44 protein-coding genes, 1 tRNA gene and 1 pseudogene (1 of these 46 running past the window's edge) are annotated in these 48754 nt (G+C 67.0%); 25 read left to right on the top strand and 21 right to left on the bottom strand.

The features are described 5' to 3' along the window. The 3 genes and pseudogenes from FPV16_RS04615 to galE form a co-directional block, all read right to left on the bottom strand. Positions 1–342, bottom strand: a pseudogene (locus FPV16_RS04615) (hypothetical protein); the annotation flags it as partial. Between the two features lie 332 nt (positions 343–674). After that, the gene (locus FPV16_RS04610) at positions 675–1901 is read right to left on the bottom strand and encodes a lytic murein transglycosylase (protein ID WP_413629178.1); all 1227 of its coding nucleotides are present in this window, start codon (positions 1899–1901) and stop codon (positions 675–677) included. Next, positions 1898–2890: a UDP-glucose 4-epimerase GalE gene (gene galE, locus FPV16_RS04605; protein ID WP_227436456.1), complete on the bottom strand. Its 993-nt coding sequence runs from the start codon at positions 2888–2890 to the stop codon at positions 1898–1900. Before galE ends, FPV16_RS04610 begins: the two co-directional genes overlap by 4 nt. A 188-nt stretch (positions 2891–3078) precedes the next feature. On the opposite strand from galE, the gene galU reads away from it, so the two are divergent. Beyond that, entirely contained in the window at positions 3079–3945 is an 867-nt protein-coding gene (gene galU, locus FPV16_RS04600; RefSeq protein WP_227436454.1) for a UTP--glucose-1-phosphate uridylyltransferase GalU, read from the top strand. A 305-nt stretch (positions 3946–4250) separates the two neighbouring features. On the opposite strand, the gene FPV16_RS04595 is transcribed toward galU, so the two are convergent. After that, entirely contained in the window at positions 4251–5159 is a 909-nt protein-coding gene (locus FPV16_RS04595) for an N-formylglutamate amidohydrolase (RefSeq protein ID WP_227436453.1), read from the bottom strand. A 208-nt stretch (positions 5160–5367) separates the two neighbouring features. On the opposite strand from FPV16_RS04595, the gene cpdR reads away from it, so the two are divergent. From cpdR to FPV16_RS04575, 4 genes are all read left to right on the top strand, one after another. Continuing rightward, complete coding sequence (gene cpdR / locus FPV16_RS04590) at positions 5368–5724, top strand: cell cycle two-component system response regulator CpdR (RefSeq protein WP_003603128.1); 357 nt, start codon at positions 5368–5370, stop codon at positions 5722–5724. Between the two features lie 118 nt (positions 5725–5842). Beyond that, a complete protein-coding gene (gene grxC, locus FPV16_RS04585) occupies positions 5843–6115 on the top strand; it encodes a glutaredoxin 3 (protein ID WP_227436451.1) in 273 nt (90 codons plus the stop codon). Next, the gene (locus FPV16_RS04580; protein WP_319802218.1) at positions 6112–6987 is read left to right on the top strand and encodes a carbon-nitrogen hydrolase family protein; all 876 of its coding nucleotides are present in this window, start codon (positions 6112–6114) and stop codon (positions 6985–6987) included. The genes grxC and FPV16_RS04580 overlap by 4 nt, the downstream gene beginning before the upstream one ends. Positions 6988–7012: 25 nt before the next feature. Continuing rightward, on the top strand, positions 7013–7498 hold the full coding sequence (locus tag FPV16_RS04575) for a DUF1178 family protein (protein ID WP_227436448.1): 486 nt from the start codon (positions 7013–7015) through the stop codon (positions 7496–7498). Between the two features lie 18 nt (positions 7499–7516). Here FPV16_RS04575 and FPV16_RS04570 read toward each other — a convergent pair whose 3' ends face one another. Continuing rightward, positions 7517–8008, bottom strand: coding sequence for a disulfide bond formation protein B (locus FPV16_RS04570; RefSeq protein ID WP_018044976.1), 492 nt, complete (start codon positions 8006–8008; stop codon positions 7517–7519). Beyond that, positions 8005–8586 carry a YqaA family protein gene (locus tag FPV16_RS04565; protein WP_227436446.1) on the bottom strand — a complete coding sequence of 194 codons (582 nt, stop codon included), beginning with the start codon at positions 8584–8586 and terminating at the stop codon, positions 8005–8007. Before FPV16_RS04565 ends, FPV16_RS04570 begins: the two co-directional genes overlap by 4 nt. Positions 8587–8742: 156 nt before the next feature. On the opposite strand from FPV16_RS04565, the gene FPV16_RS04560 reads away from it, so the two are divergent. Then, a tRNA-Leu gene (locus FPV16_RS04560) sits at positions 8743–8829 on the top strand. A 43-nt stretch (positions 8830–8872) separates the two neighbouring features. On the opposite strand, the gene FPV16_RS04555 is transcribed toward FPV16_RS04560, so the two are convergent. The 3 genes from FPV16_RS04555 to FPV16_RS04545 form a co-directional block, all read right to left on the bottom strand. After that, positions 8873–9571, bottom strand: coding sequence for a glutamine amidotransferase-related protein (locus FPV16_RS04555; RefSeq protein ID WP_227436444.1), 699 nt, complete (start codon positions 9569–9571; stop codon positions 8873–8875). Positions 9572–9617: 46 nt separating this feature from the next. Next, positions 9618–10994, bottom strand: a complete 1377-nt coding sequence (eat, locus tag FPV16_RS04550) for an ethanolamine permease (protein ID WP_227436442.1) — start codon at positions 10992–10994, stop codon at positions 9618–9620. Positions 10995–11091: 97 nt separating this feature from the next. Continuing rightward, complete coding sequence (locus tag FPV16_RS04545; RefSeq protein WP_227436440.1) at positions 11092–12252, bottom strand: ceramide glucosyltransferase; 1161 nt, start codon at positions 12250–12252, stop codon at positions 11092–11094. A 196-nt stretch (positions 12253–12448) separates the two neighbouring features. On the opposite strand from FPV16_RS04545, the gene FPV16_RS04540 reads away from it, so the two are divergent. Further along, complete coding sequence (locus tag FPV16_RS04540; RefSeq protein ID WP_227436437.1) at positions 12449–13348, top strand: histone deacetylase; 900 nt, start codon at positions 12449–12451, stop codon at positions 13346–13348. A gap of 6 nt (positions 13349–13354) precedes the next feature. Here the strand turns inward: FPV16_RS04540 and FPV16_RS04535 are convergent, their stop codons facing one another. Next, positions 13355–13948, bottom strand: a complete 594-nt coding sequence (locus tag FPV16_RS04535) for a TetR/AcrR family transcriptional regulator (RefSeq protein ID WP_227436435.1) — start codon at positions 13946–13948, stop codon at positions 13355–13357. A gap of 102 nt (positions 13949–14050) precedes the next feature. Between FPV16_RS04535 and FPV16_RS04530 the strand changes: the two genes are divergently transcribed. From FPV16_RS04530 to FPV16_RS04520, 3 genes are read left to right on the top strand one after another with little or no spacing between them, the layout of a single operon-like run. Beyond that, positions 14051–15169 carry an efflux RND transporter periplasmic adaptor subunit gene (locus tag FPV16_RS04530; protein ID WP_227436433.1) on the top strand — a complete coding sequence of 373 codons (1119 nt, stop codon included), beginning with the start codon at positions 14051–14053 and terminating at the stop codon, positions 15167–15169. After that, the gene (locus FPV16_RS04525; protein WP_227436431.1) at positions 15166–16251 is read left to right on the top strand and encodes an efflux RND transporter periplasmic adaptor subunit; all 1086 of its coding nucleotides are present in this window, start codon (positions 15166–15168) and stop codon (positions 16249–16251) included. Before FPV16_RS04530 ends, FPV16_RS04525 begins: the two co-directional genes overlap by 4 nt. 37 nt (positions 16252–16288) lie before the next feature. Beyond that, the gene (locus FPV16_RS04520) at positions 16289–19387 is read left to right on the top strand and encodes an efflux RND transporter permease subunit (RefSeq protein ID WP_227436428.1); all 3099 of its coding nucleotides are present in this window, start codon (positions 16289–16291) and stop codon (positions 19385–19387) included. On the opposite strand, the gene FPV16_RS04515 is transcribed toward FPV16_RS04520, so the two are convergent. Both FPV16_RS04515 and tsaA read right to left on the bottom strand, forming a co-directional pair. Continuing rightward, entirely contained in the window at positions 19388–20083 is a 696-nt protein-coding gene (locus FPV16_RS04515) for an SGNH/GDSL hydrolase family protein (RefSeq protein WP_227436425.1), read from the bottom strand. Beyond that, a complete protein-coding gene (gene tsaA, locus FPV16_RS04510) occupies positions 20080–20601 on the bottom strand; it encodes a tRNA (N6-threonylcarbamoyladenosine(37)-N6)-methyltransferase TrmO (protein WP_227436422.1) in 522 nt (173 codons plus the stop codon). The genes FPV16_RS04515 and tsaA overlap by 4 nt, the downstream gene beginning before the upstream one ends. 267 nt (positions 20602–20868) lie before the next feature. On the opposite strand from tsaA, the gene FPV16_RS04505 reads away from it, so the two are divergent. Beyond that, entirely contained in the window at positions 20869–22338 is a 1470-nt protein-coding gene (locus FPV16_RS04505) for an AMP nucleosidase (protein ID WP_227436479.1), read from the top strand. A 68-nt stretch (positions 22339–22406) separates the two neighbouring features. Here the strand turns inward: FPV16_RS04505 and FPV16_RS04500 are convergent, their stop codons facing one another. The 3 genes from FPV16_RS04500 to FPV16_RS04490 form a co-directional block, all read right to left on the bottom strand. After that, the gene (locus tag FPV16_RS04500) at positions 22407–23111 is read right to left on the bottom strand and encodes a peptidoglycan-binding protein (protein WP_227436420.1); all 705 of its coding nucleotides are present in this window, start codon (positions 23109–23111) and stop codon (positions 22407–22409) included. A gap of 271 nt (positions 23112–23382) precedes the next feature. Then, positions 23383–25857: a PBP1A family penicillin-binding protein gene (locus tag FPV16_RS04495; RefSeq protein WP_227436418.1), complete on the bottom strand. Its 2475-nt coding sequence runs from the start codon at positions 25855–25857 to the stop codon at positions 23383–23385. Positions 25858–26026: 169 nt separating this feature from the next. Next, the gene (locus FPV16_RS04490) at positions 26027–27214 is read right to left on the bottom strand and encodes a transglycosylase SLT domain-containing protein (protein WP_227436416.1); all 1188 of its coding nucleotides are present in this window, start codon (positions 27212–27214) and stop codon (positions 26027–26029) included. A gap of 319 nt (positions 27215–27533) precedes the next feature. Here FPV16_RS04490 and FPV16_RS04485 point away from each other — a divergent pair, with 319 nt between their 5' ends. From FPV16_RS04485 to FPV16_RS04435, 11 genes are all read left to right on the top strand, one after another. Beyond that, positions 27534–28727 carry an inositol-3-phosphate synthase gene (locus FPV16_RS04485; RefSeq protein ID WP_227436414.1) on the top strand — a complete coding sequence of 398 codons (1194 nt, stop codon included), beginning with the start codon at positions 27534–27536 and terminating at the stop codon, positions 28725–28727. 23 nt (positions 28728–28750) lie between these two features. Continuing rightward, positions 28751–29647, top strand: a complete 897-nt coding sequence (locus FPV16_RS04480) for an HD domain-containing protein (RefSeq protein WP_227436412.1) — start codon at positions 28751–28753, stop codon at positions 29645–29647. Positions 29648–29678: 31 nt separating this feature from the next. Beyond that, positions 29679–30863, top strand: coding sequence for a class I SAM-dependent methyltransferase (locus FPV16_RS04475; RefSeq protein WP_227436410.1), 1185 nt, complete (start codon positions 29679–29681; stop codon positions 30861–30863). Then, positions 30863–31942 carry a Gfo/Idh/MocA family protein gene (locus tag FPV16_RS04470; protein WP_227436408.1) on the top strand — a complete coding sequence of 360 codons (1080 nt, stop codon included), beginning with the start codon at positions 30863–30865 and terminating at the stop codon, positions 31940–31942. The genes FPV16_RS04475 and FPV16_RS04470 overlap by 1 nt, the downstream gene beginning before the upstream one ends. Positions 31943–32074: 132 nt before the next feature. Beyond that, positions 32075–33661, top strand: coding sequence for a YcaO-like family protein (locus FPV16_RS04465; protein ID WP_227436406.1), 1587 nt, complete (start codon positions 32075–32077; stop codon positions 33659–33661). Beyond that, on the top strand, positions 33658–34503 hold the full coding sequence (locus tag FPV16_RS04460) for a sugar phosphate isomerase/epimerase family protein (protein WP_227436404.1): 846 nt from the start codon (positions 33658–33660) through the stop codon (positions 34501–34503). The genes FPV16_RS04465 and FPV16_RS04460 overlap by 4 nt, the downstream gene beginning before the upstream one ends. Then, positions 34500–35723: a glycosyltransferase family 4 protein gene (locus FPV16_RS04455; RefSeq protein WP_319802217.1), complete on the top strand. Its 1224-nt coding sequence runs from the start codon at positions 34500–34502 to the stop codon at positions 35721–35723. Before FPV16_RS04460 ends, FPV16_RS04455 begins: the two co-directional genes overlap by 4 nt. A 2-nt stretch (positions 35724–35725) precedes the next feature. Then, the gene (locus FPV16_RS04450) at positions 35726–36502 is read left to right on the top strand and encodes a PIG-L deacetylase family protein (protein ID WP_227436400.1); all 777 of its coding nucleotides are present in this window, start codon (positions 35726–35728) and stop codon (positions 36500–36502) included. Next, the gene (locus FPV16_RS04445; protein WP_227436398.1) at positions 36486–37142 is read left to right on the top strand and encodes a uracil-DNA glycosylase; all 657 of its coding nucleotides are present in this window, start codon (positions 36486–36488) and stop codon (positions 37140–37142) included. Before FPV16_RS04450 ends, FPV16_RS04445 begins: the two co-directional genes overlap by 17 nt. Positions 37143–37267: 125 nt before the next feature. Then, positions 37268–38326, top strand: coding sequence for a lysylphosphatidylglycerol synthase domain-containing protein (locus tag FPV16_RS04440; RefSeq protein WP_227436397.1), 1059 nt, complete (start codon positions 37268–37270; stop codon positions 38324–38326). 30 nt (positions 38327–38356) lie between these two features. After that, on the top strand, positions 38357–39622 hold the full coding sequence (locus FPV16_RS04435; protein WP_227436396.1) for an ATP-binding protein: 1266 nt from the start codon (positions 38357–38359) through the stop codon (positions 39620–39622). A gap of 10 nt (positions 39623–39632) precedes the next feature. Here FPV16_RS04435 and FPV16_RS04430 read toward each other — a convergent pair whose 3' ends face one another. Beyond that, the gene (locus tag FPV16_RS04430) at positions 39633–39887 is read right to left on the bottom strand and encodes a hypothetical protein (protein ID WP_227436394.1); all 255 of its coding nucleotides are present in this window, start codon (positions 39885–39887) and stop codon (positions 39633–39635) included. A 108-nt stretch (positions 39888–39995) separates the two neighbouring features. Between FPV16_RS04430 and FPV16_RS04425 the strand changes: the two genes are divergently transcribed. The 3 genes from FPV16_RS04425 (at position 39996) to FPV16_RS04415 (ending at position 44238) form a co-directional block, all read left to right on the top strand. Next, a complete protein-coding gene (locus tag FPV16_RS04425; RefSeq protein ID WP_227436478.1) occupies positions 39996–42485 on the top strand; it encodes a heavy metal translocating P-type ATPase in 2490 nt (829 codons plus the stop codon). Beyond that, the gene (gene cueR / locus FPV16_RS04420) at positions 42482–42931 is read left to right on the top strand and encodes a Cu(I)-responsive transcriptional regulator (protein ID WP_227436392.1); all 450 of its coding nucleotides are present in this window, start codon (positions 42482–42484) and stop codon (positions 42929–42931) included. Before FPV16_RS04425 ends, cueR begins: the two co-directional genes overlap by 4 nt. Before the next feature lie 137 nt (positions 42932–43068). Beyond that, entirely contained in the window at positions 43069–44238 is a 1170-nt protein-coding gene (locus FPV16_RS04415; RefSeq protein ID WP_227436390.1) for a M20 aminoacylase family protein, read from the top strand. 45 nt (positions 44239–44283) lie between these two features. On the opposite strand, the gene FPV16_RS04410 is transcribed toward FPV16_RS04415, so the two are convergent. From FPV16_RS04410 to rbfA, 5 genes are all read right to left on the bottom strand, one after another. Beyond that, positions 44284–44862 carry a TadE/TadG family type IV pilus assembly protein gene (locus tag FPV16_RS04410; protein ID WP_227436389.1) on the bottom strand — a complete coding sequence of 193 codons (579 nt, stop codon included), beginning with the start codon at positions 44860–44862 and terminating at the stop codon, positions 44284–44286. Then, positions 44862–45446 carry a TadE/TadG family type IV pilus assembly protein gene (locus FPV16_RS04405; RefSeq protein WP_227436387.1) on the bottom strand — a complete coding sequence of 195 codons (585 nt, stop codon included), beginning with the start codon at positions 45444–45446 and terminating at the stop codon, positions 44862–44864. Before FPV16_RS04405 ends, FPV16_RS04410 begins: the two co-directional genes overlap by 1 nt. After that, positions 45443–46984, bottom strand: a complete 1542-nt coding sequence (locus FPV16_RS04400) for a TadE/TadG family type IV pilus assembly protein (protein ID WP_227436385.1) — start codon at positions 46982–46984, stop codon at positions 45443–45445. The genes FPV16_RS04405 and FPV16_RS04400 overlap by 4 nt, the downstream gene beginning before the upstream one ends. A gap of 178 nt (positions 46985–47162) precedes the next feature. Continuing rightward, a complete protein-coding gene (gene truB, locus FPV16_RS04395; protein ID WP_227436383.1) occupies positions 47163–48188 on the bottom strand; it encodes a tRNA pseudouridine(55) synthase TruB in 1026 nt (341 codons plus the stop codon). Positions 48189–48323: 135 nt separating this feature from the next. Further along, positions 48324–48754 carry the 3' portion of a 30S ribosome-binding factor RbfA gene (gene rbfA / locus FPV16_RS04390; RefSeq protein WP_227436382.1) on the bottom strand. Its footprint extends 1 nt past the window's final position, so the window shows 431 of its 432 coding nt (coding positions 2–432); only part of the start codon is in view: it crosses the right edge, with 2 bases visible at positions 48753–48754; it ends in the stop codon at positions 48324–48326.

Here is a 48754-nt window from a genome sequence, read left to right as displayed (position 1 = left end):
GGCCGACGGGACGGGGGGCGGGGTCGGCTGGACCTGTTGCGGGCGATCCTCCCAGGGCCAGTAGAACTGGCGCGGCGCTTCCTGGGGGGGAGGGGCGTAGCGGCGGTTCGCCTGCCTGCCGCCGTAATCCCCCTCTTCGCGAGGCCGGCGACGCGGCGCGTAATAAGAATCGCCGCGAGAGGTATCGTAGGAATCCCCCCACTGCGCCACGGCGGACGGGCCTGATGTGAAGAGCAGAGGTGTCGCGAACAGAGCGAGGAGACAGGCGCGGAGAAGAGCGTCCCTCACCCGTCCCGCGATGCTCACCCCGTTCGGTGCCTTCTTTACGGTGCTGGATGCCACGCTGCGACCTGCCTGCTGATCGTCTGACGACGAGACGCCGCCATCCTAGCCGACGATCCGCCCCGCGTCTAAGAGGTCGCTTGATCGAACCGGTCAGCGGATGATCGGGCTGGATCGGGTCTCCCCGTCCAATCACCTCATCCTGAAGGGCTCTTCGCCTCGATAAAGGGCCCCGAAGGAGGCTTCCGGCGGCCAATGCGATCCCTGGAGGGCTCCTTCGAGGCCGCTGCGCGGCGCATCAGGATGATGTAAAGTGTTGGATTGTCGAAGCAAAGTCGACGCTCGCGTCCTTCCCAGGGTGACAAGCTTCGGATTGCTCCGCCTGGGCGTCTTCAGTGACGCGCCGTGATGTGCTCCAGAAGGGCAGGCGTGGCGTAGCCGTCGGCCACGAGACCTTCCTTGATCTGATACTGGCGGACCGCCTCCCGCAGCTTCGGCCCGGCCCGGCCGTCGGAATCGCCGGCATAGAGGTCGCGGGCGGCGAGGCCCTTCTGCAGCGCTTGCAAGCCAGCTTTGTCGAGGCGAGCCGCACCCGTTGGCCAGGGCGCCGCCAAGGCCGGCCCGCCGGCGAGCCGGTCGGCCAAGTGCCCGACCGCGACGGCGTAGGAATCGGAGGTGTTGTAGGCTCGGATCACCTCGAAATTGTCGGTGATCAGGAAGACCGGCCCGCCCGAACCGCCGGGCAGGAACAGGCTCGCCGCGCCCGATGCCGGCAGGGCTCCGCCATCGATCCTGCGAACACCGCGTTTCGTGAAGTCCGACAGGTCCGCCCGGTATCGCGTCAGATCGAACCCGCCGGGAAGCGTCACGGCATAGCCCCATGACAGGTCGCGGTTCCAGCCGAGCGCTTGGAGATAGCCGGCGATGGAGGCCAGGGCATCGGCCTCGGACCGCCAGATGTCGCGGTGGCCATCCCCGTCGAAATCGACCGCATGTTTGAGGAAGGTCGAGGGCAGGAACTGGGTCTGGCCCATGGCGCCCGCCCAGGAGCCCTTCATCGCCTCGGGTGCGATGTCGCCGCGTTGAAGGATGGTCAGGGCGTCGAGGAGTTCGTTGCGAAACAGCGTGCCGCGAAAGCGCGCCTGCGCCAGGGTCGCCAGGGCGCGGATGGTCGGGACGGTCCCGCCGCTCGCCCCGAAATCCGACTCGACCCCCCAGAAGGCGAGGATGATCCAGCGGGGCACGCCCGTGCGCGCCTCGATCGCCGACAGGGTGTTCGAGAGATGAGCCGCCTGGGATCGCCCTTTGGCGATCCGCCCAGTCGACACCGCGCCGACGAGATACTCCCAGACGGGACGGCCGAACTCACCTTGAGCGGTGGTCCTGGCGAGAATGCTGGAATCGGGCGAGGACACCCCGCGAAACGCCGCTTCGAAGGTCGCCGTGCTGACCCCACGTGCCTGCGCATCGGGCCGCAAGGCATCGATGAAGCTGCGGAACGATGCGCTGGCCGCCATGTCCGGCTTTGCGGCCGCGGGGACGCGGACGGTATCCTGTGCCCTGGCCTCGTTCGCCAGCAGGACGCAGACGGTGATGGCGGCGCGAAGGAGAAGTTTCATAGACGGTTGCGCCGGGCCAGCGACTCTTCCCAGGCGAGGGCCTGGGCCACGATCCCGTCGAGGTCGTCATGGCGCGGGCGCCATCCCAATTCGTCGCGGATCCGGTCGGCCTTCGCCACGATCTGCGCCGGGTCGCCGGGCCGGCGCGGCGCCAGCCTCACCTCAAAGTCGCGGCCCGAGATCCGCTTGACCACCTCAATGACTTCGAGGACCGAATAGCCGCGTCCGTAGCCGCAATTGAGCGTCTTGCTCTCGCCGCCCGAGCGCAGATGCGCGATCGCCACGCAATGGGCCTCAGCGAGGTCGGACACCTGGATGTAGTCGCGCAGGCACGAGCCGTCGGGGGTGGGATAATCCGTGCCGAACACATCGAGATGAGTGCGCCGGCCGAGTGCGGCCTGCGTGGCGACCTTGATGAGGTGGGTGGCGTCGCTTGCGGATTGGCCGCTGCGCCCGCGCGGATCGGCCCCGGCGACGTTGAAGTAGCGCAGGATGACGTAGCTGAAGCCATGGGCCTTGGCGGCGTCGGCGATCATCCATTCGCTCATCAGTTTCGAGCGGCCGTAGGGGTTGATCGGCGCGGCGACGAGGTCTTCGGGAACCGGGACGATGTCGGGCTCGCCGTAGATGGCGGCGGTGGAGGAGAAGATGACATGCTTCACCCCTCCGGCTACGGCGGCCTCGATGAGCGCCCTGGTCTTGACCGTGTTCGAGAGATAGTAGCCGAGCGGGTCCGCCACCGATTCCGGCACCACGATCTTGGCGGCGAAATGCGCCAGCACGTCGACCCCGTGCTCGGCGATGACCCGCTTCACCAGGGTCTGATCCGCCACGTCGCCCACGACCAGGGTGACCTCGGGCGGAAGCACCCAGTCGAAACCGGTGGACAGATCATCGATGACGACGACGTCCTCGTGGCCGGCATCCAGCAGCGCCAACACCATGTGGCTGCCAATATATCCTGCGCCGCCCGTCACCAGAATCGCCATGGCCCCACTTCCATTCCCGCCGACTTCGCGGAAGATATACCTCAAACCCTCCGTGTGATCATGCGGCGCGTTAGGCTGAGTTGGGCGTGGAAATGGTTTTGTTCTTGCTCGCGAGATCGCGACAACGTGCTATCGTCCTCCGCCTCCGGGTTGTTCCCACCGCATTTTAAGAGACCGGGTCCCGCTTGATGAAACCGATTCGTAAAGCCGTCCTGCCTGTCGCAGGGTTGGGTACCCGCTTCCTGCCCGCCACCAAGGCCGTCCCGAAGGAAATGCTCACCGTGGTCGACCGGCCGGTCGTCCAGCATGTGGTGGACGAGGCGCGCGAGGCCGGGATCGAACATTTCATCTTCGTGACCGGGCGCGGCAAGGCCGTGATCGAGGATCATTTCGACATCGCCTTCGAACTCGACCGGATGCTGCAAGAGCGCGGCAAGGAAGCGATCTACGAGGAGCTGAAGCGTGATCTCCCGGCCGCCGGACAGACGAGCTTCACCCGCCAGCAGGCCCCCCTCGGCCTCGGCCATGCGGTGTGGTGTGCCCGGGAGATCGTCGGCAACGAGCCGTTCGCGGTGCTGCTGCCCGACATGCTGAGCAAGGGCTGCATGCACCAGATGCTCTCGGCCTACGAGCGCCATGGCGGCAACGTCATCGCCGTGGAAGAGGTGAAGCCGGAAGAGACGCACCAGTACGGCATCGTCGGCGTCGGTGAGACCTACGGGCAGACCTTCGAGATCAACGGCATGATCGAGAAGCCCAAACAGGGTACCGCCCCGTCGAACTTCATCATTTCCGGCCGCTACATCCTCCAGCCGGAGATCTTCTCGATCCTGGAGCATGGCGAGAAAGGTGCCGGCGGCGAGATCCAGCTCACCGACGCCATGATCAAACTCGCCGAGAAGCAGTCCTTCTTCGGCATGCGCTACGAGGGCCGGACCTACGATACCGGTTCGAAGCTCGGCTTCCTCACCGCGAACATTGCCTACGCGCTCGAGCGCGAGGATCTGGCCGAGCCGCTCAAGGCCGAAATCGCCCGTCTCCTCCGCGAATTGTGAGCCGAAACGACCGAGACCTGCAAGCTGCGCCGTATGGTGCATCAGACGCGGGCGGGGCATGCGCGACGTGCAGCCTTTCGGCGGCGAAACACCCTTGCGTTTTGTGCGGCGCACTTTACTTTGTGCATTGCGAGATCGCGATGGCGTCGCGGTCCCGTAGCCCTTCTTGGGCGTTTCCTCCCTAGACTTCGGGCCGCTCTTCGGAGCGGCCTTTTTTCTTGGGCGATCCATTCTTCGGTGGGATCGGCTTCGACGCAGCGATTCAGGCGCGCTCGAACCCTGGACGTGCGTGGTCTGGAACGGGCCTACTCGGCTGCCATCCTGCGCGGCGTGAGAGTGTCCATCTCCTCGGCGACCGCCTTGACCACCTCGCGCAGCATCCAGACCAGGTCGGCGAAGCCTCCCGTGACCGCAAGGGTGGTCTCGTTCATGTAGAGACCGCGATTGATCTCGATCTGAAGCGCGTGACGGCCGATATTCGGCTCGCCGTAATGTTCGGTGATGAAGCCGCCCGCATAAGGCTTGTTGCGCAGGGTCCGGAAGCCGCGCGCGCGCAGATGGTGCTCGAACGCCGCGGTCAGGGCCGGCGTGCAGCTCGTTCCGAACCTGTCGCCCAAGACGAAATCGGCCTTGGAATCCTCCTCGCGCAACAGGCTCGATGACGGCATCGAGTGGCAATCGATCAGGATAGCGTAGCCGAAGACGCGGGCCGTGCGCTGGACGAGGCCGCGCAGGGTGCGATGATACGGCTTGTAGAGTTCCTCGATCCGCGCGACCGCCTCTTCGACGGGAAGCCGCCCGCGGTAGATCTCCTGACCGTCGGCGACCACCCTCGGCACCGTGCCGAGGCCGCCGGCCACCCGCATGGACCGCGTGTTGGCGAAGGGCGGAAGGCGCCCGTCGAACATGCGCGGGTCGAGTTCGTAGGGCTCGCGGTTCACGTCGAGATAGGCCCGCGGGAAGTTCGCGCGCATCAGCGGCGCGCCGAGATCGACCACGGGCGCGAACAGCCGGTCGACATAGGCGTCTTCCGAGCGCCGGAGCGCCAACGGGTCGAGGCGCGACGCCGCCAGGAAGGCTTTCGGGTAGACCGCACCGGAATGAGGCGTATTGAACACGAACGGAAGCGTGTGCTCCCTCGGCTCGTCGATGGCGAAGGGCGGCGCGAAATCTCCTGGATTCGCGGCATCCCGGCGAGGGCTCGGCTCGGTCATCGCGGCGTGGGCGCCCAGGGGCTGACGGGGAAACGCATGGCCGCACTTTGCGGCGTGCGACGGGGCGTGTCCACTGTGACACGCCCCGTCATGAAGAGGCCGGTGTGCCCCCGTGCACGCGGCCCGGCCGCCGATCTCAACACCTTGTTTACCAAGTCTGCGCTTTATGAAATGAACTCAGCGACTCACGGGTGCGGGACACCGACAGATGAAGATCCTCCTGGCCGAAGACGACAACGACATGCGCCGCTTTCTGGCCAAGGCGTTGCAGAATGCCGGCTATGACGTGCTGTCGTTCGACAACGGCCTGTCGGCCTATAACCGCCTGCGCGAGGAGCCCTTCGAACTGCTCCTCACCGACATCGTGATGCCGGAGATGGACGGGATCGAACTGGCCCGCCGCGCTACCGAACTCGATCCGGACATCAAGGTGATGTTCATCACGGGTTTTGCGGCGGTGGCCCTCAACCCCGATTCGAAGGCCCCGAAAGACGCGAAGGTGCTCTCGAAGCCCTTCCACCTGCGCGATCTCGTCAACGAGGTCGAGAAGCTGCTGGCCGCCTGAGACGGGAACTGCTCCACGGCCCGATGACGGCGCTGTAACAGTAAGCTGTCTTGCTGGTAGGAAGGTGACGGTCGGTCCCCTATATGCCGAGGGGAGCGAAGCGGGACGTCAGCAAACCATGCCTCCGGTGACCATCTACACGACAGCCTGGTGCCCTTACTGCACCGCCGCCAAGACCTTGCTGCGGGAGAAGGGCGTTTCCTTCACCGAGATCGACGTCGAGAAGATCGCGGGCTCGCGCCTCGCCATGACCCAGCGTGCCGGTGGGCGGACCAGCGTGCCACAGATCTTCATCGGCGAGACGCATGTGGGCGGCTGCGACGACCTCTATGCCCTCGACCGGTCGGGCAAGCTGGATCCGCTCCTGTCGGCGCCGGCGGTGCCATCGTGAGCGACTCTTCGCCGACGCCACAGGCGAATGCCGAGCCTCACTTCGTCGCGGCCTGCGTCCAGATGCGGTCGGGGCGTGATCCCCTCGCTAACCGCGATGCCGCCGTCGCCCTGGTGCGGGAGGCGGCGTCCCAGGGGGCACACTACGTACAGACCCCGGAGATGACCTCCCTGGTGGAGCGGGACAAAGCCAGCCTGTTCGCCAATGTGCGCGAGCAGGACGAGGATGTGACCCTCGCTGCCCTGCGCGAGGTGGCCCGCGAGTGCGGCATCGTCGTCCATATCGGCTCGCTGGCCGTGCGGAACGGCGACAAGATCGCGAACCGGGCTTTCCTCATCGATGCGGAAGGCGCGATCACCGCGTCTTACGACAAGCTCCACCTCTACGACGTGGATCTTCCCAACGGCGAGCGCTGGCGCGAATCCAACACCTATACCGGCGGTGCCTGCGCGGTCGTCGCCGAGACGCCCTGGGCGCCGCTCGGCATCGCGATCTGCTACGACCTGCGTTTCCCGGCCCTGTACCGGGCTCTCGCGGAAGCCGGGGCGACGATCCTCAGCGCGCCGGCCTGTTTCACCAAGCAGACAGGCGAGGCGCATTGGCATGTCCTCCACCGCGCCCGCGCCATCGAGACCGGATCGTTCATGATCTCGGCCGCGCAAGGCGGTCGCCATGAGGATGGACGCGAGACCTACGGTCACTCGATCATCGTCGATCCCTGGGGCAAGGTGCTGGCGGATGCCGGCGGGGCCGAGCCCGGCGTGATCCTGGCCGAGATCGACCTCGCCCGCGTCACGGAGGCACGGGGGCGGATTCCCGCCCTCAAACACGCGCGCCCCTTCACGGTGGAACGGGTCGGGCGGACGGGATGAGCATGAGACCGGTCCGGTCCCGCCGATGATCCGCTACACGCTCGTCTGCGAGAACGGACACGATTTCGAAGGATGGTTTCGCTCCAGCGATTCCTACGACGCTCAGGCGGCGGACGGCCTTGTTGCCTGTCTGGCCTGCGGCTCCACGCGGGTCACGAAGGCCATGATGGCGCCGGCGCTGGCAAAGACCGTCGCAATGGTGCCGGACAAAAGCCGCGCGATCGCCGAAGCTACTGCGAGCGACCCCGTCGCCGCGCCTTCGACGGAGGTGCCGGTGATGGCCGAGCCGGAGCGGCAGTTGCGCGCGCTGATGCGAGCCATGCGCGAGCATGTGACCCGGACCGCCGACAATGTCGGCCCCCGCTTCCCGGAGGAGGCCCGCCGCATGCATTACGGCGAGGCCGAGTCCCGGGCGATCTACGGCGAAGCGAGCCCCGCCGAGGCGCGCGCCCTCGTGGAGGAGGGGATCGAGGTCGCGCCGCTCCCCGCCCTGCCGGGCGACCTCAACTGAGAGGTCGGCGCCGTCCCGTTACCGCTTGAGGGCCGCCGTTCCGGCGATGGAGGCCAGGACAAAGGCGATGGCCGCATTCCAGCCGGCAAGCGAGATGCCGAGGAAACGCCAGGCGGCGGTGGAGCAATCGGCGACCCGCGTCGCCTTCAGGGTATCGAGAAAGTCGCCGACATCGCTGGGATTGGCGCCGCTGCCGCCGCCGCAATCGGACGGGCCGGCCCAGAACGCCCATTCGGCGCCCGCGTGATAGACACTGAGGCCTGCCCCGTAGAGCAGCCCGAGGGCGGCGATCCCGAGGATCAGCCGGGTCAGGCGCTCGGGCGTGAACAGCGCCAGCAGGGCCAGCGGGATCGCCGCGTAATAGGGCAGGCGCTCCGTCAGGCAGAGTTTGCACGGCACGTAGCCGAGGACCCACTGAAAATAGAAGGCGCCCGCGATCGCCAGTGCGGAGCCGATCAGGACCGCGAGCGCAGCCCGGCGAAGGCGGAGGAGTGTAGAGTAATCGATCACAGCAGCACCTTGAACAGGACGAAGCCGAGGATGATGACGGCCACCGTGATGGCCGCGACGACGTTCAGATGCCGGTCGAGGACGGCGCGAATGGATACGCCGTAGCGCTTCAGAAGCCCAGCGAGGAGAAAGAAGCGCGCCCCGCGGGTGATGAGCGAGAGCAGGACGAACCAGAACAGGTCGTAATGGGCGAAGCCCGACGTGATCGTCACCAGCTTGAACGGGATCGGCGTGAGCCCCTTCAGCAGGATCACCCAATGCCCGTACTGGGCGTAAGAGGCCTGGAAGCTCGCCGCCTTCTCGTTCAGCCCATAGAGCGAGAACAGCCAGACCCCAATGGAATCGTAGAGCAGCGCGCCGATCGCGTAGCCGAGCAACCCGCCGGCCACCGACGACAGGGTGGTGATCGTCGCGTAGAACCAGACCTTGTCGGGCCGGCTCACCGCCATCGGCACCAGCATCACGTCGGGCGGGACCGGAAAGAACGAACTCTCCGAGAACGCCACCGCACCGAGCGCGTAGGGGGCGGACGGCTTGCCCGCGAGCGCGAGTATCCACTCGTAGAGGCGGCGGATCATGAAGGGCTTCTATCCGAAAGGGGAGGGCGCGAGGCTCTTTGAGCACAACCCGGCCGGACTTGCGAGCCGGACTTGCGAGCCGGAACCGTCGTGGCGAGGCCCGGCCGCAAAACCCCTCTGGCCGTCCGCGCGATCCTGTGCCATGAGGCGGATGTTGCGGGCGTGGTGGAACTGGTAGACGCGCCGGACTCAAAATCCGGTTCTGGTGACAGAGTGTCGGTTCGATTCCGACCGCCCGCACCATTCGCCCCGGCGACGCGGCCCGTGAGCCAGTGCCGGGCAGCCCCTACCTCGATTGCAGGAATTGGCGGATCCAGCCGCCGACGCGGGGAGCATCGCTCTTGCCGCGCAGCGAGGCGACGGCCGCTGCCTGAAACGCCTCGTCGTGAGGTGCCGTGGGCCGGTGCCCGGCAATGAGAGCCGTCGCATAATCGATCTCGAATTCCGGATGGACCTGGAACGAGATCGCCCGTCGTTCGGGATAGGACAGGATGCCGTAGGGCGTGAAGGCATTGCCGCCGAGAACGCGCGCGTCCGAAGGGGGAGCGATGACCTGATCCTGGTGGATCGCCGGAACCGAGACGCGGCTCGCCTCGTCCATCCAGTCCGCGCGTTCGAACACGTCATAGGTGTGGAGGCCGATGCCCCAGCCCTTCGCCGATTTCTCCACCGTGCCGCCGAAGGCCGCCGCCATGATCTGATGGCCGAAGCAGAGGCCGACGAGCTTGGCGCGCCCATCGACCTCGCGCAGGAAATCCTTGAGCGGCGCGATCCACGGCAGGTCGTCATAGATGCCCGCCGCCGAACCCGTCACGACGAACGCGTCGAACGCCTCGGGAGAGGCCGGAAACCGCCCCTCCGCCACCGGAAAGGTCGTCACCTCGGCCGGGTCGCCGAGGAGTCTCTCCACCATGCGACCGTAGGACGGGTAGTCCTCGGCCAGGCGAGCAGGCGGTGCTCCCGCTTCGATGATTCCAATCTTCATCGCCGTCTTATGGCCAAGACTGGGGATCGATACGAGCCCCAGCCCCTCAGATAGCGGGATCGAACGTCGCGGCGGGAGCAGCCGCCACCGGCTTCGCCAGGAAATGCGAGGCGGCGACCGCGACCACCATCACGGCCAGGAAGATCGCGAAGATCACCGGGTTGAAGATGACCAGGGCGATGAAGCAGATGCCGGCCATGGCCAGGGCGAAGGCGGGGGCCACGGGGAAGAACGGCGCCCGATAGGGACGGGCGAGGTCGGGCTCGCTGCGGCGCAGCTTGAACAGGGCTGCCATGCTCATGCCGTACATCACCAGCGCGCCGAACACCGCCATCGTGACGATGCTCGCGGTGAGGGACTGGCCCGCGATCTCGATGAGGTTGTCGCTGTAGATCGCCGCGATGCCGACGAGGCCGCCGGCGACGGTGGCCACATGCGGGGTCTGGAAGCGCGGGTGCACCTTGGCGAGGAAGCCGGGCAGGTAGCCGGCGCGGCCGAGGGCGAAGATCTGGCGCGAATAGCCCATGATGATGCCGTGGAAAGAGGCCACGAGGCCGAACAGGCCGAGCCACACCAGCATGTGCAGCCAACCGCTCGACTCGCCCACCACCGTCTTCATCGCCTGGGGCAGCGGGTCGTTGAGGTTGCTCAGGGTGCGCCAGTCACCCGAGCCGCCGGCGAAGATCATCACGCCGAAGGCGAGGACGGTGAGCGTCAGCACGCCGGTGATGTAGGCGATGGGGATCGTGCGCTTGGGGTCCTTGGCCTCTTCCGCCGCCATGGCAACGCCCTCGATGGCGAGGAAGAACCAGATGGCAAAGGGGATGGCCGCGAACATGCCGCCCACCGCGGCGAGGCTGAATGTGGATTCGCCGGCCCAGCCATGGGCGGCGAAATTGGTGAGGCTGAAGGCGGGGGCGACGACGCCCATGAAGACCAGCAGCTCGCCCACCGCCAGGATGGTCACGAACAGCTCGAACGTGGCGGCGATCTGCACCCCGATGATGTTGAGGGTCATGAAGATCAGGTAGGCGCCAAGCGCCGCGTGTTTCGGGTCGAGGCCCGGAAACTGGACGTTGAGATAGGCGCCGATGGCGAGCGCAATGGCGGGCGGCGCGAAGACGAACTCGATCAGCGTCGCGTAGCCGGCGATGCAGCCGCCGATCGGTCCGAAGGCGCGTCGGCTATAGGCGAAGGGCCCGCCGGCCTGCGGGATGGCCGTGGTGAGTTCGGTGAAACTGAAGATGAAGGCGACGTACATTGCGGCGATGAAGGTCGTCGTCACCAGGAAGCCGAGGGTTCCGGCGCTGGCCCAGCCATAGCTCCAACCGAAATACTCGCCCGAGATCACGAGACCGACGGCGATACCCCAGAGATGGAACGCGTTCAGGCCTTTATGCAGGCCGGTGGATTCGCTTTGCATGGTGGCTTCCCGTCATCGGCGAAGGCTGCCGTCGGGAAATGGCCAAGCAAGAGTTTTGCCGTACGAGAAATAGGGAGTGCGGCGCCCGTATCCGCCGTCAGGCCACCGTCGCGCGGGTGCGCAGGCGGGGCGTCTCCTTGGGGCGGATGTCCATGGCGTTGCCGCGCCAGACGATGGCGCTCTGCATCCAGGCGCTCGCCCACATGACCGGGAGGGTCGCGTCGCGCAGGAGGAAGGCGAGGAGGAGCCGGGGAGAGCGGTGCCACCCGGCGCGGGCGGCGAGCGCGTATTCGGCGCCGTACCAGAGCATGGCCATGGCGACGACGCCGATCAGGACCGGAGCGTCCGGGACCGCGAGCGCCGCGATCGCGAAGGGAAGCACCGCGCCCGAGCCGATCTCCGGCGCGAAGAAATGCGGGAAGGTGACCCGGCGCAGGCGCGCCCAGCGCACCTGCCGCGACCAGACCTCGCGGAACGCACGGTTGCCCAGGGGCTGGTCGAAGGGCGAGGCCACGAGATGCACCCGCTTGCCCGCCGCGCGCACGAGCTTGGTCGCCGCCGCATCCTCGGCGATCTCGGCGGCGAGCGCCCGGATCCCGCCCTGCGCATCGAGGAAGGGCTTGTGCCAGAGCATGCTCTTGCCCTGGGCGAAGCCGAGGCCGAGACTCTCGCCGGTATATTGCCAGCGCGCCTGAAGCGTATTGAGGAAGGCGCATTCGAGTTCGGCGAAGAAGCCATGCGGCCGTGCGCCGATGGGCGTGGAGCAGACGAGGCCCGTATCCGCCCGCCACGAGGCCTGCAGCCGTTGCAGATAGTCCGGTGGCATCAGGACGTTGGAATCGGCGAGCACCACCCATTCGTGGCGGGCCGCCTCCCAGCCGCGCACGCAATTGTTGAGCTTCGGATTGTCGCTGATGCGCTCGTCGCCGACGATGAGCCGCGCCGGCACCGCCGGATGGGCCGCCATCAGGCGGTGCAGCAGCGGGACGATGGGATCGCGGCCGTCAGCGACGCAGAAGATCAGCTCGTAATCCGGATGAGCGAGATGGAAGCCGCGCTCTAGCATCTCCTCGCTGAACGCTTCGAGGCCGCAGACCGGGCGCACGAGGGAGATCGGCGCAGCGCTGGGAAAGCTCGGGAGCCCGCGATTGCGGCCGATGCGCCATGCGGCGATGGCGATGCTGAGACAATTGACCAGGGTCAGCGCGGCACAGAGCGAGAGCGCGACGATCGCGCCGGTCTCGATGCTGCCCATCATGCCGCACTCCCTCCGGGCCCCCGCCGCTTGACGGAACCAGCCCCTGCCCGAGGCCGTAACAGGCAGGCTGTTTCAGTCGTATGACAGCGGCGCGGCTCCCATCGGCCGCCCGTCGGAGGGAAGGCGAGCGCGTGAGCGAGACGAGACCCGTGGCCGTACGCGGAACTGTACTCCGGCACGGCCGGTTCGACCCGGCATGATTCCGCCCATCGTCGTCCACCCCGCCTATCAGGCCGTCCTGCCGGACGGGCACCGGTTCCCGATGCGGAAATATGGGCGGCTGGCCGAAACGCTGGCGCGGCTTGGTCTCGCCCCCTCCGGCTTCGTCAGGCCGGAACCGGCGGACGCGGCCCTGCTGAAGCGGGCGCACCGGGCTGATTACGTCGATGCGGTCCTGTCCTGTTCCGTGTCGCGGGAGATCGAACGCGGCATCGGCCTGCCGGTGGACGAGAGCGTCGTGGCCCGTTCGCGGGCGTCAGTCGGCGGTACCCTCGCGGCGGCGCGGCTGGCGCTGGACCATGGCCTCGCCGGCAGCGCCGCCGGCGGCAGTCACCATGCGCGGCGGGAGACGGGTGCCGGCTTCTGCGTGTTCAACGACGTCGCCGCCGCCGCCCTGGCGCTCCAGGACGAGGGTACGATCCGCAGGGCCCTGGTGGTCGATTGCGACGTCCATCAGGGGGACGGCACCGCCGATTGCCTCGCAGGCTCGCCGGACCTGTTCACCTTCTCGATCCATGCCGAGAAGAACTATCCGACGCGCAAGATACCGGGCGATCTCGATGTAGGCCTCGTCGACGGCATCGACGACGCGGCCTACGCCGCCGTGCTCGGCGCGCATCTGCCGGGCCTTCTCGATGGGCTCTCGCCGGACATCGTGTTCTACAATGCCGGGGTCGATCCTCATAGGGACGACCGGCTCGGGCGCTTGTCCCTCACCGATGCGGGCCTCGCCGCGCGGGATCGCTACGTCGTCGGAGAGGCGCGCCGGCGCCGCATCCCCCTCGTGGCGGTGATCGGCGGCGGTTATGCCACCGATATCGACGCCCTCGCCGCCCGCCACGCCCTCGTGTTCCAGGCCATGGCCGCCCTCGCGTGAACCTGCTCAGGGCGTCCCGCACGAATCGGGTGGGATCTCGCCCTCGGTCACGCATCGCGCCACCTTCTCAAGGCCGTCGAAGAGCCGCTCCAGCTGCGCGCCTTCCATCGAATGGAAGCCCAGAGTCCGGGAGATCAGCAGCCCCAGCGTCGAGAAGACCAAAGCCGCGCCGATCCCCGGACAGGTCTCGATCTTTTCCAGGGCGGCGAGCCGCTCACTAAGGAAGGCGTTGAAGCCGGCGAACGCCTCCGGATTCTCCGCCGAGGCCAGGAGGAAAGCCCGTGGAAACCCCTCCTCGTCGGCATAGACCTGCCTTGCATGAGCGATCAGGGCGAGGGGGAGGGCGGAGGGGCCCGGCACCTGCTCCGCTTCGAGCCGGGCGATGCCGTCCTTGACCTCCTTGAGCTTGCGCTCGGCCATCGCCGAGATCAGCGCGTCCTTCGACGAGAAATGGTGGAGCACCCCGCCCTTGCTCAGGCCCGCTTCGGCCGCGACCGCGTCGATGGTCAGGGTGCGCGTGCCCGCGCGACGGATCAGGCTCTCGGCCGCATCGAGGATGACGCTCGGCCGATCCTCCCGCCGTGTACGCGGCTTCGCCATGTTCCCCTCTCTAAAAACCGTCTGGACGGTCGGTAAGATAACCGATAGACAGGCGCCTCGATAGAGCTTTTGCGGGATGGGGTCACAGTGTCTGGTCCGACCATGTCCATTCGACGGTACCGCGGCGCCCGGACGGTGGCCTGCCTCGGCTTCGCCGCCCTGGCTTGCCTGCCGGCGCAGGCGAAGGACGATGCCGGCCAACCCGGCCCGACTGCCTCGAAGCAGAGCCTCGCCGTGGTCCGGACGGCGAAGGCCGAGCGCAGCACCATTTCAGCCGATCTCGTCTTCACGGGCGACATCCAGGCCCAGTCGCAGGTCAACGTCGCCTTCCGCAATAACGGCAAGATCGCCGTGCGCCTCGTGGAAGTGGGCGATCACGTCACCGCCGACCGGGTTCTGGCCAAGCTCGATCCGCAGGAGCAGCGCGCCAATCTCAACAACGCGCAGGCTGCGCTCACCTCCGCCGAGGCGCTGCTGACCCAGGCCAAGGTCAATTTCAAGCGACAGGAGATGCTGCTCTCCAGCGGCTTCACCACGCGGCCGAGCTATGACGATGCCGAGCAGCAGCTCCGCACGACCCAGGCCTCGGTGGAATCCGCCAAGGCGGCTCTCGGCACGGCCCAGGAGCAGTTCTCCTATACCGACCTGAAGGCGGGCGTGGACGGCATCGTGCTCAGCCGCAGCTTCGAGGTGGGCCAGGTGGTCCAGGCCGGACAGACCGTGCTCACCATGGCCGAGGACGGGCCGCGCGACGCGGTGTTCAACGTGTTCGAGGCGGTGCTGGCGACCCCGCCCGAGAGCAAGCAGGTCGACATCACCCTCCAGGCGGATCCGAAGGTGCGGACCGTCGGCACGGTGCGGGAGATCTCGCCCAGCGTCGACGCCGCCTCCGGGACCGTGCGGGTGAAGGTCGGCCTGAAGGAGACGCCCGCCGCCATGTCCCTCGGGGCCATCGTCATCGGCACCGGCAAGTTCAGGCCGCAGGCGGCCATCGTCCTGCCCTGGTCCTCGCTCTACCGCTGGGAGAACGGGCCGGCCGTGTGGGTGCGTGATCCGGCCAGCGGCAAGGTCGCCCCGCGCAACGTGACCATCGACCGGTATTCGCCCAACACCATCGCCCTGTCCGGCGGTGTCGAACCGGGCGAGGAGGTGGTCATCGCTGGCATCCAGTTCCTCCGGCCGGGCCAGACCGTCGCCGTTGCCGAGGAGATCGCCCGATGATCCGCTCCGGCATCCGCGTCGTCCTGATCGGGGCGGCCCTGTCCGGCCTCGGCGCCTGCCATGGCGCGGAGGAGGAAGCCGGCCCGCCGCCGGTGCGGCCCGTGCTCTATACGGTGGCCAAGCCCGTCGACACGATCGTGTTCGGGCCCTTCGCCGGGTTCGTGGCCCCCCGCTACCAATCGGAGATCGGATTCCAGATCGCGGGCCGGGTCATCGCCCGCGACGTGACGGTGGGCGACGTGGTGAAGAAGGGCCAGCGTATCGCCGCCCTCGACCCCATCGTCACCCGCTTCGCCCTCACCCGCGCCGAGGCGGAACTCGCCGATGCGACGGCCCAATCCGAGAATGCCAGCGCCACCGAGTTGCGGCAGCGGCGGTTGATCGCCAACGGCAATGTCAGCCAGGCGCGGCTCGACAGCGCCGTGGCAAGCCGCGACACGGCCCAGGCCCGCCTCGCCCAGGCCCAGGCGAACCTGCAGAAGGCCCGTGACCAGATGGGCTATACCGAGCTGCATGCGGATTTCGACGGCGTCGTTACCGTCCGCAGCGCGGAGGTGGGACAGGTCCTCTCGGCGGGGCAGGCGGTGGCGACCCTGGCCCGGCCTGAAGAGCGCGAGGCCGTGGTGGACATCCCCGAGGATCTCGTGGGCGCCATGCCGAAGGACGCGGTCTTCACCGTGGCGCTCCAGAGCGCGCCCGACGTGACGGCGACGGGGAAAGTCCGCGAGATCTCGCCCTTCGCCGATCAGAAGACCCGTACCCGGCGGATCCGGATGACCCTGCTCAACCCGCCGGAGGCATTCCGTCTCGGCTCCACCATCACCGTCGGGCTCTCGCGCCACATGAAAGCGCGGTTCCAGCTGCCGGCGACGGCGGTCTTCGAAGCCGATGGTCGGAGCGCGGTCTGGATCGTGAACGAGGCCGGGGATTCCGTGTCCCGCCGCGACGTCACCCTGGCGGAGCGGAACGACCAGCGCGTGTCCGTCACCGAGGGCCTGAAGCCGGGGGACCGCGTCGTCCTCGCCGGGGCACTCAGTCTCAGCGAAGGCCAGCGCGTCCGCCTGTCCGAAACCTCACAATAGCCGCGCCGATCCGAACAGCCTCACGCGAGAGCCGCCCGTGAAGAACTTCAACCTGTCCGAATGGGCGCTCGAGCACCGCTCCTTCGTCTGGTTCCTGATGCTGATCTCGATGGTGGCGGGTTTCCTCGCCTACGAGAAGCTCGGCCGCGAGGAAGACCCGCCCTTCGCCATCAAGACCATGATCGTGCAGGCGCGCTGGCCCGGCGCCACGATCAGCGACACCCTCGACCAGGTCACCGAGCGGATCGAGAAGGAGTTGCAGCAGATCGACGCCGTCGATTTCAGCCGCAGCTACACCACGCCGGGGCAGACCACGGTCTTCGTCCAGCTGCGCGAGACGACGCCGCCCAAGACCATTCCGGGAATCTTCTATCAGGTGCGCAAGCGCATCGGCGATATCGGCAGCACCTTCCCGCAAGGGATCCAGGGGCCGTTCTTCAACGACGAGTTCGGCGACGTCTTCGGCAACGTCTACGCGTTCACCGCCGACGGGGTCTCGATGCGCCAGTTGCGCGACTATGTGGAGCGGGTGCGGGCCGATCTGAAGAAGGTCAACAATGCCGGCAAGATGCAGCTCCTGGGCGCGCAGGACGAGGTCATCTACCTCGACTTCTCCACCCGCAAGCTCGCCGGTCTCGGCGTCGATCAGGCCGCGGTCATCAAGACGTTGCAGGCGCAGAACGCCATCGCCCCCTCCGGCGTGATCCAGGCCGGCCCCGAGCGCGTCTCCGTGCGGGTCGGCGGCCAGTTCGTCTCCGAGGACAGCCTCAGGACCATCAACCTGCGGGTGAACGACCGCTTCTTCCGCCTCTCGGACGTGGCCGAGATCTCGCGCGGCTTCACCGATCCGCCCACCGCCCTGTTCCGCTTCAACGGCCAGCCCGCCATCGGCCTCGCCATCGCCATGCAGCCCTCGGGCAACCTGCTGACCTTCGGCCACGACCTCAAGGCGCGGATGAAGAAGCTCGAAGGCGAGTTGCCTTACGGCGTCGGCATCCATCTGGTCTCGGATCAGCCCAAGATCGTCGAAGAGGCGGTGGGCGGCTTTACCAAGGCCCTTATCGAGGCCGTCGTCATCGTGCTGGGCGTCAGCTTCATCAGCCTCGGCTGGCGCGCGGGGCTCGTGGTCTCGTTCTCGATTCCCCTCGTCCTCGCCGTGGTCTTCGTGGTGATGCAGGTGATGGGCGTCACCCTCCAGCGCATCTCGCTCGGCGCGCTCATCATATCGCTCGGCCTCCTCGTCGACGACGCCATGATCACCGTGGAGATGATGGTCGCGCGGCTCGAGGTGGGCGACACCCTGAAGAAGGCGGCGACCTTCGCCTATACCTCCACCGCCTTCCCGATGCTCACCGGCACGTTGGTCACCGTGGCGGGCTTCCTGCCCATTGGCTTCAACGGCTCTGCGGCGGGCGAATACACCTACAGCCTGTTCGTGGTCATCGCGGCCTCGCTGCTGATTTCATGGGTGGTGGCGGTGCTGTTCGCGCCGCTGATCGGCGTGAAGCTGCTGCCGAAGACCATCAAGAAGCATCACGACAAACCGAGCTTCCTGCTTCGCAGCTTCCGCGCGATGCTACTTCCGGCCATGCGTTTCCGCTGGATCACCGTGGCCTTCTGCGTCGGCCTCCTCGGCGTGTCGCTCTACGGCATCCAGTTCGTGCAGCAGCAATTCTTCCCGGCCTCCGACCGTCCCGAGATCCTCGTGGACATGACCCTGCCGCAGAACGCCAGCATCGCCGAGACCAAGGGGCAGATGGACAGGTTCGAGGCGACCCTGAAGGGCGATCCCGAGATCCTGCGCTGGAGCTCCTATGTCGGGCAGGGCGCGGTGCGCTTCTACCTTCCCCTCGACCAGCAGCTCGGCAACGCGTTCTTCGGCCAGATCATCGTCGTGACCTCGTCGCTCGAGGCGCGGGACAAGATGATTCAGAAATTCGAGGCGCTGGCCGCCAAGGAGTTCGTCGGCACCGACGTCTTCGTTCATTCCCTCGACCTCGGCCCTCCGGTGGGCCGCCCGATCCAGTACCGGCTGAGCGGTCCCGATCTCCAGAAGGTGCGCGGCCTCGCGCTCCAGCTCAGCAACATCGTCGCCTCGAGCCCGAATGTCGGCTTGCCGAACCTCGACTGGAACGAGCCGGGCAAGGTGCTGAAGGTCGACATCATCCAGGACAAGGCGCGCCAGCTCGGCGTCACCTCGGAGGATATCGCCGGTCTGCTCAACGGCATCGTCGGCGGCCGCTCGATCACGCAGGTGCGCGATTCGATCTACCTCGTGGACGTGGTCGGCCGCGCCCAGGCGGCGGAACGCAACTCCGTCGAGACGCTGCAAAGCCTGCAGGTGCCGCTGTCGAACGGCAGCGTCGTGCCCCTGCTGGCCTTCGCCACGGTGAGCTACGAACTCGAACAGCCCATCGTCTGGCGCCGCGACCGCCTGCCCACCATCACCGTGCGCGCGGCGATCGTCGATGACACCCAGGCGCCGACCATCGTCAACGCCCTCGATCCGGCGATCAAGGCGTTCGAGAAGACTCTGCCCGACGGCTACACCCTCGCCGTCGGCGGTGCGGTGGAGGAGAGCGCCAAGGGCAGCGGACCCATCGCGGCGGTGGCGCCGGTGATGCTGCTCGCCATGGCGATGTTCCTGATGATCCAGCTCCAAAGCTTCCAGAAACTGTTCCTGGTGGCGAGCGTGGCGCCGCTCGGCCTCATCGGCGTGGTGGCAATTCTGCTGCCCTTCGGCAAGCCGCTGGGCTTCGTCGCCATCCTCGGCGTGCTCGCCCTCATCGGCATCATTATCCGCAACTCGGTGATCCTGGTGATGCAGATCGACGAGTACGACCGCGAGGGCTACGCTCCATGGGATGCGGTGGTGGAGGCGACCTGCCACCGGATGCGGCCGATCCTGCTCACCGCCGGGGCGGCGAGCCTCGCTCTCATCCCCATCGCGCGGGAGGTGTTCTGGGGACCGATGGCCTATGCCATGATCGGCGGCATCATCGCCGCCACGTTCCTCACCCTGTTCTTCCTGCCCGCGCTCTATGTCGGCTGGTACCGCATCAAGGCTCCGAAGGGGGATCGACCCGCGGGCGGCGCATCGCCGGCCCCGGCAGCGCCCCATCACGCCGAGGCCTGATCAGGGCGACGCCGCACAGAGAGCGGGTTCCAGGGCCCGCATGACGCGGCGGTAATTCGCGATGTGCAGGTCGTCGCGCAAGGCGCCGGGGCGGGCGAACCCGGTATCGCCGTCGCGTAGATCTGCAAAAGGGTCGGCGTATCGGCATGCGAGGCGCCGGCACAGGACCTCGATCCGGGCGGAATAGGCCGCCACCGCCGCCGGTTCGAGACGCTTCTCGACGGAACGCGAGATGGGTGGGACGGCGGCGACCACGACGCGGTCGCTGTGGGCCTGCAGCCGCTTCACGATCCGCTCCACCGCCTCGTCGAAACGCCGGGCGGTCTTGTCGGAGAGCGGCTCCTTCTTCCGCTGCAGATCGTTGGTACCGATGAAGGCCACCACCGCGCGGGGGCGGGTCTTCACCGACAGCGTCGCCACGAGATCGGCATAGACGGAGGCCGATGCACCGCTGACGCCGCCATTGACGATCTCCGCGCCGCAGACCCGCTGCGCCGGGCTCTGCAACTCGGCCTGCGAATCGCCGGCGAGGAGGATGTAGCCGTCCGGCGCATCGTCGAGATGCGCCTGGATCGAAGGCAGCCTGTCCGTGGCGTAGAGCCGGGTGTTGAGACGCGAGGGCTTCTCGATCCATCCGATGGCGAAGCCGAGCCCGAGGATCGCCAACCCGGCAAGGGCTAAGGGCAGCGCCCTCATCGGGCCGCACCCGGCATGTCCGCTGTCTTTGCCGTACCGGCTCTGTCGACAGTGGCGCCCGGCCGGGAATCCGTCGTGGCGTAATACGGCTTGATGTCGAGGAGAGGTGTACCGTCGAGGCAGTCCAGCCCTCGGACGCTCACGGTCGCGCCGTCGATGCCGAGAAGTTCCACCACCGAGAGTGCGATGGGGTTGGGGCGTGCCGGCGAGCGCAGGGAGAACGTGCCGCGGCTGCCCTCGGCATGGCGCGGCCTCTGGCGCACGATGTCCCGGGCGGCCCGGTCCATCCAGTAGAGCACGATGAGGTGGCTCGCCCCCTCCACGTTCTGCAGACCGGGGGCGAAGGCGGCATCGACCTCCAGCGTGCAGACGGCATCGGTCTGGAGCCCGTTCTTCGGGCATTCGGCCCTGCTCGCCCACGGGGTCCGGAGACGGCCGATGAAGTAGAGCCCGGCATCATGGGACTCGGGCAGCGTGATGGTCTCTTCGCCGGGTCGCCGGTCGATTGGGTCGCTCATCGTGCGCATCGTATGTGGGGAGAGGCGTTACCCGGCGGGACCGCGCGAGCCGTTCGCAGCGAGCATGTCGGACAACTCGCCCCCGTGCGCAAGCCGGTCGACAGCGATCCGCCATGCGGGCCGCATCGTTCCATCGGGCGCCGGCCCGGTATAGGTTTCTCGCATAGGACCACGGCGGTTCTTTCGGCACCGCCGGCCATCGACCCTGCCGGCCTTGGAGCCGAAGCCTTTCGAGGAGAGAGCGTGACCACCAGCGAATGGCGCCCGATGGAATCCGTGGGCGATGCCGAGACTGCCGTCGACCGCCTCGCCGCTCTGTACGCGGGTGCGATCCAGTCGCTCCAGACCGCCCTGACCCGCTATCTCGACGGGGGCGCCGCGCCCGACCATGCGGAGCGGCTTCAGTTCCGCTATCCCGAATTGCGGATCACCTATCACCCGTCCGGGCCGATCCCGCGTTTTTCCCGCGCAACGGCGAAGTTCCAGTCTCCCGGCACCTACGCCACCACGGTGACGCAGCCGGCGCATTTCCGGCCGTATCTGCTGGAGCAGCTGACGCCGCTGATCCGGGATTACGGCGCGACCCTCGAAGTCGGCCTGAGCGCGCAGGAGATCCCCTACCCCTATGTGCTGGAGCCCGGCGCCAACCTCTCCGGCAGCGGGATCACGCCGCGCGATCTCGCCACCTACTTCCCCGTCCCGCTGCTCTCGGTGGTGGGTGACGAGATCGCCGACGGTCTCTGGGTGGCACCAGTTGAAGAGCCGAAGCCCCTGGCGCTGTTTGACGCGATCCGGGTCGATTACTCCCTGCGCCGCCTCGTCCATTACACCGGCTGCGACTGGCGCGACGTCCAGCCCTGGATCCTGCTGACGAACTACCATCGCTACGTCGACGGCTTCATCCGGCACGGCTTGGAGCAGCTCGCCAGCGGCAGGGACGGTTACGAGCGCATGATCCTGCCCGGCGGCATCTCCGTCTCGCGGGAGGAGGCGGCGAGCATCGATCCCGCAAGCCTCATCGCCGCCTCGCCCTGGCACAAGTTCCAGATGCCGGCCTACCATCTCGTGGCGCGCGGCCCCGACGGGTCGATGCAGGGCACCACGCTGGTCAATATCGGCGTCGGTCCTTCCAACGCCAAGACGATCACCGACCATCTTGCGGTCCTGCGTCCGCATTGCTGGCTCATGGTCGGCCATTGCGGCGGGTTGCGGCAATCGCAGACCATCGGCGACTACGTCCTCGCCCATGGCTATCTGCGCCGGGATCGCATCCTCGACGAACTCGTGCCGCCGGACGTGCCGGTGCCGGCCCTCGCCGAAGTCCAGCTCGCACTCCAGGCGGCCGCCGCCAGCGTCACCGGCGAGACCAGCGAGAACCTGAAGCGGCGCCTGCGAACGGGCACGGTGGTGACCTATGACGACCGCAACTGGGAGCTCCGCTTCAGCCAGGAGCGGCGGCGAATCAACCTGTCCCGCGCCATCGGCGTCGACATGGAGAGCGGCACCATCGCGGCGCAGGGCTACCGCCTGCGGGTTCCCTACGGCACGCTCCTCTGCGTCTCCGACAAGCCGCTTCACGGCGAGATCAAGCTGCCGGGCGCGGCCAACGCCTTCTACGAGCGGGCGGTGGCCGAGCACCTGCTCATCGGCCTGTCGGCCCTCGATATCCTCCGCGCCGACCGCAACGGCCTGCATTCGCGCAAGCTGAGGAGCTTCGACGAGCCGCCGTTCCGGTAAGAACGACGACTCGCTTTCAAAGTGATGCTGTCTGTGGCTCAAACCGCCATTGCAGCAATCATGACGATCTACGCTTCGTTGTGCGACAGTGGCTCATCGGAGGAATGGTGAACGACATCGCCATTGATGCTCTTCGCGGTGCGGGGCCAGCGCGATGTAATCAGCCTTTTCTTTTCAATCCGCGCGATGCTGACGGCGTTGTTCGTATTCCCGCCGAGCACATGGTAAGCCGTGTCGTCTTCGCTCTTGTAAAAACCGACATGACCGAGCTTGCTGGTTGCGTGCCCGCGCCAGAAGACGAGGATCGATCCTTTTCTCGGCGTGCAATAGTCGCCGAATTTTGCCCAATTCTGGGCAAGTAAGGGATGCTTCGGCAGGCTTTCGTCGGGAAGTGTCGCGCCGATGCAATGCGCCGCAAACAGGCCGCACCATGGAATGTCGTCGCTCTTATAATCGATGTTCAGGTTGACGGCCCATTCGATGATGTCCTCATTTGAGGGTCGCCCGGGAAACTCCCTGGTCCCGATGAGGTCGACAGCTTCCTGATACCAGACGATAGGCCCGGCATTGGTTTCGGGCTGACCTGTCGTGCTTGGAATCGTGCCGAACAAGGCTTGGCTTGTTAACGGCCCAATAATGCCATCGACCTCCAATCCTCGTAGTTTCTGAAATAATTTGACCGCCGCTACTGTCCGTCGCCCCCAAATGCCGTCGATATCGCCGGGATTGATTCCGTTTTTATGGAGGGCTGTTTGAACCGCTAAAATATCCATTGAGAATATCCTTCTCGAGACTGAATATCCAGCACGACTCAAGGTATGCGATGTGCGAATATCAGCAACTACTGATAGCAAGATTGTTGAAGGTTACAACCTAAATGACGTGCCGAGCCGACGGGCGACCGATCGGACGTATGCCGCAGAGCTCGGGCGTGGCGGATTGAGAGTGCCTCACAAAACTCCCGGTTACGGTCGGTTCTCGCTCGAAGCACGACGACGCAGCGGGAGTTTTGTCAGAGACACTTAAGTCCCGGCGACGTTCGGATCAGCGCTCGCGCCGCCACAAACCGGCCCGCTCCGAGCGGGCCTGCTCCTCCGCCGCCAGGAGGTCGGACGGGGCATCTTCGGAGGCGCGCGCACCGCCGGCCGTAAGGATCAGGGAGGCGAGATCGTCGCCGTCGATCTGGCAGCGCAGGCCCGCAGGCTGCGCCTCGTCGCCCGCGCCGCCGGCCGCTGGCGCGCAGACGACTTCGCGCCGGCGCAGATAGCGCGCGAGCTGGCGCGCCAGGGCGCCCCGCTCGCCGTCGACACCCAGCAGGCGCACCGTCCGGCCGCGGAACGAGAGAGTGCCGGTATCGATCACCTCCGGCACGCCGCGCAGCGCCCCGGCCGCGGCAGTCTCCTTGGCAGCGGGGGCCGGCTCGGCGCGGGCGGCGGAGGGGCGCTTGCGCCGTGACGCCATCTGGACGGTGGCGCGTTGGGTGAAATCCTTGAAGATCGCCGCCGGCAGGTCGCCGCCGCCGACCTTGTTCATCGAGGCATTGTCGTCGTTGCCGACCCAGACGCCGACGACGAGGTCCGGTGTCACCCCGACGAACCAGGCGTCGCGGTAATCCTGCGTCGTCCCGGTCTTGCCGCCCACCGCGAGGTTGGTGATCCGCGCGGCCCGCCCGGTTCCGCTATCCACCACGGCCTGGAGCGAATCGAGCATCATCGCCCGGCTCTCGCCCGGCAGCGGCGTCGTCGGCTTGGCATCGGGGCGCAGGTAGAGCGGGTCCGGGCCGGGCCCGCGAATGGCATGGACGCCGTAGGTGTCGAGGGGCTGGGCGCTCGCCAGCACGCCAGCATAGGCTCGTGTCATCTCGAGTAGGGACACCTCTGCCGAGCCGAGGGCGAGGCTCGGAACGTTGGGAAGGTCGGAGGTGACGCCGAGCTTGCGCGCGGTCTCGATGACGGAGGCCATGCCGATCTCGTCGGCGAGCTGGGCGGCGATGGTGTTGATCGATTGGGCGAAGGCGGTGCGGAGGGGGACTGCCCCACGGAAACGGCCACTCGCATTCTGCGGCTCCCAATCCCCGATCTGGATCGGCCGGTCGACCAGCACCGTCTCCGGCGAAAGGCCCTTCTCATAGGCGGTGAGGTAGACGAACAGCTTGAACAGCGAGCCGGCTTGGCGCTTGGCCTGGATCGCCCGGTTGAATTGGCTGTCCTCGTAATCGCGCCCGCCCACCATGGCGAGGATTGCGCCCTCCTTGTTCAGGACCACCATGGCGCCCTGGCCCGCCTTCTTCTTCGCCCCTTCCGCATCGAGCCGCCGGGCGATGACGCCCTCCGCCAGGCTCTGCAAGTCGAGGTTGAGGGTGGTGCGCAGGGTGACGTCGCCGGACGTGTCCGACAGGCGCTTGGCATCCGCCGAGACCATGTCGAGGAAATAGTTGGTGCCCGGCGGCGTCTCGGGCGGGGTGCGGAGCGTGATCGTCTCGGCGCGGGCCTTGTCGGCCTCGGCGGCGCTGATCGCTTTGGTCTCGACCATGGTCTGCAGGACGATGTCGGCGCGCTCCTTGGCGCCGCCGAAATTACGCGTCGGCGCCAATTGCGAAGGCGCCCTGACGAGGCCCGCCAGCATCGCCGCCTCGGGGAGGGTCAGCGCCTTCGCGCCCTTGCCGAAATAGCGCCGCGACGCGGCGTCGATCCCGTAGGCGCCGGCCCCGAAATAGGCGGTGTTGAGATAGCCGAGGAGGATGTCCTCCTTCGACATCGTGCTCTCGACGCGCAGGGCCAGGAACGCTTCCTGGATCTTCCGGCGCAGCGTCTTCTCCTGGGTCAGGGAGGTCAGCCGGACATATTGCTGGGTGATGGTGGAGGCGCCCTCGCGGACGCCGCCGCTCACGGTGTTGCGCCAGAGCGCCCGCGCCAGCCCGCGCGGATCGACCCCCCAATGCGAGTAGAACCGCCGGTCCTCGATGGCGACCACGGCCTGGGCGAGATGGGCGGGCATGTCGGCCGCCGTGAGCTTCTGGCCCTGGAAGGCGCCGCGCGTGGCGAAGACCCTTCCGTCATCCGCCTCCACCGTGAGGGCGCGCTGGCCGCCTTCCGGCACCACCCCGCCCAGCGGCGGCAGGGTCGCGAAACTGTAGAGGACGAGGCCCAAGACGAAGACCAGCGGCAGGGCGAGGGCCGCGAGGCCGGCGGCGAGGTAGGGCCGCTGCCGCAATCGGCCGCACCAGCTTGATTGTGGCGTCTGCGCCGCCGGAGCGATCCCTGTCGCAGGCGGAGTGCCCGTGCCGTTCGTACGCGCGGAGGCGGCGCGCGCGGCGAGTCTCGCGCCGAGGGTGCCGAGCGTCCGTCCCGCTGCGCGCCCCGTCGCAAGCAGGCCCCGCGCGAGACCGCGAAACGCCGTGGCGAGGAGGAAGCCGAGATGCTTGAACAGGACACGTGCCGCCTGTCCGGCTTCGCGGGCGGCGGTTCGGGCATCCGGCGCGTCAGGGGCCTTCGGCCGTTCCGGTTCTTGATCTGTCATCGGCCGCCGGTCGTCATCCAAGAGCGCAGGTCCCGTCGGCTCACCGTCGGCGCTGGTTCGGCGGTTCTAGACCGGAAAGAACCGTGGACGCCATGCCGGAGGTGGCATCGCTACGTCCTTTGGTCCCGCGCAGCCCGAGCGACGAATTTCGACCGAACTCGGCCGGGCTTCACTCTCTCGGCAAAGCCTCGGTCACCTGCATCCGCTGGGTCGGGGCCGAGACCCGCAGGCTGGCATCGAGGAGGGCCGAGGCCTGGCTCGGATCGCTGGCGATGTCCGGGGTGGCCTCCTGCGTGCCGACGAGGGCGGTGACGCCTTCATATTGATCGAGCCGGCGGTCGATCATGTCGCCGAGACGCTCGCGGACTTCCGCGACGGTCAGGCTGCGGCGGTGCTTCCCGGTCTTTTCCGTGAACAGGCTGCGGTTGGAGCGGGCGGCCGCGCGGAACGCTTGCTTGGCCACCACATCCGGGTTGTCGGTGCTGAGCGCCAGGAACTTGCCGGCGCTCGACGTGCCGAGGAAATGGGCGAGATAGAGTTCGGAGGTCTTCAGTTCGCGGCCGATCCGCTGCTCGATGCGGGCGCGGTCGCGCTTGATCAGCTCGCCGGCCATCAGGGCCGCCACATAGGGATCCTGGCGCAGGCGCAGGACGCGGGTGCGGGTGGCCTCGTCCTGAATCGTGATGGCGCCGCCTCGGCCGGTGATGGCGTTGGCCTCGGCTTCATAGCCGTAGCGGGCGCCGTAGGTCCGCACCAGTTCCAGCCAGGTGCCGGACAGGAACTGGAACAGCCCCTCCGCCGACGATGTCGAGGCCTTCACCGTGGTCGAGAAGCTCGATTCCTTGTCGGCGAGCGCCATCATGTAGACCGGGTCGACCCCGGTCTCGGACGACGCCTTCAGGATCGTCTCGACGATGTCGCGCGGCACATTCATGTCGCCGAACCGGAGGACGTCCCGTCCCGCGCTCTCCCGGCTCTGGGGAAGAGAAGCAAGATCGGACTCGATGAGGCTCGCCGTCGCTGGTTCCTGGTCGAGGAGGGGAACCCCCTGCCAATCCGAGGGTTTGTCGAGTGTCACCGCTGCGAAGTCACTTGCCACGAATGCGCGCAGGTCGATGCGGTCATGGGCGGTGGCGGCCGGTGCCAGAGCGCTCTGGGGCAGTCCCGACCCGAGCAGCAGGCCGATCGCGATCTTCGCGAAGGTCAATTTGGCCGATACCGTGGCGCCTGCCTTCTTTGTGCCGCGAAGGGAGCCGGGCTTCAGCCAGGCGACCATGTCTTCACGATCCAGGGTCTCGTTGGGCACGAGACGGCACGCGTCGTCGGCGCGATGCGCCGGCTCCGGGAAAAGCCCCATCAGTGTTCCTTGTTCGTGCCGCGGCGTTCTAGGACGCGGCTTCGATCGGTTCAGCGAGCGGAGGTCTCGCCGGGAGCTGTGACCACAATGGGACAGCTCCGTGATTCAAGCGTGGCACGCTTAAGGAACGGTTAAGGCTATGATTTAACGATATTTTAAGTAATCGTTCGGGTGCGGTTCAGAGAGGCCGCGTCAAAAAGGCATCCTGGCCGGGGTTGGAACGAAGGCTCCGTAGACCAGTTACGATGGTCCCAGAGGGCGGGTTCGCAACGTCGATGAGACACGCCCCGATGGACCCATTGAAGGAAGCCTTTTTCCAATGAGCATGCAGACCGGTCGCCGCGTCGGCGTTGCCTTCGTCGGTATGGGTGGCGCCGTCGCCACCACCGCCATCGCCGGCATCGAGATGATCAAATCTGGATCGAACCGTCTCGACGGCTTGCCCCTCGCAGGTCTCTCGGTCGCGGGATTGGCCGATTACAAGGATCTCGTTTTTGGCGGCTGGGACCTCAACGACGACGATCTCGCCTCCGCCGCCACCGGCCACGGCGTGCTCACCAAGCAGGACATCGAGAACGGCGCCCAGGTGCTCAAGGGCATCAAGCCCTGGCCGGCTGTCGGCAGCGCCAAGTTCTGCAAGAACATCGAGGGTGCGAACCGCATCGTCGCCGCCGATCACCGCGAGGCGGTCTCGGTCATCGCCAACGACCTTCGCCGCTTTCGTCTGGAGAGCAATCTCGACGAAGTCGTCGTGATCAACCTCGCCTCCACCGAGCGCTGGCCCGACCTCAATGCGCCGGCGCTCAACTCCCGCGCCGCCTTCGAGAAGGGACTCGATGCGAGCGACGAGTCGATCAGCCCGGCGATGCTCTACGCCTACGCGGCGATCCAGAGCGGCGTGCCCTACGCCAACTTCACTCCGAGCGTGGCGGCCGACGTGCCGGCGCTGATGGAGCTGGCCCGCGAAATGGGCGTGCCGCTGGCTGGCAAGGACGGCAAGACCGGCCAGACCATGATGAAGACGGTGCTGGCCCCCGCCCTCAAGGCCCGCGCCCTGCATGTCGATGGTTGGTTCTCCACCAACATCCTCGGCAATCGCGATGGTCTCGCTCTCAACGACAAGGACTCGCTCCAGTCGAAGCTGAACACCAAGGGCACGGTGCTCGACTCGATCCTCGGCTATCCGGTCGAGGACCATCTGGTCCACATTCACTATTATCGCCCGCGCGGCGACGACAAGGAAGCCTGGGACAATATCGACGTCACCGGCTTCCTCGGTCAGCGGATGCAGATCAAGGTCAACTTCCTCTGCAAGGATTCCATCCTGGCCGCACCCCTGGTGATCGAGATCGCCCGCGTTCTCGACCTCGCCAAGAAGCGCGGCGAGAGCGGCCCGCAGGAGCAGCTGTCCTCGTTCTTCAAGGCGCCCATGGTCGCCAACGGCCACAGTCCGGAGCACGATTTCGGCAAGCAGCAGCACATGCTCCTCGACTGGCTCGGCGTGCGTCAATGATCTCATCCGATACGGGGGGCGGCATGGCTGCCCCCTTCGCGTTGCGCGAGCTGTTCGTCGAGCTCAACGACCTGAAGCGCGTGCATTCGGCCGGGCGCATCGGCTCCATCGCCGAGCGGCTGTTCGCTCAAGGCTGGTCGGCTCTGACCGGTGGCGCCGAACCCGATTCTGTCGCCATCGACATCACCGCCAAGGCGCTCGCGGCCTCGCGGCTCTGCGATCTCGATGCCGCCTTCCTCGCTTCCGCCGGTCTCGGCGAGGCGGAAATCGGCGACGTTCTGACGTCCGGACTCGACGCCGTCACCGCCACGGTCGACCCTGAACTGAAGCGGCGTTTGGCCGTCGCGTTGCGCACGAACGAGGGTGTGCGTGGCGGTCCTTTGCCCGGCTTCGTAGCGGCACTGAACCATCAGCCGAGGGCCGGCGTGACCTGTCCCGGCAGGGCCCGCATCCTGCTGGAGCCGCCGGAAAACCATTCCGAGCATTGCCTGATGGTCGCCGTCTACGGCGTCGTGCTGAGCCCGTTCTACCGGGCCGACCCCACCCTCGTCTTCCTCGCGGCCATGAGTCACCACTTCCACAACGCGGCGATGCCCGATGCGGGTTTCACCGGTGAAATGCTGCTTGGCGATCATCTCGCGCCGATCATGGCGCGCACAACGCAGTGGGCCCTCGACGAGTTGGACGCTCCCTTGCGCGAGACCGTGGAGCGGGCGCGCGCCGTCCTGCCCGACGACGCGACGGCTGAGGGTCGCGCTTTCCACGCCGCCGATTGCATCGACCGGGTTTTACAGATTTCTCAGCACCTTAAGGCCGCCTCGCTGACCATGGCGACGGTGCTCGACGACATGGAATTAGTCCATGCCGGCCCGGTGAAGGGCTTTCACGACCGGGTCCTCAGGGATATGCGAATCCCGTGATGGTCCGATGCGGCAGGATGGGCCGCGTGTCATGATCCCATTCGACCTCCTCTCCCCTCAGACGGGACACGCGCTCAAAGCCGACACGCCGCATTCCCTGCGCGACACGGTGACGAATGCGCGCTGGCCCGTCGTGGACGGCATTCCCTATCTTCGGACCGGGCGCGACGACCTCGTCGAGGCGACGCTCGCCCTGCTCGACGGCGATCAGCACGATCTCGCCCTCGAAGGTCTGCTTGCCGATCAGGACGATTGGTGGACCGGCCCGCCCGCCGATCCTCTTGACCTCCATGCCCTGGTCCGCGACCGGAACAAGGCGAGTCTGCGGGATGCCGTGCGTCTGCTCGGCTGGGGCCGGGTCGGCGACTATTTCCTGCATCGCTGGACCGACCCGACCTTCCTCGCCGGGCTGACGCTGCTCGAGGCGCATTGGAACGACCCCCTCTGTGTCTTTGAATTTGCCTGCGGTATCGGCCACTATCTGCGTGAGATCCAGATGCGCGGCGTCAAGGTGGCCGGAGCCGACGTAGTTTTCGCCAAGCTTTGGGTGGCGCGCCATTGGGTCGTCGGCGAGACGGCGCAGTTCGTTTGTTTCGACGCCGGCTCGCCGCACTGGCCCATCCCCAGTGCGCCGGTGGATCTCGTCGTCTGCAACGACGCGTTCTACTTCCTCGATGACAAGCCGGCCGTGCTCGAATGCCTCCGCCAGAATGCCGGCGACGACGGCTGGCTCGTTCTCAGCCACATCCACAATTCCGAACGGCCGGGCTTCTCGGCCGGCCGCGCGGTCTCGGCGGACGAGATCGAAGAGTTGTTCCCGGACGCGCTCGTCTATGACGATGACGAACTCACCCGCGCCCTCGTCGAGAAGCGCGCGCCATCGCCGCGGCGCCCGGCAGACCTGCGCCATGTGGAGGCATTCTCCGTGGTGGCCGGTGCCGGAATGCGGCCCGCCCCGCGTGCCATCCTCGATGGTCTGACCTGGCCGAACGAGGGAACCTCGCTTCGCCTCAACCCTCTCTACAAGCCCGATCCAGCAGGCGGCTACGCCGTCGCCTGGCCCTCCGAACGCTACGAGGCGGAATATGCACCCCGGGTGACCTATCCGCCGCATTCGGACGGACCCGAGACCCTCGACTGGGTCGGCGGCGAGCAATCGCCCCACGAGGACCGGGTCCGCCGGCGCGAGTTCGTCGATTTGCCGGAGCGTTGGTGATGGGCGATTCCATCGGTTGGGGCATCGTCGGCTACGGCTGGGTCGCGCGGGATTACATGGCACCGGGCATCCGCGGCGCCGGGCATCGGCTCGTCGCCGTGTCCGATCCCGGAGAAGCCTCGCGGGCGGCCGCTGAGGCCGAGGGCGCGCGCGCCCATTCCGACCTCGCCGGTCTGTTGTCGGAGCCGGACGTGGAGGCGGTCTATGTGGCGACCCCCAACCACCTCCACCGCGAGGCGGTGGAGGCCCTGGCCGCTTCGGGTAAGGCTGTGCTCTGCGAGAAGCCGATGGCGGCCTCGCTCTCCGACGCCGAGGCGATGGTCGCCGCGGTGCGGAAGGGCGGCATCTTTTACGGCACCGCCTTCGACCAGCGCCATCACCCGGCCCATCGAGCCATGCGCGACGCGATCCGGCAGGGCCGCATCGGGGCTGTGACGACCATCCGCATCGTCTATGCCTGCTGGCTCGACCGGGCCTGGACCTCTTTCGCTGGCCAGGACAATTGGCGCATCGATCCGCTGAAGGCGGGCGGCGGCGCGCTGATGGATCTGGCGCCCCACGGTATCGACCTGGTGGATTTCCTGCTCGATGAGTCGTTGGAGGACATCGCCGCGCTGACCCAGGCAAGGGCGCAGGATTACGCCGTCGATGACGGCGCGATCCTCATCGGCCGCACCGGCTCCGGCATCCTCGCCAACCTGCACGTCGCTTATAATTGCCCGGACGCGCTGCCGCGCCGCCGCCTCGAAGTGATCGGCACCGAGGGGGCGCTCGTCGCCGTCGACACGATGGGGCAGGTGGCGGGCGGCACGCTCAGCTTCACCGACGGTGCCAGCGGGAAGGCGCAAGGGATCTCCTTCGACGCGGAGGCCTCGCCCTTCCTCGAACAGGTCCGCGCCTTTGGCTCCGCCCTCCGCCGGCCAACCGAGCGCGACGCCTACAGCGCCGAGCGCGACCTTCACACGATGCGGCTCCTGGCGCGGGCTTACGAAGGTGTATCCGGCCGTGGCGATCCAGAGCCGGATTCGAGATCAGGCTTTCGACCTCGAAACCACATCCTACCCACTACCTCATCCTGAGGCGCTGCCGCGAGCGGCAGCCTCGAGGGAGGCCTCCAGTTCGCGCATGGATACTGGCGGCCTCCTTCGAGGCCGCTGACGCGGCACCTCAGGATGAGGAGGGGTGATCAGAGCAACTGGGAAGTGACCCACATGAGCGAACACGACCAGGACGCCCGGGCGCGCGACCCGCGCATCAAGTCCCCCCAGTCCTACACCTACGGAGGCCCACGGGTCATCGAGGGCCTGCCGGCGTCGTTACCCGAGCCGGTGCGCGCCTATCTCGACATCCTGCCGAAGGGGCGCATCGTCGGCTTTCCCCTGGCCCCCCTCGACCGGACCGGTATCCCGGTCTGGTTCGTTTCGCTGTTCCTCGACGATCCGTTCTTCGTCGGCGCGATGCCGAGCGGCATCGGCTACGGCGCCACCGATGACGAGGCGCTGATCGGTGCAGTGGCCGAGATCGCCGAGAACCTGATGCCGTCGCTCGCGGTGATGCCGCGCAAGAAGGAGCGCGGTTCCTACCACGACCTCGCCAAGGTCTTCGGCGCGGGCTCGGTCGCCGATCCGCTCACCCTGTGCCTGCCCGCCGGGTCCCCGGTCGGCCGCGATACGGTGCTCGAATGGACGCCGAGCGTCCGGGCGCGCACCGGTGAGACCGTTCTGATGCCCCTCGACATCGCGGCCACGGACTATTTCGAACTATCGGAGGGCTACAAGCCCTTCACCAACCTCATCACCAACGGCCTCGGCGCCGGGCCGGACGTGGATTTCGCCCTCGGTCACGGCCTGCTCGAACTGCTCCAGCGCGACGGCAACGGCCTGCTGTTCCGCGCCCTCGACCAGGGCGTGATGCTCGACCTCGACGGGATCGGCCCGGAGAACAGGGCGATGCTCGCCCGTCTCGACGATCTCGGCATCCGCGCGCTGCCGAAATTCGCGACCGACCAGTTCGGCCTCACCAACATCTATGTCGTTGGCCACGACCGGAATCCCGCCGACGCTCCGGTCCCCGTGGCTCTCTCTGCCTGCGGCGAGGCCTGTGATCCGGACCGCGACCGGGCCCTGCGCAAGGCGCTCCTCGAATTCCAGGCGGCCCGCGTGCGCAAGGCCTTCGGCCACGGACCTCTTGCTTTCGCCGAACGGGTGACTCCGCCGGGCTACGTCAAAGCCTTCATCCAGAAGGCCCTGCCAAGCCTCGACCTTGAGGAGAGCCGCGCCCTGAAGGCGATGCTCGACTGGATCGTCCTGCCGCCGGAGGGCTTGCGCGACGTCCTCAAAGACACGGTCTATTCCGAGCGCAGCACCAAGGCGTTCTCGGACCTGCCGACGACGGAGGCTCCCGACGGCCATGCCCGTGGGCGGATCGCCCGCGAGCGCCTCGAAGAGGCCGGGTTCGACGTGCTCTACGTCGATTGCTCTCCTCCCGGCGGCAGCGTCGGCGTGGTCAAGGCGATCGTGCCGGGGCTAGAAGTCGAGACCATGAGCTACCACCGCATCGGCGAACGCAACGCCGCCAAACTGATCGCGCGGGATCATCCGCTGATCACGTTCGGCGAGGCCAGCGAGACGAAGCTCCCCGTGCGTCTCACACCCGAAGCGATCGAGCGCCTCGGCGGCCAGCCGCTCTTCGATGTGGCCCTGGCCGACGAGATCGTCGGGCGGCATTACCCGCTCTACCGCGAGCCGGAATCACACCACGCGCCGTTCCGTCTCGAACAACAGGGGAGGGCGGCGTGACCCTTCGTTTCGCCTACAACACCAACGGCACGGCCAACCATCGCCTGGACGACGCCATCGATCTCATCGCCGATGCCGGCTACCAAGGCGTAGCGCTGACTCTCGACATCCACCATCTCGATCCGTTCGCGGAGAACTGGGTCCAGGAGGCCCAGCGCGTGTCGAGCCGGCTGCAGCGGCTCGGCCTCGGCAGCGTCATCGAGACCGGCGCCCGCTTCCTCCTCGACCCGAAGGCCAAGCACGAGCCGACCCTGGTGAGCGGAGACGCTTCCGGACGCGCCCGGCGCATCGGTTTCCTGAAGCGCGCGGTGGACATCGCCGTCATCCTGCATTCGGAGGCCGTGTCGTTCTGGGCCGGTGTGCCCAAACCCGGCATCGATCGGGACGAGGCCCGGCTCTGGCTCGGCGAAGGCGTCGCCGAAATCGTGGCCTATGCTGGTGAGCAAGGCATCGTCGCCTGCCTCGAGCCGGAACCCGGCATGCTGGTCGAGACTCTGGACGATTTCGCCGCCTTGAACATCGACGGCCTGAGGCTCGCCCTCGATACCGGTCATTGCCTCGTCACCGGCGAGCGTGATCCGGCGGCAGCGGTGGCGGAATTCGCCGACGTGATCGGCACCGTGGCCATCGAGGACATGGCGCGGGGCGAGCATATCCATCTGCCCTTCGGCGAGGGCGACATGGAGGTCGCGGGCGTGCTCGATGCCCTCGACGCCATCGGCTTCCAGCGCCTCGTCTGCGTCGAACTCTCCCGCGAGAGCCACCGCGCCGACATCATGGTGCCGAGATCGTTGGACTACCTGCGGACCTGCCGCAACCACAAGGCAGAGGTGAACGCGTGAGGATCTGCTTCGTCAGCCGCCGCTATTTCCCGGCGATTTCCGGCATGAGCGTGTACGCGCAGAACCTTCTGCGCGAACTCGTCGAGGCCGGCCACGACGTGACAATGATCAGCCAGTACCGGGGTGACGAATTCGGCACCCGCGTCTATGGCGGCGGGCCGCCGCCCTCCGTGCCGGGCGTGCGTGTCATCGGCCTCGAACAGGTGGGCGAGCAGACGAACGGCGATTTTGAGCGCGACATCGAGACGATGGTGGAGACCATCGTAGCGGAGCACGCCCGGCAGCCCTTCGATCTGCTCCATGCCCAATACGGCTATCCCACCGGCTGGGCGACGCTGCTCGCCTCGAAGCGGATCGGCATTCCCAACGTCGTCTCGATCCAGGGCGGTGACGGCCATTGGGTCGGCTCGTGCTGCGAGACCCATCGCATTGCCATGTGCGAGGTGCTGGCCAATGCCAATGCCCTCCTCATCGGCGGTCGCTCCTTCGTGGAGGAGGTCTGCGACCGGCTGGGGTCGGACCCGGACCGCTTCACCATCGTGCCGGGCGCGGTGGACACCGCGCGCTTCACCCCCGGTCCTGTTGGTCATGCGGGGCCGGTGCGGCTGTTCTATCACGGCCGGGTCGACCGCCGGAAAGGCGTGCTCGACTTCATCGACGCGCTCGGCCTGCTGCGTTCGCGCGGGGTCCCGTTCGAGACGATCGTCTCCGGCATCGGGCCGGACGTGGATTCCTCGAAGGCCCGTTCCGCCGAACTGAACTTTTCCGAGGCCGAGATCCGCTTCACCGGCTACGCGGAGTACCACACCGTGCCCGACCTCTACCAGCAGGCGGATGTCTTCGTCTCGCCGACTTATGCCGAGGGCTTTTCTAACACCATCCTGGAAGCCATGGCGGCGGGGCTCGCCGTGGTCTCGACCCATGCGGTGGGCGTGTCCGATTGCTTGCGGGACGGCGAGAACGGATTGCTGGTCCAGCCGGGCGATGTCGAAGCCCTCGCCGATGCGCTCCAGCGCGTCATCGAGGACGAGCCCCTGCGGCGGCGTCTTGCGCAAGACGGGCTCGACGAGTGCCGCCGCGTCTATTCCTGGACGGCGGTGGGCCGCCAGATCATGGACGTCTATGCCGAGGTGGCGGGCGAGCGGCCCCGGACGGAGTTCGCAGACACCCTGCCGCATGATCCGAACTGCCGGTTCCGCGCCGAGCCGCACCTGCTCTGACCATGCCCGTCGCCCTCGCGCTCTCACCCCATCTCGACGACGCCGTCTTCTCTTGTGGCGGAACCCTGGCGACCCTGGCCAATGCTGGTTGGACGGTGGTGATGGCGACGATCTTCACCGCCACCGTCCCCGATCCGCAAGGCTTTGCCCTCGCGTGCCAGACCGACAAGGGACTGGGGCCGGAGATTGACTACATGGCCCTCCGGCGGGACGAGGACCGGCGTGCGGCCGACGCCCTCGGTATCGCGCCGCCCCTGCACCTGCCGTTCCGAGAAGCGCCGCATCGCGGTTACGGGGCGGCACCGGCGCTCTTCGCCGATCCTCGCGGCGACGACGACGATATCGTCGATGCCCTCGGCGATGCGGTCTCGCGCCTCGTCGCCGACGTCTCACCCGATCTTGTCCTCGCCCCTCAGGCCGTCGGCGGCCATGTCGATCATGTCCAACTGGTCCGCGCCATAAGGCGGGCGCAGTGGTCCGTTCCGGTCCTGTGGTGGCGCGACTTTCCCTACACTGTTCGTGACGCCGCGCCGAAGGAGCCGTTCAGGGGCAATTTCCATGCGTTGCCGGAGCGCGCGTGCCGCTATTCCGCGTTGGCCGAGGCGCGGAAGGGGGCTTCCTGCTCGGCCTATGCGACGCAACTCGGTTTCCAGTTCGGTGGAGTGGAAGGGTTGATGGGGCGTCTTTCAGGCGAAGCGCGAACCGAGCGGTTCCGCCTTACTGGTACATTGTCCACCGATGCCGCCGCGCTGTTCGAGGACCATGGCGCCCGAGCCTGAAGCGATCCGGCCCAGGAGCCTCGCCGATCCAGAGCAGGTCGCAGTTCGTCGCACCCTCCGAGATGCAGCGCATGTCGCTCCATTGCGCGCGCTGGCGCGACGGATCGCGGCGGAGCGGTCGGCGGAGGTACCGGACCCCGACCCGCAGGATGGTGGGATCGAGGCGCGGCTTCTCCTGCTGCTGGAGACACCCGGCCCGAGCATCGGCCGCACCGGCTTCGTCTCGCGCGACAACCCCACCGGCACCGCCGCCAACCTGTTCCGCTTCATGGCGGAGGCCGGGATCGCACGGCGCGACAGTCTTATCTGGAACGCCGTCCCCTGGGTCATCCACGCTCCCGGCGCCCTCAACCGGGCGCCGAGGAAGGCCGAGATCGCGTCCGCCGCTGCATACTTGGCGCCGCTCATCGATCTGCTTCCGTTCCTCGCCGTCGTGGTGCTGGCCGGGCGCGTGGCCGGCCTGTCGCACGAACCGCTCTTACGGCTCCGGCCGGAGATCCCGGTTCTCGCCATTCCGCACCCGAGCCCGACCTTCGTCTGCACCTCGCCCCTGGTGGCGCGGCGGATCGTCGAGGGTCTGGGCCAAGCCGCCGCGATCCTGCTCCCATACCGGACTTCACCAGCGGAAGGGCCGAGGTGACTGGCCATCCGGACACAAAGACCCTAAATGCCGGGGCACGGGCCGCGGTCCGGCAAAAGCTCGGTCCCAATCCACGCCGCCGTCAAGGTTGGGCGGGAAGGCCGGCGGAGGCGGACGCCGACGACATGAACTTTGCGGGAGACCATCATCGGCGGGCCGACTTGAAGCCGGCCGACGCCGTGACGACGGCCGAGACGGAGGATTGCGCTCCGCCCGCGCCGAAGCGCTCCTACAGGAACCGCTACGCCTGGCTCGGCACCGCCGCCAGCATCGTCATCTTCGCGGTGTCGCTTGGCGTGCTGTGGAAGCTCTCGCAGCAGGTTACCTGGGCTGAACTGCATGCGGCTTTGACGGCGGCCACCGGCGAACAGCTCGGATTCGCCTTCCTGTTTGTCGGGGTGAGCTATCTTTTCCTCACCTGCTACGACGCCCTCGCCCTGCGACAACTCAAGATCAAGGTTCCCTACAGGACGACGGCGCTTGCCTCGTTCACCAGCTACGCGGTCAGCTTTACCCTGGGCTTTCCGCTCCTGACGGCGGGGACGATCCGCTACTGGATCTACTCGAAGAAAGGTTTGAGCGCGGCAAAGATCGCGGCGCTCACCGTCATCGCCGGCTTCACCTTCTGGCTTGGCATGGGGGTCGTCCTGGGGCTCAGCCTGGTGGTCGAGGCGGGGCAATTGGCGGCGCTCACCTTCACCAGCATCCGTCTCAACCAGGGTGTCGGCTTCGCGGCCCTCCTCATGGTGTTCGGTTATCTCGGCTGGGTCTCGCTCAAGCGACGCCATGTCAGGGTCAAGGGCTGGTCCCTTGAACTGCCTGGCGCCACGGTGTCGATGAGTCAGATGGTGGTGGGCATCGGCGACGTCTGCGCTGCGGCGGCGACGCTCTATGTCCTGCTCCCTGCTGGTTCGACCATTGGATTCACTACCTTCGTCGGCGTCTACGTCCTGGCGGCCATGCTCGGCATCGCCTCCAACGCACCGGGGGGGCTCGGGGTCTTCGAGGCAACGATCCTTCTCGCCCTTTCGAGCCTGCCGCGGGACCAGGTCCTCGGCTCGCTGCTGCTGTTCCGGGTCTGCTACTACCTCGTTCCCTTCGTGGTCGCTCTGGCGATGCTCGGCGTCTACGAGATCCTCCGGCGCCTGCGTGCGGCGTCGCCATCCCCGTCCAGCGGCTCCTGAGCGGTGTCTTCGGCCATGGAACGGTGAGCGATGGCCCGTGGCGCGCGAAGATCGGCTTGGATCGGCGCAGGCATCGCGGCCACGATCACGGTCGTCGCCTCGAGCGTGAGAGGTGACCTCGCGGCCATCGTCGCCGCGGGCGCGGTGGCAATCATCATTGGTGGCCTCGTCGGCAGCCTGAGCCGGCCGAGGAGGGTGGCCCCGCCAGAGGCGGCCGCCCGTACGCGCCATTCCATCGCCGAAGCGCTTCTGGCCAATATCCCCGATCCGGTGATCCTGGTGGATCGGCGCAGCGTCGTCATTGAGGTCAATCCGGCCGCGCGCACGCTCCTGCCGGCTCTCAAGCTCAAGCACCCGCTCTCTTTTGCCCTGCGGGCGCCTGACGTGCTCGATGGGATCGAGGAGGTGCTCCGCACCGGCGCCCCGCTGAAGACCCTCTACACCACGCGCGTGCCGACCGAGCGGGCGTTCGAGGTGCAGATCGGCGCGTTGCCCATGCCGGACGGCCCGGGGGGCGGACAGCCCAACGTCGTCCTGTTCCTGCGCGATCTTACGGCCGCCCGTCGCCTGGAGGCGATGCGGGTCGATTTCGTTGCCAATGCCAGCCACGAGCTTCGCACGCCGCTCGCCTCCCTCCTCGGCTTCATCGAGACCCTGCAGGGGCCGGCCAAGGCCGATGCGCCGGCCAGGGAGAAGTTCCTCGGCATCATGAAAACCCAGGCGCAGCGCATGACGCGCCTCATCGACGACCTGCTCTCACTCTCGCGCATCGAACTGCGCGAGCACGTCCCGCCGACGCAGGTCGTCGATCTCGGTCAGATCGCGCGGCAGATGGTGGACGTGCAGGGGCCGCTGGCCCGCGAGCGCGGCGTGAGCGTCGCCCTCGACGCGCCGGATGCCGCCTATCCGGTGCTCGGCGAGCGCGACGAACTCGCCCGCGTAGTCGAGAACCTCGTGGAGAATGCGGTGAAGTATGGCGGCGGCAACGTCGTTGTCGGCCTCGAACGGACCCTTCGCCCGGCGTCGGGAAAGCCGCAGATCGCGCTCAGCGTAAGGGACGACGGACCGGGTATCGCGCCCGAACACATTCCCCGCCTGACGGAACGGTTCTACCGGGTCGATGTGGCCTCGAGCCGGCAGAAGGGCGGGACGGGCCTCGGCCTTGCCATCGTCAAGCACATCGTCAACCGCCACCGCGGCAAGCTCGTCATCGAGAGCGAGCCGAATCGGGGTACCACCGTCCGCGCGCTGCTACCGGAACGGCAGGCCAGCGACGACACATCTGCGAACGCCTGATCCTGACCTTTCAGTTTCGACTGGTGCCGAGGCGCCGGTACTGCGCCTCGATGATCGCCTTCAGCACGGGCAGGAAGGGGGAGGGGCTCAAGCGCTGGTCGACCGCATGGTCGAGCATGCTCAGGGCCGCCACCTGCTTCGCCGGACCGGGAAACGTCGCGAGGTAGGTCTCGATGCAGGCGTTGGCCTCGGTCTCACCCGCCGGGATGTCGGAGGTGATCAGCGCGCTCAAGGTTCGCATGCAGGTGTCGAGAGGCTGTATCATCGCTTTCCTATGACGCGGAAACGCCCCGGACGCCATGCGCACGCGACGCGATGAGCCATGCGTCGCAGCCTTGACCTTCCCACGATGGGAAGCCCCACATACGCTCGTATGGATACCGTGATCGCTTCCCCCAAGCAGCGCCCCGTCAGGGGACGTCGTCTCGACCTTCCGGTCGTCGGCATGAGCTGTGCAACCTGCGTCGGCCGCGTCGAGCGCGTCCTCGCTGCGCTTCCCGGCGCATCGGACGTTGCTGTCAGTCTCGTCACCGGCCGGGCTAGCCTGATCCTGGACGGCGACCCGGCGAGTGTCGTCGCCGCAATTGGCAAGGCCGGCTACGAGGTGCCCGAGACCGTCACGGAGCTGTCCGTCGGTGGATTGTCCTGCGCCTCCTGCGTCGGCCGCGTGGAACGCGCACTTCTCGCCCTCGACGGGGTAAGCATGGCCAACGTGAACCTCGCCACCGGGCGGGCCACGTTGCGCCATGCGGAAGGAGCGGTCGACGTCGCGGATCTCGTCGAGGCTGTGACGGTCGCCGGCTACGAGGCCTCTCCCATTGATGAGGGGAGCGTCGGTGTGCCGGAGGACCGGCACGAGCGCGAGGCTTTGGAACTCCGCCGCGACGCCATCATCTCCGCCGCCTTGTCAGCCCCGATCGTCGTCCTCGACATGGGGGGGCATCTCGTCCCCGGCTTCGGCGAGGCGGTCCATGCCCATCTCGGCACGGCGGCCGGCCTGTTTCAGGCCGTTCTCGCCACCCTCGTCCTCGCTTGGCCCGGACGGCGCTTCTTTCGGCATGGGGTTCCGGCCCTGGTGAAGGGGCATCCGGATATGAACGCCCTCGTCGCCCTCGGTGCGGGGGCCGCGTACTCGTATTCCCTGGTCTCGACCCTGGCGCCGCAGATCCTGCCGCCGGGAACGGCTCATCTCTATTTTGAGGCCGCCGTCCTCATCGTCACGCTGATTCTCCTCGGCCGCACCCTGGAGGCTCGGGCCAAGGGGCGTACCGGCGCGGCCATCGCGCGCCTTATCGGGCTCGCGCCGGCGACCGCACGCGTCATTCGGGAGGGGCACGAAAGCGACATTCCCCTGGCGTCCCTTCGGCTCGGCGACATCGTCCGCATTCGCCCCGGCGAGCGCATCGCCGCCGACGGCGTGGTCGCGGCGGGGGAGAGCTTCGTCGACGAAAGCATGGTCACCGGCGAACCTTTGCCCGTGCGGAAGCGCGAGGGCGACCGCACGGTCGGCGGCACGCTAAACACCCATGGCGGCTTTGATCTGCGCGTGGACACGATCGGCGCGCGCACGGTGCTGGCGCAGATCGTAGAGATGGTCCAGGCGGCGCAGGGCGCCAAGCTGCCGATCCAGGCCCTGATCGACCGGGTCACCGGCTGGTTCGTGCCCGCCGTCATCGCCGCATCCCTGACGACTTTCGTCGGATGGCTCGCCCTCGGTCCGAGTCCCGCCCTCGGCCTGGCCCTCGTCCACGCCATCGCCGTCCTCATCATCGCCTGCCCCTGCGCCATGGGACTGGCGACGCCGACCTCGATCATGGTCGGCACGGGGCGCGCGGCGGAGCTCGGCGTGCTCTTCCGCAACGGCGCGGCGCTGCAGGCCCTGCGCGACGCCAAGGTCGTGGCCTTCGACAAGACCGGAACCCTCACCGAGGGCAGGCCCGCCCTTACCGACCTCGTCACGGCAGCGGGCTTCGAGCCGGACGCGGTGCTGCGCCTCGCGGCCTCGGTGGAAGCGCGGTCCGAACATCCCATCGCGCGCAGCATCGTCGAGGCGGCCGGAGAACGGGGCCTCTCCCTGCTTCCCGTCGACCGTTTCGAGGCCGTGCCGGGCCACGGTGTCGAGGGGGGCGTCGGCGGGCAGGCGATCATCGTCGGCGCACGGCGCCATCTGAACGGACACGGCATCGCCGCCGGCGATCTCGCCGAGGCGGCCTCTCGACTGGAGGGTGAGGGAAAGAGCCCCCTCTACGTCGCCATCGACGGTCGCCTTGCCGCCCTCGTGGCCGTATCGGACCCGATCAAGACGGGTGCGGCCGAGGCCGTCTCGGCCCTGACGGCACAGGGCCTCGTCGTAGCCATGGTCACGGGCGACGCACGGGGAGCGGCCTCCGGGGTGGCGGCCCGGCTGGGGATCGCCGAGATCGTCGCCGAGGTGCTTCCCGGTGGCAAGGTCGCGGCCGTGCGGGACCTGCGCGCCCGGTTCGGCCCGGTCGCCTTCGTCGGGGACGGTATTAACGACGCCCCGGCCCTCGCCGAAGCCGAGATTGGCTTCGCCATCGGGACGGGCACGGACATCGCGGTAGAGAGCGCCGACGTGGTGCTAATGTCGGGGGCGCTGTCCGGTATCGTCTCCGCCATCGGTCTGTCGCGCGCGGTGATGCGCAACATCACGCAGAATCTGTTCTGGGCCTTCGCGTACAATGTCGCGCTGATTCCCGTGGCGGCGGGGCTGCTCCACGCGTTCGGCGGTCCGTCGCTCTCGCCGGTCCTGGCCGCAGGCGCCATGGCGCTGTCGAGCCTGTTCGTGCTCGCCAATGCCCTCCGCCTTCGCAAGGCGGGACGCGGCGTGGGAGGCCTGGGATGAGCGGCGCCGTCACCATCGGCGCGGCGGCAAAGGCCACCGGCGTCTCGGCCAAGATGATCCGGTATTACGAGGAGACCGGCCTGTTGCCGCCGGCGGACAGGACCGCGTCCGGCTACCGGCTCTATGGCGAGGAGGATTTGCACACTCTGCGCTTCGTGCGCCGTTCCCGCGATCTTGGCTTCTCCGTGGAGGACATCGCCGGCCTGTTGGCGCTCTGGCAGGATCGTGGACGCGCCAGCGCTCAGGTGAAGACCCTGGCCCTGCACCATGTGGCGGATCTGCGCCGCCGCATCGCCGAGCTGGAGGCCATGGCCCGAATCCTGGCGTCACTGGCGGACCATTGCAGCGGTGATTCCCGCCCGGATTGCCCGATCCTCGACGATCTCGCCGCCGCTCATGCGCCGGTTCCACAACGGCCTGTCCGGGCGAAGCCCCCCTCCCGCTAGCACCGGCATCACGTTCTGCACATGATCCATCGGCCGCGCTTTTTGAAATCGATCTAAATGGCCTCGCCTTTGCTGGGATGCGCTATGGTCGACAAGCTCGGCCCGAGACGAGCCAAGACGCGCAAGAGACGTGAACCATGCCCATCGTCGACCGGATCGCAGCCCTGGCGGATGAGATCACCGCATGGCGGCACGACCTCCACGCCCATCCGGAGCTGCAATACGACGTCCATCGCACGGCCGGCTTTGTCGCCGACAAGCTGCGGGATTTCGGCTGCGACGAGGTCGCCACGGGTATCGGCCGGACCGGGGTCGTCGGGGTCATTCGCGGGCGCTCGCACGGTTCGAACCGCGCCATCGGTCTGCGTGCGGACATGGACGCGCTGCCAATCCAGGAGGTGCGCGACCTCGCCTATCGCTCCACCATGCCGGGGCGGATGCATGCCTGCGGGCACGACGGGCATACCGCGATGCTGCTCGGTGCCGCCAAGTACCTCGCCGAGACCCGCGATTTCGACGGCACGGCGGTGATGATCTTCCAGCCTGCCGAAGAAGGCGGCGGCGGCGGCGAGGCGATGGTCCGCGACGGGATGATGGAGCGGTTCGGCGTCGAGACCGTCTACGGTCTGCACAATATTCCCGGCTTGGCACTCGGCCGCTTCGCGATCCGTCCCGGCCCGATCATGGCCTCCACCGACCGCTTCACCATCACGATCGAAGGGCGCGGCGGCCATGCGGCGCAGCCGCATCTCGCCATCGACAGCGTGCTGGTGGCGAGCCACATCGTCGTCGCGCTGCAATCGGTGGTGGCGCGCAGCGTCAACCCGCTTGAGAGCGGTGTCGTGTCGGTCTGTGCCCTCGAAGCCGGAGACGCCTTCAACGTCCTGCCCCAGCAGGTGACCATGCGGGGCACCATGCGCGCCCTCTCGAAGGCGGTGCGCGCCACCATGCAGGAGCGCATCGGCGCCATCGTCACGAACACAGCCGCCGCTTACGGGGCCACTGCCCGCGTGGATTACAGCGGCGGATATCCGGTGACGGAAAACCACCCGGCCGAGGCGGATTTTATCGCCGACGTGGCGGCGGGGATCGTCGGGGACGAGCGGGTAGAGCGGGATGTCGCGCCGATGATGGCGGCGGAGGATTTCTCCTACATGTTGGCCCATCGGCCCGGCGCCTACATCTTCATGGGCAACGGGGACAGTGCGGGACTTCACCATCCGCATTACGATTTCAACGATGCCGCCATTCCCTACGGAGCGTCGCTTTGGGCGCGGGTGATCGAGACGGCTCTCCCGGCGCGCTGACGGTCAATTCGGTCGCATTCCCGGAACCGCCATGCCCTTCGCGGATCATGTCGCCGGGCAGGCCACGCCACCGGGCAGGATAATCGGCTTTCCGTTCATCGCTCGGACGGGCCAAGTCACCTCCTTCTCGAACGGAAGGGCGGTCAGCGCCGGGAAGATGTCGAAGATGGGCTTATATTCGATCGTCATCTTGGCAATGACGTAGCGGGCCTTGTCGACCGCTTCCGAGGGCGGGGGTGCTCCGAGGTCCGTGGAGGCCGCGTATTTCTGCGCGTTGACCGCTGTGCTGGAGCAGACCTTGGCTTTGAACGAACCGTCTTTCTGCTGGTAGACGCCCGCCGCGGTGAGGATGATCTTCGCGTCGGTGGCGTCGTAGGGCGCCATCATGTTGCGGCCCGTCTTGTAGACGCCGTCCACCTCCTGAGCGGTGAGGGTCGTGCGTGAGATCAGATCCGCCATGGAGCGAGCGGCGCGGTTGGCATGTTGCGCGGTCGTGTAGGCGCGAGGCAGTTCGATCGTTCCCATGAACATCAGGATCATCACCGGCGCGACGAGGGCGAATTCCACGGCGGACACACCCGACCGCTCGGTGAGGAACCGCTGACAGAGATTAACGGACCGCATCAATTCGCCTGACATTTTCCCTGCGCGTATGGCTCCGCACGAAAGACGACCATCGACCGGATCATCTGCTCGTTGTTCGGAAGGGGTGGCAAGGTGAGTTTCGATGTTGGAAAGTAACGCGGTATCGCCGCCATGGCGCAGATCGTCACGATGTCATCGCCGTTGGGACACTGGAACTTTGTGCCGAAACTGGTGGAGACCGACTGGCTTGTGCTGTCGTAGGGAGAGCACGTGACGGGCGTGTCGCCGGATTCCGAGGTGCTGACCTCAAGCTTGATCTTATCCGCGTTGCAACTGAACAGCGTGGCGTCCTTGCACATCTCCTGGATTAGGCGTGTCGCCGGATCGCTGCCGGTGGAGCCCTGTTGAAAGGTGCCGGTGAAGACGGCCCGCGCGGCCCGGTCGAGGGCGTTGTCGAAGGACACCTGGGCGACCATGAACATGAAGCCCTCCAGCATCGCGCCGAGCAGCACGAAGAAGGGGAGGCTTACGAGCCCGAACTCGACGGCCGTCGCACCGCTCCGGTTGCCCGAGAGATCCCGCAGCGTGCGCTTGAGCAGGCGAGGGTATCCTCGGACCTTCATCGCGAGATCCGCAATTCGCTCATTTGTGCTCCGATCGCCTTGAAGGCATCGGTGAGCGTTGCAGAGTTCTGCACGTCATAGAACTTGTCGGTGCTGGTGGCGCAGTTGCGCAGGATGTCGCTGGTCCCCTCGGTGACTTCGACGCGAACCGTGAAGATGGTGATGCCGGCATTCTTCATGTTCGAGCAGAGTGTCGACAGCCGGGCATTCATGGCGTTCGTGCGGGTCGTGGTGTTGGTCGATGTGGTCCCGATCCGGTTCTGCCAGATGAAGCCGAGGCCGGAATAGATCGATGCGTTCGCGGACGATCCGACGTAGGAGGTGTTCTGGCCGTCCGTCATCAGGACCACGAACTTGCGGGTGTTCTTGTCGTCATAGGGCACACCCTCCGCGAAGGGGGCGTTCGGAGACAGGAGGTGCCATCCCCAGACCAACCCCATGGCAATGTTCGTGTCGCCGACGATGGTCATCGCGTTGATCGCGTTCGTGAGCGTGGATTGCGACGTGGTGAGACGCGTGATGGGCTGGAGTTCGCAGCCGGAATTGGGACCGTAGAGATAGGGAATGTTGCTGCTGATCCGGCCTTTTTGTAAAATGACGTTTCTTGAATATTTTGTGATTTGGCCCTGTCTCGTGCGATAGTCGGTGACGGATGACGTTGTGGTATAGTCGTTCATGTAATCGTTGACGGCGTTATTGTCTTTATCGGACTCATCGGGTGCGAAGTAGGGCACGAACAGGGTATTGGGAGTGGCGATCGAGGGTGGCGTGTCCTGGACGTCGTAAGGCCACGGCCGGCTCTCGACGCACCCGCCCCACGGGACGCCCATCTGGCTGAAGAGGGTCATGCGGTTCGCCGGGGAGACGAAGATCTCCGAGTGATACGAAGCCTTTGCATCCTTATCGAGCCATGACTGGGTCGCATTCGCGGACCCGACATTCACGGTCATCGAGAACGGTACGATACCGATCTTGAGGGCGTTGGGCTTGGTGGTGTCGGCCTCCTTGAACAGCGTCGTGACGAGGTCGTTGGCCGCCGCTTTCAGGTTGGTGATCTTCGTACCGCTCATCGATCCGGTATTGTCGAGGACGAGAGCGATCTCGAGATTGCCGGATCCGCGTGTACCCGCCGCCGTGACGGAGACGGGAAAGGCATTGTAGCCGGCGATCTTGGACACGCTGGTGGGGCTCTTGCCGACCACCGTCACGGTGATCGTATTGTCCACGCGCGTGGCGGTGACCGATGTGTCGGTGTCCACCAGTTTGGGAACGGCGGCCCTGATCTGCTTGTCCGCTTTCGCCTGGAGATCGGCATTCGTGGTGGAGAGCGGCAACTTCAGCAAGGAGATCACGGTGGAATCCGCGGCATCCTGGAGGCCCTGTTGGGCCATGGAGTTCACGCTGTAATCGATCACGAGCCCTGACAGCATCAACAGGGGAATCGAAAGCAGGGCGAACAGAATGGCGACGGCACCGTCGGTCTCCTTGCGGAACCGGCCGAGGGGATACATCGCCGACTGTCTGATGTGGATCGTCATGTCCCGAGGCGTAGGACGAACCCTCTAACGGAACACTAAATCCCGCCGGCCCTCAGCGGTCGGCGGGAGGCAAAGTCGATGAACGTCAACAACCCGTAAATCAAACGGAAGACATTCGTGGTCCTCCTTCAGTCCAGTACAGGTAATGTATTGCCGGTACTGGCAGGCGTCGAGGCTTTCAACCCTGACGTGCCGTTCCGCCGAGGTGGAATACACGATGCGGAACAAGTTCGCCGCGTTCGACGTCGCCGACGGCCACGAGAATACCGCCGCAGGTGGCAAAAGCCTTACCCTCCGTGGGGGCGTCCTGCCCCCGGAGGAGAACCGGCTGGCCCCGCATCAGACGAAGCGCCATGTCGCGGGAGACGGCCACCGAGACGACCGCGTCGAGGGCCGTCTCCACAGGCCGGAGATGAGCGGCGTTACCATCAGGACCGCCCTCTTCGAGGGTGGCCACGAGGCAGGATTCGGCTTCCGCGAAGGGGCCGACGCGCGTGCGGCGGAGCGCCGAGACGTGGCCGTAACATCCGAGCACGCGGCCGAGATCACGGGCGATGGCACGTACATAGGTGCCCTTGCCGCATTCGGCCGAAATGACGGTGCGATCGGACGTGTGCTCCACCACCGCAAGATGATCGATCTGGACCGGGCGCGCGACCAGTTCCACCACTTCGCCGTCCCGGGCGAGATCGTAGGCCCGCTCACCGGCGATCTTGATCGCCGAGTAGCGCGGCGGCACCTGCTCGATGGCCCCGACGAAGGCGGGGAGGGCGGCCTCTACGAGCGCGCGGTCCGGCCGCGAGTCGCTCGTGGCGACCGGACGACCTTCCGCATCGTCGGTATCCGTCTCGATGCCCCAGGTCACGGTGAAGATGTAGGCCTTGCGGCCATCCATGACGAAGGGGACGGTCTTCGTCGCTTCCCCGAGGGCAATCGGCAGAATGCCGGATGCCAGCGGATCGAGCGTGCCGGCATGGCCGGCTTTCTTGGCGTTGAAGGCACGCTTCACTACGGCGACCGCATGGGTCGAGGTCATGCCGACGCCCTTGTCGAGGATGACCCAACCGTTGACGTCGCGGCGCTTGGGCCGATCGGAGCCCTGACCCCGCTGTTGGCGGCGGCCCTGGGAGGGGCCTTCCTCGCCGGAACGGTGGGGCGGCGGGGAGGCGACGTCGGAATGCTCGATCGTCGGATCGTTGATCATGATGTCCTCGGCGACGGCGAGATGGAAACAACGGCCTCTGCAGCCGGGAAATCCTTATCTACGCCAGGGTCAGTTCGTGATGGGGTGTAACGCAGTGCTCGGATCGCTGGGGGGCGATCGGCGTCGCCGCGATGGTCAATTCTGAGCGTCGCCGTCCCGATCGTCCGAATTCCCGGACTGCGATTCGAGATCGCGCCGAACCTTTTCGGTCCTGAGAAGGGCGTCGATCCGATCCGCCTCGTCGAACGTCTCGTCTCGGAGGAAGCGCAGGTCGGGCGCGAATTTCAGGTTCACGCGCCGGGCGACTTCCTGGCGCAGCGCTTTCTTGTTGCGCTCCAGGGCCGCGATGACCGGTTTCTCGTCGAGCCCGCCCAGCGGCATGATGTAGGCCGTAGCGATCTTGAGATCGGGGGACATCCGCACTTCCGGCACGGTGATGACGTGCGAGCCGAGGACGGGATCCTGGATGTCGCCGCGTTGGAGCACCTCGGCGATGGCGTGCCGGACGAGCTCGGCCACACGCTGCTGGCGCTGCGATGGGCCGCTGGGATTGGGTTTCTGAGCCA

The organism is Methylobacterium sp. W2 (assembly GCF_020662345.1).
Lineage (GTDB): Bacteria > Pseudomonadota > Alphaproteobacteria > Rhizobiales > Beijerinckiaceae > Methylobacterium.
Note: the sequence above shows the minus strand (reverse complement) of the source record. Positions and strands in the feature narration are given on the sequence as shown.

What these genes read in the sequence shown, in the direction of transcription:
- FPV16_RS04535 (WP_227436435.1), bottom strand. Translation starts at nt 13,948, where the DNA reads ATGGCGAAGCCGCGTACACGGCGGGAGGATCGGCCGAGCGTCATCCTC.
- galE (WP_227436456.1), bottom strand. Translation starts at nt 2,890, where the DNA reads ATGGCGATTCTGGTGACGGGCGGCGCAGGATATATTGGCAGCCACATG.
- FPV16_RS04475 (WP_227436410.1), top strand. Translation starts at nt 29,679, where the DNA reads ATGATCCCATTCGACCTCCTCTCCCCTCAGACGGGACACGCGCTCAAA.
- FPV16_RS04480 (WP_227436412.1), top strand. Translation starts at nt 28,751, where the DNA reads ATGGCTGCCCCCTTCGCGTTGCGCGAGCTGTTCGTCGAGCTCAACGAC.
- FPV16_RS04610 (WP_413629178.1), bottom strand. Translation starts at nt 1,901, where the DNA reads ATGAAACTTCTCCTTCGCGCCGCCATCACCGTCTGCGTCCTGCTGGCG.
- FPV16_RS04430 (WP_227436394.1), bottom strand. Translation starts at nt 39,887, where the DNA reads ATGATACAGCCTCTCGACACCTGCATGCGAACCTTGAGCGCGCTGATC.
- FPV16_RS04515 (WP_227436425.1), bottom strand. Translation starts at nt 20,083, where the DNA reads ATGAGGGCGCTGCCCTTAGCCCTTGCCGGGTTGGCGATCCTCGGGCTC.
- cueR (WP_227436392.1), top strand. Translation starts at nt 42,482, where the DNA reads ATGAGCGGCGCCGTCACCATCGGCGCGGCGGCAAAGGCCACCGGCGTC.
- tsaA (WP_227436422.1), bottom strand. Translation starts at nt 20,601, where the DNA reads ATGAGCGACCCAATCGACCGGCGACCCGGCGAAGAGACCATCACGCTG.
- FPV16_RS04500 (WP_227436420.1), bottom strand. Translation starts at nt 23,111, where the DNA reads ATGGATATTTTAGCGGTTCAAACAGCCCTCCATAAAAACGGAATCAAT.
- FPV16_RS04450 (WP_227436400.1), top strand. Translation starts at nt 35,726, where the DNA reads ATGCCCGTCGCCCTCGCGCTCTCACCCCATCTCGACGACGCCGTCTTC.
- cpdR (WP_003603128.1), top strand. Translation starts at nt 5,368, where the DNA reads ATGAAGATCCTCCTGGCCGAAGACGACAACGACATGCGCCGCTTTCTG.
- FPV16_RS04545 (WP_227436440.1), bottom strand. Translation starts at nt 12,252, where the DNA reads ATGATGGGCAGCATCGAGACCGGCGCGATCGTCGCGCTCTCGCTCTGT.
- FPV16_RS04470 (WP_227436408.1), top strand. Translation starts at nt 30,863, where the DNA reads ATGGGCGATTCCATCGGTTGGGGCATCGTCGGCTACGGCTGGGTCGCG.
- FPV16_RS04465 (WP_227436406.1), top strand. Translation starts at nt 32,075, where the DNA reads ATGAGCGAACACGACCAGGACGCCCGGGCGCGCGACCCGCGCATCAAG.
- FPV16_RS04445 (WP_227436398.1), top strand. Translation starts at nt 36,486, where the DNA reads ATGGCGCCCGAGCCTGAAGCGATCCGGCCCAGGAGCCTCGCCGATCCA.
- FPV16_RS04425 (WP_227436478.1), top strand. Translation starts at nt 39,996, where the DNA reads ATGGATACCGTGATCGCTTCCCCCAAGCAGCGCCCCGTCAGGGGACGT.
- FPV16_RS04575 (WP_227436448.1), top strand. Translation starts at nt 7,013, where the DNA reads ATGATCCGCTACACGCTCGTCTGCGAGAACGGACACGATTTCGAAGGA.
- FPV16_RS04485 (WP_227436414.1), top strand. Translation starts at nt 27,534, where the DNA reads ATGAGCATGCAGACCGGTCGCCGCGTCGGCGTTGCCTTCGTCGGTATG.
- FPV16_RS04555 (WP_227436444.1), bottom strand. Translation starts at nt 9,571, where the DNA reads ATGAAGATTGGAATCATCGAAGCGGGAGCACCGCCTGCTCGCCTGGCC.
- FPV16_RS04440 (WP_227436397.1), top strand. Translation starts at nt 37,268, where the DNA reads ATGAACTTTGCGGGAGACCATCATCGGCGGGCCGACTTGAAGCCGGCC.
- truB (WP_227436383.1), bottom strand. Translation starts at nt 48,188, where the DNA reads ATGATCAACGATCCGACGATCGAGCATTCCGACGTCGCCTCCCCGCCG.
- galU (WP_227436454.1), top strand. Translation starts at nt 3,079, where the DNA reads ATGAAACCGATTCGTAAAGCCGTCCTGCCTGTCGCAGGGTTGGGTACC.
- FPV16_RS04505 (WP_227436479.1), top strand. Translation starts at nt 20,869, where the DNA reads ATGGAATCCGTGGGCGATGCCGAGACTGCCGTCGACCGCCTCGCCGCT.
- FPV16_RS04400 (WP_227436385.1), bottom strand. Translation starts at nt 46,984, where the DNA reads ATGACGATCCACATCAGACAGTCGGCGATGTATCCCCTCGGCCGGTTC.
- FPV16_RS04530 (WP_227436433.1), top strand. Translation starts at nt 14,051, where the DNA reads ATGTCCATTCGACGGTACCGCGGCGCCCGGACGGTGGCCTGCCTCGGC.
- FPV16_RS04490 (WP_227436416.1), bottom strand. Translation starts at nt 27,214, where the DNA reads ATGGGGCTTTTCCCGGAGCCGGCGCATCGCGCCGACGACGCGTGCCGT.
- FPV16_RS04495 (WP_227436418.1), bottom strand. Translation starts at nt 25,857, where the DNA reads ATGACAGATCAAGAACCGGAACGGCCGAAGGCCCCTGACGCGCCGGAT.
- grxC (WP_227436451.1), top strand. Translation starts at nt 5,843, where the DNA reads ATGCCTCCGGTGACCATCTACACGACAGCCTGGTGCCCTTACTGCACC.
- FPV16_RS04410 (WP_227436389.1), bottom strand. Translation starts at nt 44,862, where the DNA reads ATGCGGTCCGTTAATCTCTGTCAGCGGTTCCTCACCGAGCGGTCGGGT.
- FPV16_RS04565 (WP_227436446.1), bottom strand. Translation starts at nt 8,586, where the DNA reads ATGATCCGCCGCCTCTACGAGTGGATACTCGCGCTCGCGGGCAAGCCG.
- FPV16_RS04435 (WP_227436396.1), top strand. Translation starts at nt 38,357, where the DNA reads ATGGCCCGTGGCGCGCGAAGATCGGCTTGGATCGGCGCAGGCATCGCG.
- eat (WP_227436442.1), bottom strand. Translation starts at nt 10,994, where the DNA reads ATGCAAAGCGAATCCACCGGCCTGCATAAAGGCCTGAACGCGTTCCAT.
- FPV16_RS04525 (WP_227436431.1), top strand. Translation starts at nt 15,166, where the DNA reads ATGATCCGCTCCGGCATCCGCGTCGTCCTGATCGGGGCGGCCCTGTCC.
- FPV16_RS04540 (WP_227436437.1), top strand. Translation starts at nt 12,449, where the DNA reads ATGATTCCGCCCATCGTCGTCCACCCCGCCTATCAGGCCGTCCTGCCG.
- FPV16_RS04595 (WP_227436453.1), bottom strand. Translation starts at nt 5,159, where the DNA reads ATGACCGAGCCGAGCCCTCGCCGGGATGCCGCGAATCCAGGAGATTTC.
- FPV16_RS04405 (WP_227436387.1), bottom strand. Translation starts at nt 45,446, where the DNA reads ATGAAGGTCCGAGGATACCCTCGCCTGCTCAAGCGCACGCTGCGGGAT.
- FPV16_RS04415 (WP_227436390.1), top strand. Translation starts at nt 43,069, where the DNA reads ATGCCCATCGTCGACCGGATCGCAGCCCTGGCGGATGAGATCACCGCA.